Raw genomic sequence first — 57,671 nt, forward strand, 5'->3', positions numbered from 1 at the left:
GGTAACATTGTTCGTTTATCGTCTTTAAAAACGGGAGATATTCCAATTGTTAGTGGTGGCAAAGAGGTTTCGGGATATACCGATAAATCCAATTTTGATGGTGAAACAATTGCGGTTGCTGCTTCAGGTTCAGCAGGTTATGTTTCTTGATGAAATGAACCAATATTTGTATCGGATGCTTTCACTCTTAAAAACAAAAATAATGATGCTTTGAATTTGAAGTATTTATTTTATTGATTAAAGTCAAAACAAGACATTATTTATTCGTTTAAGAAGGGTGTTGGTACACCACACGTCTATATAAGTGATGTTTCCAAAATGGTAATAACACTGCCGCACATTGACAAACAAAACGAAATTGTTCGTTGATTGGACAACTTCTACACAATATGCAAAGATCTTAATATTGGACTTCCTGCTGAACTTGAAGCTCGCAATAAACAGTATGAATTATACAGAGATAAATTGTTTGAATACATCGAAACAGGCAATATCAATGTAGATAACTTGAGAGAGAGAGAGAGAGAGAGAGGATCTAATTAGATTCATAGAGAACTTTGTTAGCTCAATATCATTTTCAAATGCTAAAAAAATATATTTACTCAAAGATGTTTCAATCATCAAAAAAGGGAAACAAATAAATAAAGTACTTTTAAGTCCAATTAGAACTGATACATACTGTTATCCTGTGATGAATGGTGGTAAAAACCCATCCGGATATTGACATAATTTTAATGCTGAAAACGTTATTTCTATATGTGAAGGTGGCAATGTTGGTTATTCAAGGATGATGAATGAAAAGTATTGGTCTGGCGGCCATAATTACGCAATATCAGTAGAAAATACTCAAAATTGAGTAAACATTGAATATTTATATTTTTATTTGAAGCAAAATGAAACAAAACTAAAACAACTTGCAAATGGTGCGGGGATAGAAAACTTAAATTTTAGTGATTTGCAAGATTTTGTAGTTCACTTGCCAAACAAAAACATTCAAGATGAAATTGCTTCAAAACTAATAAGATTCGAAAATCTTACTAATGGGATAACTGAAGGAATTCCACTACTAATTGAAAAAGTTGAACAACAATATGAATACTATCGAGATTTATTATTTAAAAAAATTGAGTAAAAAAACAAAAACTAGAAGGTTAATATGAATAATTCGCAACATATTTTCGAGACGAACAAAAATACTATTGTTGGTGAATATGAGCCAACAATAAATAACAAAAATAAATCTTTTTCAGAAGAATCTGCTTTAGAAAATTACTTGATTGAAATGCTTGAAAACCAAGGTTATGAATATGCTAGCGAAATTAAAAATGAAGAACAATTGCTAGCTAACCTAAGAAATAAGATTGAAAAATTGAACAATACAAAATTTTCAGATCAAGAATGAAACATCCTAAAAAGAGATTATTTGTGTAAACCAAACGAAAGCATTGAAGATAAAACACAAAGAATTCAAAATGATTACTTGTATACTCTCAAAAGAGACAATGATGAGTCTGAAAACATAAAAATCATCAATAAAAAAGACATTCACTCGAACTCACTACAAGTAATCAATCAATTTAGAGCGGATTCTAAAATTCCGGGAAGAAAAAATCGTTATGATGTTACTATTTTAGTCAATGGTTTACCTTTAGTTCACATTGAACTAAAAAAATCTGGTGTTAATATTGAAAATGCTTTCAATCAAATTGAACGCTACCAGGCTGAGTCTTTTGATAAAAGCGAAGGATTGTTCAATTATGTGCAAATATTCATAATTTCTAATGGAACTTTAACCAAATATTACTCAAATACTACTCGAAAATACGCTATTGATCAGCGTAAAGAAACAGCTAAAAAAGAAACTCGAAGCTCAAATAGCTTCAAATTTACAAATTACTGAGCCAATGTCAAAAACAAATTACTAGAAGGTATTGAAGATTTCACCAAAACCTTTTTAAGAAAGTCTGTTTTGCTAGAAGTTTTAACAAAATATTGCGTCTATACTGAAGATAACAAATTATTAGTGATGCGCCCATACCAAATAGCTGCGGCTGAAGGAATTATCAACAAATTAAGACTAGTAGTTAATTATCCAGATAAATTTAAAGGAAACAAAAAGGGCGGTTATATTTGACACACAACCGGTTCTGGTAAAACATTGACATCATTCAAAACTGCTCAGCTAGCAACACAAATTAGTGAACTTAAAAAGATTATTTTTGTTGTTGATAGAAAAGACCTTGATTATCAAACAATAAATGAATTTAATAAATTCCAGAAAGGCTCTGTAGCAAGTACAAGAAGCACCAATATTTTGGCTGGTAAAATCACCAGCACCAAAGAAACTGATAGAGTAATTGTTACAACTATTCAAAAACTTTCTCGTTTTGTCAACAAAAATCACTCTAATTTAAGTATTTTTAATGAAAATGTTGTTTTCATCTTCGACGAGTGTCATCGTTCGCAATTTGGTAAGATGCATGCCCAAATTAAGAAGAAATTTAAAAATGCTATCATGTTTGGTTTTACTGGAACACCAATTTTGGATGAAAATTCAGCATCTGCTTCAAATAATTTAACGACTGAAGCACTTTTTGGTGAAAAGATACATTCATACACAATTATTGACGCAATCAGAGATGAAAATGTTTTGAAATTCAATGTTGAATATGCCAAAATTGAGCACAATTTACCCTTAAGTATCAGTGAAGAAGACATTTATATGCAATCTGGTTATATTTCAGCAGTTGTTAGTCATATATTAGATAATTTTGATAAAAAAACACTGCAAAATGAAAGTTATAATGCAGCAAAACTAACAAATATTAAACAATTGACAACAAGAAATGATGGTGCTAAACAAATGAGTGTTTCGGTACAACAAAATGGATTTAACTCAATTTTTGCTGTTTCAAGTATTGCACAACTAAAACTTTATTATGACGAATTAATTAAACAAATTGAAAAAAGACAAAGCAACATCAAAATTGCTGCTATCTACAGTAAAAGTGCTACCGATTCAGAAGAATATGAAGATATTGACGGAAATGACTTTGAAGCAGTTAATTCGCTTTCGGATTCTGATAAGAAATTCTTAACCAAAATTATCAACAATTACAATAATCATTTTGGTACAAATTACAGTATTGACGATGAAGGTTTTGCAAGTTACTACAAAGACATTTCATTAAGAACTAAAAACAAAGAAATTGACATTTTGCTAGTTGTTAATATGTTTTTAACTGGTTTTGATGCACCAACATTGAATACATTGTGAGTCGATAAGAATTTAAAACACCACAGCCTATTGCAAGCATTTAGTCGAACAAACAGAATTTATAACAATGTAAAAGATTCAGGTAATATTGTTTGTTATCGTGACCTAAAACAACAAGTTGATGAATCAATTAGACTGTTTAGTGATGAAGATACAGCATCAACTATTGTGTTGATGCGTACTTTCGAAGAATACAACAACGGTTATTACAATGATAAAGGCGAATATCAACCAGGTTTTAGTGAAATTCAAAATAACTTAAAGCAAAAATTTAATCCCAATGATCCATATGTTTTTGATAAGTTATTATCCTTTGAACCATTTAGAAATGATTTTTTACGCCAATATAACTCTTTTATCAAATTGAAAAATATAATTCAGAGATTTGATGAATTTAATGAAGAAAAACATGCCATTGTAACAAGTGACGAAAACCTTAAATACAAATCTTGATATTTAGAATTGCATGATCGTGCCAAAAATACTAGCAAAGATCATACACCAATTGAAATTCCGGAAGATATTGTTTGAAATATTGAAATCATTCGTCAAGATCAAATCACTGTGCTTTATGTTCTTAACTTAATTAACAAGTACAAACAAGCAAATAATTATATTTCATCAGAATATAGAGAAAAAATTATGAATGCGGTTAATTCTGCAATAGACACAAGACGTTTAGCTGATATTTTTGAAAAATTCATTGATATTTGTATTTCTAAAGAAGCCGACGAAGACGATATTGTTTCGCAATTCAAGAATTTTGCTATTTCTAACTATGAGCAAGAAAAAAATAATTTGATAACTAATAAAAAATTAAAACAAGATAAGATCGATGAAAAAATGGTCGATTTTTTCAAAGAAGCTAAAGTTAATTTGGAAGGTTCTTTAAATGATTTAACTGCTCAAAGAATTTCATCACGTGGTGATTCGAAAGCAAAGAGACAACAATGATTTGAAGAAATCCGTGAAGGAATTAATTATTTATTCAATAAATATTTTGTAATCAAAGATGACATCGTTGTTGAATATGAAAAGAGTCTTTCAAATTAAAGCAAAAGAATACTACCTAATTAAAAGGGCAGGAATTTAATTCTTGTCCTTTTATTTTCGATTATTAAATACGAAATTAGACCTGAGACAACTTAAAGGTTTTTTATTTCATAAAAAAAGCGGAATGGTTATAATTTTTCATATGATTAATATAGTTTTATACCAACCTGAAATTAGTCCTAATACTGCTAATATCATTCGAACTTGTTTTAGTGCTGGTGCTAAATTGCACATTATTAAGCCAATTGCTTTCGACTTACACCCACATTGAATGAAAAGAGCGGCTGCAGGAAGATTTTTAAGTGATATCGAGCACGAAATTCACAACTCATACCAAGATTTTTTAGCCAAATATGGCTCAAAAAATGTTTACTATGTAACTCGTTATGGATACACTACATATGCTGACATAGATTTTAAAACTGAATTTAAACAAAACGATGAAGTGTGAATTATGTTTGGTACTGAATCTACCGGGATACCAAAGAAAATTTTGCAAACTAATTTAGATAATTGCTTGCGTATTCCAATGACACCAGAAAGTCGTTCGATAAATTTAGCAAATAGTGTAATTGTTGTTTTATATGAGGTTTTAAGACAATTAGATTTTATGAACTTATCAAAATACGAAGTGCAAAAAGGAAAAGATTTTATCAAGGAGTAAAATGCCAAAACTTACTGTCGACCAAATTGTGAAAATGAAATTTAGTCCGGCAATTAACGGTTACAATGCTGATGAAGTTGATGAATTCATTGATCTTTTGATTGAAGATATTGTTGAATACATTGATGAAATTGAAAAATTGAAGGCAAGGTTAAAAAATGATTAATTGATTTCCAGGACACATGAAAAAGGCATTCGACCAAATCAAACAAAAAGAAAAGTTGTTTGATGTTTTTATTATTGTTTTGGATGCCCGTTGTCCAATTGGTTCTTACAATGCCGAATTTGATAAAATCTCACCACACAAAAAGCGGATTTTTGCTTTTACCAAAATTGATCTTGTAGATAAAAATCGTTTTAATCAAGTTGTTAAATCATTTAACAATCCCAACGATGAAATAGTTTTTTTAAATTTAAAAGACAATAATAAGTCTTACAATGCACTAACAAAAGTAATTAAAAAAATTTATACTCAAAAACAACAAAATACTAAAAAAGGTTTTAAAGTTCCACCATTAAAAATTGGAGTATTAGGAGTTCCAAATAGTGGCAAAAGTACACTAATCAATATTTTAGCTAAATCTAAAGTAGCTAAAGTTGGTAATGAAGCAGGAATAACGCGGTCAGAGCAGTGAGTAAATTGTAATAACGAATTCATTGTTTTAGATACTCCTGGTTTGCTGTGACCTAAATTTGATGATCAAATGCAAGCTGTCAAATTAGCTGTCATCGGTTCAATAAAAAAAGAAGCATTAGACTTAAAAGATTTTTGTTATGAAGCATACAGGTTAGTTTCACAATATAAACCTCAAGCCTTAGAAGCTTTAGATTTAGAAGCATCGCAAGAAGATGAAATAATTTATAACAACATTATTCAACTTGCTAGACAGAAAAACTTTTTAGATAAAAACAAACAAGTTTTATTTACTGAAACTTATAATTTCTTAATTAATTATTTTAGAAATCTAAAAAACATTATTTACGACTAGGAGAAAGTATGGATTTTCGTGATTTTGTTGAATTTAAAGATAACAATAGACTACCAATACACACAAAAGTTATCGATTCTGACTTGAGAATTGTTTTTTTAGGTGATTCAATTTCAGCTGGTTTTAACTCAAAATTTGGTTTTCAGTCTTGTGGTTATTTCGACAAAGAACAAAGAAAAGTTATAGGTTTAAGTTATCCTGCCTATTTAGTGCGGATGATAGAAGAAATTAGACCTAACTTTTTAAGTTCTTATGATAATTTTGGTTTCAGTGCTATAACAGCGGCTCAATATAGTGAGCTGTTAGATTTTAAACGCGAAGTTTCAGCTTCACTGCAAAATGAAATGGATTTTATTCGTTCAATTAATGATAATGATCAAAACCCTTTTCAACATGAATTAAGCCCTTACTTTAAAAACTTTAATTTCGGTAATGGTGATTTTGACATAATTAAGGCAAAAATTCAAAATGCTAATGTTGTTGTTGTAACCTTAGGAGCAAACGATTTTTTAGCTAAAATTCCTTGAAATTTATTACGTAATTTTTATGCTGTTAAAAATCTTTCACGTCGCGCCTTTGCTTTTTCGCAAGTTGTAGAACATTTACATATAACAAGTGAAAAAATTGTTAGTGATTTAGAGCAAGTAATTACTAAAATTAGAGCTTTAAATAGCGAAACAAACATAGTTTTAGTTGGTTATCCTTTACCTTTAATTCACTTTAAAAATGCTTTAGATGATACATTTTCAACCACTGATATTAGTTCTGAAAAAATGAGTGATATTATGTTGGGATATTTAAATGCCGCAATCAAAGAAGCTGCCAATAGAACTAACAATATGTATGTCGACAGTTTTGATCGCGATTTTTGAATCACTAACAAAAATTTCTTATATGAAAACATTTTAGACATTCATCCAACTGAAAAAGGGTACAAACATATGGCACAAAGTATTCTTTTAAAACTTGGATTAGATGACAATTATGTTTCAAAAGTCTATGGGGATGATTCTGATAATATTTTGAATTTTTTACCAAAATTTAATATCTACAAAAAGGATTTCAATAGTTATCGCAAAATTTTCAACCTTAAAGCCAATAGTTTAGGTTTAATATTGGCAGTTTTAGGTATGAATCGTGGAGATAAATTATTTTTAGACGATTACTATGAACAAGAAATCAAAAACTTAATGTTACCCAACTATCGCATTTCTGAAGCAACTAGAGCATTAGAAAAACATTTGCAAATGGGATTCGGAAGTACATTAACAAGATATATCGAGAAAAAGTTTGCTTCCGCACCACAAGAATATAAAACTAAACAAAATCTTTTAAATTTCTTAGAAGGTAAGAAATGAAGTCAGGAAATTTTTCTTACCTTACTTGAAAACAACCATGTTGATAATTTTATTTACACAGTTCAAACAAATTTAACAAAGAAAAATCAAATTGCTTGAACTGATATTATTGAGTCAAAAAATAATGTTATTAAAAGACAAAATTTAGTTTACCCAGTTGCTCAAAATTTACTAAAAGCAAAATTTATTAATGATTCAAAAGAAGAGTTATGAAATATTGTTTATGATTTTATGACTGAAATTTTGACTACTCCGCTTCTGGAAACACTCATCAATCATAAATTGGATGAAAGATATAGTTATAGTCGCGATTATTTGGCGCAACTAGAAAGCTTTAAAGAATTTATTGATTTCTTATTCAATAACTTTATGTTAAATATCAAAAAATACTCAGAATTAAGATCTTTTGACGAGTTATGATACGTCTGATTAAAACAAAACCACTACAAAATCATTTTCTATTTTGACAAGATTCTAAAAGAAATCAGTTCAAAAGAAAACTTTGCCAAATCAATTCAGTTCATTAAATTAAATTTATTTTCAATTTACAAAATTAATTTTGAACTAAGCGAAAAAGAAAACGCAAAAATTGAAAGAGCAATTTCAAACTTGCTATATTTTGTTTCTGACAACAAGCCGAAACTGAATAAATTGTTAACAATGTTGTTGCAAGAAGCACAAACAATTTCAATTTATGATTATTTATTCAGTGCCGAAAAACAAAAACGTCGCAAGATGATTAAACGTAAATTCTTTGCCAAAGCTTATTTATATTCAAGAATTTTTGGAAAAATCTTTTATTCATCAAGTTCTATCCACTTAATCTTAACCAAAGCTAAAAAAGCACATAGTCAAGAAACTAAGAAAGGAAAATAATGCGTGTATATTCAAAAACAATGAATGTTTATAATGTCATTGAACTAAAAAACGGTTTAGGTTCACCACACTCACCACATATTGGTTGAGAAGAAGTAAAAGGTGCAAAATCTTATGCTATTAGTTTAATTGATCATGAAGCTAACGGGGTTGTAGGAATGTCATTTATTCACTGAATAGCATTCAATATTCACAATGACCATATATGTCGTAATTCAAGTATTTCGAAAGCAAATGAAATAGTGCAATTTGAAAATTCACTATCAAAAAATGTTAATGAAATTTTGTTACCGAGTCAATATTTAGATGATAATGCTTCACGTTATTACGGGCCTTGTCCTCCTGACCAAGATCATACTTATGAAGTGCGTGTTTATGCTTTAGATTTTGAAGATGTAAGCAAATTTGTTGATACATCAAAACCATTATTTTGAAATGATATGGAAGAAATAATTGCAAACCACGTTATTGATGAAGGGGTACTAACTTTTGCTTCGCAACAAGCATTAACTGATTCAGAAGGTAACTTATATGCCGATGAAAGTCAAACTCATGGAATGTTTTATGTCTTAAATGAAAACAAAGAAGTCGACGGCCTAAAAGTTACTATTCCTGCTTTGGAGCAAGATGATAAAAACATTCTTCACTTGCCCAAAAAATATTATTTTGATATCGACAGTGTGTCAAAACCAGACTTGAAGGTTTCAACTCCCTTAATAAAAATTAAAAACATTAAAAATGTTAAAGAATATGCAATTTTTATTTTCAATTCTTCGACAGCACAACAATGAGGATTAGTAAGTTGTGAGTTTGCATGTTTAGGTATCAAACCACAAAGTGGAGATTGAACAATTATTAAAGAAAACGACTTTACTAAAGATGAAGAACGGAGCGCTCGTCACTACATTAATAATTCATTTAGTCAGCAGTCGATTATGCCAGAAGAAATTAAAAAGTATTTCGTTAATCGTCAAAATAAGTGAAATGTTTTTAAAAACAAAAAGTCAAAAACAAAAAACAAGTTCCATTGAATGGTAGTTTACGCTTTAGATCAGAACATAACTGAGCGCCAAAAAGCTAACAACGTAGCGGATGCCTATCGGCTAATTAAAAATAAAGTAATAGCCGAAAAAATCATTAAATTCAAACTCAAATAAAAATTATGGTGGGTTAAAAACCTACCTTTTTATTAAAAACACTAAAAAAAACTGATTATTTTGCATCTTTTTCGTATTTTTTAAGATTCTTAATTTCATGCCAAAGAAAATTTAAAAAATAATTTGAAAACAAAAAATAAAAATATGTCTATAATTATTTGCGAAAGGAAAAGTAAAATGACTACATTTAACTCATTACGCAAGTGTACATTTTATATGACATACATGTTTATTAACACATGTATTATTTTCTTTTCAAATTTTGATTTTATTATTAAGTGAATTATTATTAATAACCAAAAACTAAATTTGAAAGCAATCTAGCTTTTTGCCAAAACTTTAATTCGACAAAAGGCTAAGAAGTCCGTTTTTTTCACATAAATAAAGTCAAAATTAATTGTTATTCTTGTGGTTTATCCCAAAATTGAAACTATTTTTAATAATTTTAATTCTAAAAGCTAGCAATTAACTTTGTCGGTTAAGTGCTAGCTTTTATTTTTTAAAAGCAGCAAGAAATAACAAAATTATCTAAAAACAATTAAGGAGAAAAAAATGAAAAAACTTAAGTGACGTAAATCGCTTCTTCTCTCATCATTGACAGTTTTAGGATTAGGTGCCAGTGCTGTGCCATTTATCGCTGCTTCATGTGATGATACAAATAGTGGTGGTGGTACTGGTGGTGGTAAAACCGAAGGTGGAAGCCAAGATGGAAGTCAAAATTCACAAAACAGTGTTGAACCAAATATCGATGTAAATGATTCTTTATATAAATCTTATTCACCAGATTTACAAAGTTATTACAATGCTAAGATTTCAAAATCAAAAAGTGATGCTCTAAAATACTGACAAGGTAAACAAACAGTTGCAAGTCTTAAAAAATGATCAACAAGTTATAACACTGATGCTCCAAACCGTGCCTTCATATATGAAGGTTCAAGAGGATATGGTTCATTAGGAAATGCTGCAAGTCTTTCAGAAACATCAACATTATTGGTTCGTATGCAAGGTTTAAATCAAGCAACGTATGAAACAAAATTAGTGATTGATGATGGTAAACCAACTACTCAAATTTTGATTACTCGTCCTTCATACTGAAGATATACACTTGATGGTGCAAAGGCCATTTTAGTTACTAAAAACGATGGTTCAGTAGTTGTTTTCGACAATGATGAAGTAGATTCAATTGATAAACAAAAACCAGTAATGTTAGCAGATGGTATTCATTTTAGATACATGGATAACCAAGCAACTTCAAGTAATGATCGTTCAATTAACTCACAACACTTCAAAGATGTCTTAAAAGACGCAAAAAGTATGCAATTCGTTGTTCGTGAATATGCTTGAGTAGATGGTGATGGTAAAGATTCAGGAACTAAAACAAAAGCCGAAGACTACTATGTAAGTTTTGTTCGTACTGTTGCTAATTCAAAAGGGTTCAGACTAGAAAATGGTGGAACTGAAAGTTTAGACAAAATCATCAATGAAATCTCAACAAGAATGGGTTCTCCAGACATTTATGGTGAAAAATCAAAATATCCAAATGCTTACATCTACCAAGCCTTCGGAATCGACTTATCAGCACTATTGGATAAATCAAAAGCTATAACCAAAACACAAACATCTGAAGCTCAGTACAATAATTTAGATGCTTATACTTTTAGTCTTGTTGATGGAGCAACAGAGCCTAATTTCTATGGTTTATTTGAACAAGTTGCTAAATCATTTGAATGATCAGCGGCACCTAGTGACTGAATTAAACAAAATACCAATAATATTGATGCAAGTTCTCCATATTGAGGAAATCTTGAGAGTGATGAAAAAACTCAATTAGAAAGTGCACTAAAAGATTCTCAATACAATAGTCTTGCAAAAGAAGCAGGAATTTACTGATATGGAATTACTCCAAAAGCTACTTTATACTCAGGACGTTACTTACCAACAAAAACAATTAACTCAACTGAACTAAGAAAAAACCATTCATACTGAAATCAAAATTGAGTAAATTCAGGATTAACAATTGATACAATCGTTGAAAATTACAACTTAAGTCAAAACCCTGAAGCATTCAAAGTCCAACAATACAACCAATACAAAGAAGGAAGTACATCAGCAATTTCTTATTCTTCTTTAACATCGGCACAACAAAGTGAATTTACTAAAGACATTTGAGGTTACAGATATAACCAATCAAGAAACTTAAAAACATGAGTAGCTCGTGATCTTCTTTCTGCATTCCCAACTAATCTATCTTCTTTAGTAAAAGATTTAAAATCAGACAAAAAATACACTGATCAAGTGCCAGGATGACAAGCTAAATACCCTTACAATGATGCATATGCAAAATTAATGTACGGTGCTTCATTAGAAGATATTGCTAATGGAAATGTAAAAGATGTAACATCATTTATCGCTGGAAGTGGTTTAGAATTCAGAACATTAACTAATGCTGCTTTAAACTGAAGAAAAATAGCATTTACTGTAAGCCCAAATGCTCGTGAATGATTAGTTCGTTTTGCGCAAGATACACCTTTTGGTGGAACAAACCAAGCTGAATGAGCTGCTAAAGATGAAGTCACTCCACGTGATAAATATAATGAAATTAACGCATTGTATGCAGTTGATAAAGACGGAAACAAATTAGGTTTAAATGACAACAATTCTTCAATCACTCCAAAAGACAATGAAAATGCAATTCTAAAAGTTTCAGATGACTTAGATCAATACAAATCAGCTGCTTATGACAAAGTAAAAGTGGCAGTAAAAGCATTGTTGGACAAATTCTATGCAGAAAATAATCTATCAAATGATGTAAAAGTAAGTTGAGAATTAATTTATCCATATTCAAATATTTCGGCTAACGACACTAAATTGTACGAAAATGTGCAAAAAACTTTGAACTCACTAGATTCTCGTTTAGATGTTAAATTCAATGCTACAATCGGAAACTGAACTGAAGTGCAATATCCAAAACTTGTAGCAGCAGGCCTTGACATTGTAGGATGAGGATACGACTACCAAACAATAGGTTCAGGATTTGACGCTTACTCATGAATGGGTTCATTGTTACCAACACTATATGAAATTGCAACTAAACCTGAATTACAAGCTAGCTTGCAAAAAGCATTCCCTCACTTAGTTGAACTATCAAAAGAATTGAAAAAATTCTATGATGACAATAAATCTAAATTCAGCAATCTTTTAGATGCAGATAAATGATGAAACACTGCGCTAAAAGAAGGAAGAGATTATTACTCAAAATTCGGTGACAATATTTGAACTTTCTCATACCAATTCTGACAAAATATTAACAGTACAAGTACAAATGAAAAATTACTAGCACTTGCAAATGAAGTGTCAGTATTCACTGGACCTTCACTTGATGGAAATATGGTAACAGCACGTTCAGCCTTTATTCCATACTTAGCATCAATTCAATATGACATTCCAAGAGTTGGGACAGACTACGTATACATTGCAGATTACAAACTAAATAAATAGAAAATGACTCGTTATATTTTAGAAAGAATAGGTTTTGCACTCTTAACCTTATTTCTAATTTCTTTAGTTTCGTATGTTTTAATGGCAGCTTTTTCACAAGAAAACCCATTTTTAACTTACGCTCAATCCAAAAACATTAGTCCAGTAGCTGACTATGTTAAAGCACAAGAAATTAAATATGGTTGAAACTTACCTATTATTGTTCGATTTTTCAAATATTTAGGGGGGATTTTTAAAGGTGATTGAGGTGCAATTTATAACCCTGATATAGCAACCAAGTTAGGAATGGAAAATAGTACAATTCCAAAACTATTCTTTGTTCCTTTAGTTTACTCGATCCGTATTTCATTACCAGCCTTTTTCATTAGTGCAATTATCGGAATAGGGTTAGGAACTTTATCAGGATACAAAAGAGGTACACTAACCGACAGTATCATCAATACTTTTGTACTTATCTTTATTGCATTGCCTTCATTCATCATCGCCCCACTAGCAATCAATTTAGCCGTTAAATTAGGTTTACCTTCACGGGTATTCTTAGAAAAGGACGGCTTTTCTCAGTCTAGACAGATTTTGTCATATTTAACCCCAATCATCATTGTTATTCTAGGTTCACTAGCAACTTATACTTCATATACTCGAAATCAAATTATTACTGTTTTAACTTCAAACCATGTTTTAATCGCTAAAACTAAAGGTTTGAGTAATTGACAAATTTTCTGAAAACACGTTTTAAGAAATATTTCCATTCCGTTGTTTTCAATCATTTTTCCATCATATATTGGTTTATTAACTGGTTCGATTGTTATTGAAACGTACTGAAGCGTGCCAGGAACATCACAAGTTATTATTAACTCATTCCCTAAAGGTGAAATCAATATTGTGATGTTTAACATTGTATTCTTTACATTCTTATCAGTCTTTACTGAAATTATTGTTGATGTCAGTTATGTAGTTCTAGATCCAAGAATTAAATACGCATCAGCTTCAAAATACAACTATTTAGGTTACCTAAAATCTTGAAATGAAAGAAGAAGAATCTTCAAATCAATGCAATTAGAAATTAGCGAAGGAGGACAAAGTGAAAGCAGCAGAGTTTAATAAAAAATACAAACTGAGTAATGAATTAAACGAAAAAATTCATTTTGTTGACCCTAATAAACGTAAAATCATTTCAAATATTGCTGGTAAGCCCAAAAAAATCGTTATTGAAATCTTCAAACGTTTCTTCAAGAACCCTTATGTAGCGTTTTCATTCTTTATTTTTGTTGCTTTATTGTTGTGTGCTTTTATCATTCCAGCAACATCGCAATATCAAGCAAATAAACCAGTCACCGGTGATAACTTAGAATTTATTAAATTTTTACCACCTAACAACAGTCCGATAACAACTCGTAATGTTACTTTAACTCCAGGTTCAGGAGCAGAAGCAGTCAGTGATCAAGTTTTTGCTACTTACTTAAGAATTAAAGACTTAGTAAGCAAGGATGACACTCCAGAATATGTAAAAGATTATTTCCAAATCTTGTTAAATTCTTCATCATTTTCACAAATTGGAGAATCAGTTCAAGTTTCCTTTACTTACAATAGCTATCAAATGTATCAATCTTATGTTGTTTACGCAAAATTATTTGCTTATTTAAGTGAAAATAACAGCAATTTCCCAGCTCAAGATGTTTTCACCTCTTGAATAAACTCAGCACCAAAAGTTAATTCGATTTTAGGAACTGATGTTTACGGAAGAGATGTTTGAACAGCTTCTTGATATGCAACTGCTGAATCAATCAAAATTGCTATTTTAACTGCTATCGTGCAAACCATTATTGGAGTATCAATTGGAGCTTATTTAGGTTTCAAAGCAGGAACAAGAATTGATACCATAACAATGCGGGTAATTGAAATTATTCTTTCACCACCTTCATTAATTTGAATGCTACTATTCGTATCAATTTTAGGAGTTAACAACTGAGCTTTAATCTTGTCACTAATCATTACCGGTTGAGCATGACCAGTTTCTTCAACAAGAATGTTTATTATTACTGTTAAAGATGAAGAATACATTACAGCTGCAAAAAGTATTGGTGCTTCGACCACAAGACAAGTATTCATTCATGCACTACCAGCAATCTTAGGAAAAATTGCTAACTCATTTGTTAAAAGAATTCCGTCAATCATCTTGTCTCTTGCTTCACTTGCCTTCTTAGGTTTCTACAAAGACAACAACAATGTTAACTTAGGACAATTATTAATTGATGCAACACCACAAATTTCAAATAACTTCTGAATCTTATTATTGCCTTCATTAATCCTTCTAACTCTATCACTTTCATTGCATTTCATTGCTATCGGAGTACACGATTCACTCGATCCGCGTATAATTAGTGCGAATAAAAAATAGAGGTTTTTATGTCAAAAAGTAAAAAAGTCGTTTTAGACGTTGAAAATTTATCAGTCAGTTTTCGCACTGGTAAGAAAAAAATCTTAAACATCATTCGCGGTGTTGATTTAAAAATTTATGAAGGACAAATTGTTGGATTAGTTGGTGAATCAGGTTCAGGAAAAAGTGTTACATCCAAAAGTTTAATTAATGTTAATGGTAAAACTATTTTTAAAGCTGACAAGGCAATGGTTGAAGATGTTGATTTATTGAGTCTAAAAAAAGATAAAAGTTGGCAAAAAGTGCGTGGTTCAAAAATTGGTTATATACCTCAAGACCCACTTACTTCGTTAAATCCAACTCGTAAAATCGGGAAACAATTACTTGATGCCTTAAATCACAATAGTGAGTGAAAAAAGGCTTCTTATGCTGCCAAAAAAGATTATTTAATTGCCTTGTTGAAAAAATTTGGTCTAAGAAATGCAGAAGAAATTTTCTACATGTATCCACACACATTAAGTGGAGGGATGAAACAAAGAATTGTTATCACAATGGTGGTTGCTTTAAAACCAAAAATTATTATTGCTGATGAGCCAACAACCGCTCTAGATCCTACTGTTCAGGCTTCAGTATTGGCATTATTTAATGACATTAATCGTGAGTTTGGAATATCAATTATTTTAATTAGTCACAACATTTCAGTAGTTGCTAAATTCTGTGATTACATTTACGTAATGTATGCTGGAAGAGTAGTTGAACGAGGAACTAAAAAAGAAATTTTCACTGACCCACGTCACCCATATACTTGAGCATTAATTAGCGCAGTACCAGAAAATAAAGAACAACGTCTTTACTCAATTAAAGGTACTCCACCTGATATGGCTAATTTATCGTTAGGTGATCCATTTGCACCACGTAATGACTATGCTTTAGAGATTGATTTTATTAAAGAACCACCTTTAATCGAAGTCAGTCCTACTCACTCAGCTGCGACTTGATTATTGCACCCAGATGCACCAAAAGTTGAGCTTAATCCTGATTTAGTAAAACGTTTAGAATCATTTAGAAAGGTTTTTGAAGATGAACAAAGATAAGCAAAAAGTTGTTTTAGAAATAGACAATCTAAAGAAATATTTTATTCATGGTTCAAACGTTAACAAAGCAGTAGATTCAGTATCTTTCAATGTCCATGAGTCAGAAATTGTTGGTTTAATCGGAGAGTCTGGTTCAGGTAAAACAACTGTTGGACGTTCATTAATGCGTCTGTATGATGATTACAACGGGTTCGTTCGTTTAGATGGAAGAATAGTTAGTGGTCGCAAAATTAGCCGTGATACTGAAAAGTTTCTACGTCGTAATGTACAAATGATTTTCCAGGATCCACATGCTTCTCTAAATGGACAAAAAAACATTTTCTCAACACTAAAAGAACCACTTGTAGTAAATGGGATTATGCGTGAGAAAATGAAAGATCTATTCAGTGACTGAAGACACGTTAAGAAAAATTTCCGTTACACTTTTAAATCATTAGCACAAGAATATGAAATCATTAATTTAAGTTCATTCAATAATATTGCTAAAGATTTTGTTGTTGAGTGAGAAAATAAATTCAATAATTTAACTTTTGACAGCCAACTTTCAAATGAAGATAATTTCAATCAATACTTTGCATTTTTAGAAGAAAAGCAAAGCATGGAGACTGAAGTTATCAACACCATGTACTCAAATACAAACAAATTGATTGACTTTTATTACCAGAAACAAAAAGACTACCGTGAAGACAATATCGACTTAGATGAAATTGAATTACGTAATGCTTTAAAAAATTACAACAATGCTAAACTAGGTCTTCGTTACACAAACGAACAAGTTAAACTTTACCATGAGTATAAAAATATTAGATCTCAGTATAAAGCACTCAAAAAAGAACACAGTGAGTTTTTAAAAGTTTCTAAAAATGCTTTTACAAATTATATTTATGAGTTCAAAAATGAAAAAAACATGCTAAAGAACTCACGTTTGCTTTCGACAAATTTAGATTTTTATATCTATAACCTAAAAAGAGAATTAATTAATTCAAAAGCAAATGAATTTCTAAAAGAAGTGTATCCTGAACTGAAATATTTAGAGTTTGAACAAATCAAAGCTTTAATTAAACACTTGCGTGAATACATGGTTGGTTTTTATAGAATCAAACTGAATGTTGAATACTCAAAACAAGCAAAACAATTGTTACAAGAAACTATTGATTCTGAGTTTAATTTCAATATCGATGAGTATTTAAAACAGTCAAAAACCAATAAAGCTAACTTTGATAAAAGATTTAAAGACATCGAAAGCCAAATTGCTTTCTACATTGAAAATTTGGCACCTAAAACTGTTGATAAAGCACAAGCTAAACAAGATTTAAATAAAGCAAAACAAAGACTTTCACTGGCTGAAGATAGCTATCAAAAACGTTATATTCAACATGTTAGTGAAAGAAAAGAATTAATTGCAGCAACTGAGGCCAAAATTGTTGAAATTAATGAAACTTACTATGCTTTAAGAAAACAAATTAAAGAATTAGTTAAAAGATTTAAATCAGTGCACAAAAATTTCATTCAATATCTAAAAAATCAAGAAGTTGCTAGCGAAAAAGTAGCTAAAAAACAACAAAAATATGAAATTATTTCTTTCAATACAGTTGTTAACGCTAAATTAGAAACTCAAAAATCATTTGCTATTGAGTATCGCTACTTGGTTAAAGATATTCACAACATTGACTTACTACTAGGAATAAACCATAATTTAGTAGACATCATTTTCAAAGACAAATATCCAAAATTGCGTTTTATCTATTCAAATTACATTTTTGCTCCTTTTGCTTGAATTAGATTAAAGAATCTTTTCTATAAAACAATAATTTACAAAGCTTTAGAAGATGTTGGTTTATTAAAACAATTTGCATATCGTTATCCACATGAATTTAGTGGTGGGCAAAGACAAAGAATCGTTATTGCGCGGGCATTGATTACTCAACCAAAAGTAATTATTGCTGATGAACCAATTGCTTCACTTGATATTTCAATTCAGGTTCAAGTTGTTAACTTGTTAAAAGATTTATGTAAAGAAAAAAACATTGGACTAATATTTATCGCTCACGACTTGTCAATGATTGAATACATTGCTGATAAAGTGCAAATTATGCACCTTGGGAAAATTGTTGAATCAGGTGACACTGAACAAATTTATGCTCACCCAGTTCACCCTTACACAATCAATTTATTCAAAGCGATTCCAAAAATTTCCAATGCAAATGAAAAATTTGAAAATGTAAGTTTCGAACTAAATTACTTAGAACAACAAAAATTCCCTAACGTTCCGAAAACTTGACAAATTGGTCAAAATCACTTCGTTTACGGAACTAATCAACAAGTTCATGAGTGAACTAAAGAAATTAGTGATGTTAAAACTTTAAAACTAAATAGTGATGATGATAGTTATTTTGAAGAATTAATTTTAAGCAACGAAGAAAAGAACAATGACAAATAAAGAAAGATTAACTTTTAAGCAACGATTTTCAAGTTATGTAAAAAGAGGTTTCAACACTGGAACAATCATCTTTTTAGTTGTCAATATAATAGTTTTTTTGACTTTCTTTTTAATATTATTTTTTCGTTACCGTGCTCAGGCTGAACAAAACAAAATCGCTTTAACAACACTAAAGATTTGTGATGCATTAACGGTAGCTAATATTATGGTTTTTTCATTAAATATTCTTGCCTTGATTGTTAGAAGAGGATTTGGAAGAGGAATTATTCGTTTTTTCCGACAAACCTTTAATGGTATGAAATATTACAAAGACGATGATACATTTCGCAAATCACAACAAAGAAAACATAATAATAGCTTTAATGATGATTATTATGATGCCTTACGAAATCAGAAAAACCAGCAACCAAAAGAAATTAGTTCTAAAGATCCCATTAGTTGAAAAAGTTCATCTTTTATATTCATATTTCTTATCTTGTTAACTATTATTTTACAAATCATTTTAATACCTTTTATGGTTAGATAATTTTGTTCCTGACTAGGGTCGAATAATCAGACTCTAGTCAGTTTTTTTATCTTCGAAAGGTGTTAAGTAAAATTGCTTGACACCTTAACAAAATATGCTATAATTTGTTTTATTAAAAACACATCACATTATTATGAAAGGAAAACGCTATGGTTAAATTAAGACTAAAACGTAATGGAAAAAAATTCCAAGCTATTTATAAAATTGTTGCTGCCGATGCTCGTTCACCACGTGATGGACGTTTCATCGAAGAAGTAGGTTTTTACAACCCTCACTCAAAAGAAGTAGTATTAAACAAAGAATCTCTAACTAAATGATTAAACCAAGGTGCTCAACCAACTGACACTGTTAGAAAACTTCTAAAACACGACAATTTCTACGCTGAATACACAAAAAACCGTAAATAATCAGTATGAAAATTAATATTTTGACTTTGTTTCCGAAATTTTTCGAAAATTTCGTTCAAGAATCAATTATTGCAAGAGCAATCAAATTAGGTCACTTGGAAATCAATATTATTGACTGAAGACAATTTTCAAAAGATAAACACCAAAAAGTAGACGATGAAGTTTATGGCGGTGGCCAAGGGATGTTGTTGCAAGTGGAACCATTAGATTTAGCGTTGCAAACAGTTGGTGGTAAAAAGATTCTTCTTTCACCACAAGGAAAAGTTTTCAATCAACAAAAAGCTCGTGAATTTGCTAAAGAAAATGAAATAACACTAATTGCCGGACATTATGAAGGTTTTGATGAAAGAATTCTAAATTTTGTCGACGAAGAATTAAGTATTGGTGATTATGTATTAACTGGTGGCGAAATTCCGGCTATGATTGTGGCGGATGCTATTGCTAGACTTGCACCGGGAGTTATTAGAAAATCATCACATTTAGAAGAAAGTTTCGAAGGTGATGGCTTGCTAGATTATCCACAATACACAAGACCAAGAGTTTACAAAGGTTTTGAAGTACCAGAAGTACTGTTAAGTGGTGACCATAAAAAAATTGAAGCTTGAAGACAAAAAGCAAAATATGAAAAAACATTAAAAAATCGTCCAGATATAATTGAAAGGTTAAAAAATGAGTAGAGCAAAATTATTAGAAATTGTTGAACAAAAACAATTAAGAAGCGACTTACCAGAAATTAGAGAAGGATACAATGTTCGTGTTCACGTTCGTATTAAAGAGGGAGACAAAGAAAGAATTCAAGCTTTTGAAGGTCTAGTTATTGCTTTAAGCGGAACAGGAACAGCTAAAACATTTACAGTTCGTAAAAACTCATACGGAATTGGTGTTGAACGTGTATTCAACTACAACTCACCTCTAATTAGCCACGTTGAAGTGCTACGTAAAAACAAAGTTAGAAGAGCAAAACTATACTACATGAGAGAACTTAAAGGTAAAGCAGCAAGACTTAAAGAACTTAAAAACACAAAATAATCGTGAGTGTTTTTGATTGCAAATCAAGCAAAGCCACTGTGCTTTGCTTTTTTATTTAGAGGGCAAATAAAAAGTCGCAAGCGCGACTAAATTTACAAAAAGACACAAAAACAACCAAAGAAGACTGCTAAATTATCTTTTCTTGTGAAATTAATCCATTTTTTGATAGGTAGTCATTTCTTTTTGATATGAATTTCTTAAGCTCATTATTAAGTTTGCTATGTTCTATTTGCTTGTAAGGTTCTAAGTATGTTGCTATACGTTCATTTTTAGCTATAGTGTCATCCAGTATTACTTGATTTCCATTTTCAGCATCGAATGTAAATTTATATCCGTCAAACATTTTATGAACAGTAGCATCTAGATTAAGAAAGTTATATTTGTTAGATATATCAGATAAAATGTTATTAATTTCTTTTTCTAACTTACTCTTTTTTCAGCTAGTGTTTTGATGTGCGTATTCAATAGCATCTCTTTTGATTCAACTAACATTATAGATGTGTGCTTTTTCAATAGCTTCTACAGCAAAATTTTCAAATACAAGTCACTCTGATGTTTTGTCTCTATATTGTGCTCTTTGTTTTTTTGCTTCATCTTTAATGTATTGAATGAATCAATAGTACTTTTCACTCTTTTTTAAAGTCTTTTCACGTAACATTTTAATTTCTATGTCTTTTTGGTTTTTTAGTGATTTATCATACTTATTCAATAGTTTTATCAAGTTGTACAAAAATTCACAATCGGATTTAATGTATTCTAAAAAATCATTGAAAGATTCAACATTATTTTTTCTAGTATTAATTGTTAAAAATTCATTTAAATTTTGGTACTTAAAGTCATCGGTATCCAGAAAAACTGAGTCAAAAGCTAATGCTGGATTGATTATTGTGAAGTTATCTTTTTTACTTGGGAGACTTACAATTTCAGAAGAAGATGGATTTGTAACAGAACCCCCAGGATTATTTCCTTTAAACAGGTAAATTAGACCCTTCAAAGTGCAACCATCTTCAAAATAATTGTTGTTAACATAGTATTCAAGCGATTTTAACTGCTTGTCATCAAGAGTCTTGATGAGCTTAGCTTTTCTGTCGGGTCTTTCTTGAATTTTGAAACCAAGTCTTTCTTCTAATAGTTGTTTTCTGTGTCTGAAATTCTTAGGATTAGTTTTGAAGTGAGAAGGAGTTGTATACAAGTCAATTTGAGCTTCTAGAAAGTTAGCATATCATGTCTTGATATAAAGAAACTTAGTGTCAAAAACAATATATAAATCGAACAGGACTTTTTCGCCTCTACTTCTTTTATTAATGTATGACTTAGAACACAAAGGGATTTTAAAGATTCTAGTGTTTTTGTCTATTTTAAACATTTTAGTATTTGGCTAAAAAGTTGTTCTAAAACTTCAACACAAATTGAATTTCCACATGTGTAAATCATTTTTGTTTCAGAAACTAAATCACTGCTTTTTACTATTTGTCAGTCACGCTTTTCGAATCCCATATACTCGTAAGCTTCCTGAGAGTTAATTACCTTAAGAATTTTAGATCTTTCAAAATAGAATTTTAATCTGGCATTAGCACCAGAAGCAGTCAATGTAGGTCCTTTATTAATTGGCTTATAAACGTATGATTCTGAGTTAAATTCAGTGTAATTTAGTAGTCTTGCCTTAGTTATATTGTTGGCTGTTGTTACAAAATCAGTCATTTCATATTTTTGTGCTAAATTAAGGCGTTTATCATTGCTCTTGACTGCGCGAATGATATCTTTTAAACTTTTACCATTTTCAACTTTTTGAGGAAATTCAAATTCTTCTGATAATTTATCTTTCAGGATTGAAATAGCAAAAACTCTTTCACGATTTTGAGCACTACCCATATCAGCGGCATTAATTACTTTTCAATAACTTTTATAACCTAATTTCTTGAGTGTGTTCAGTCAATCTTCAAATTGGTGAATAAATTTTTGTGAAGCTAGCGCTTTAACATTTTCAAGTACTAACACTTTTGGTAAACGATCCTTATTTTGTTTTAAAATTCGTTCGACCTGGTATAACAGACCACTACGAGTTTCCTTAGTTAAACCTCGTTGTTTACCTTGCTGGCTCAAGTCCTGACAAGGAAATGAATAAGTGAAAATGTCAATTCCTTCCGGTAAGGTTTGAAATTTCGAAATATCAGTGTTACTACTTGCTCGTTTGTCTTTTTTGAAAACATATTTTTGATGAAAGTAATCATTGTTAACATACGAATATAAGTAAGGAAAAATTGATGCCAACTTTTGTTCATTCATTTTCATAAAATAATTATTACCAACTGGCTTTTTGCTATCGGCACTAAAAGTATATTGTGCTAAAAGATTAGCCATTTGTTCGTGGCTATATTTTGTTTCTTTTTTTAGTTTTCCATAATGAATTAGTTGATATGAAATAATAGCATCAATGTATCAATCGATTGTTCCTAAATTGATTACTCTATATTTAGATTGCCTTTCAGAGAGAGAGAGAGAGACGCTCAAGCGCTCTATATTGGCTTCCTATTCCAGCGAAAGCCTCAAATAGTGTAATTTCCTTTTTCATGTCTAAAGTATTATAACGAAACGATATACAAAAACAACGATACCCGGCGTTCGAAATTGACAACTAATTATCATTTTTAACATCATAAGTAAAACAACACAAAAAATGTTTTTGACTTTATAATTTTAGTAATTCTAAGGAGGTATGTATGAATGAAAAAAATGAACTAATTATGACAATTGATAACTCATACATAAATAATGAAAAAGACGGTTTTATTTTAATTGTTGAAAATAACAAATTAATTGCTTATCGTCAAAAAATTCCTTTTAAATTCCGTTTAGTTTTAAATGATATTGATGAAGTGGTTCAATCAGTTTTTGTAACTAATAAATACTTAGTTAGCGTCGAGATGAATAACGTTAAAACTATTGGTACAAGAGCTTTTTATCAATGTATTAATTTACAAGAAGTTAAAATGAAAAATTTACAAGAAATTGGTGTTGCTGTCTTTGAAGGTTGTGTCAGTTTGAAAGATGTTGAGATGCCAAGTATTAAGAAAATTCATGCTTCAGGGCTTTCTTACACTACACTTGAAAAACTTGATGCCCCTGCTCTTGAATACATTGATTTTTATGCCCTTGCATATTGTTACAAATTACAAGAAATCAATGCTCCTAACTTAAAACACATCGCTCCATATTCTTTATTTGAAACAAAAACATTATCAACCATTAATCTTGAAAATGTTGATTTTGTAGGTGAATATGCTTTCGAAAACTCAAGCCTAGCACAAGCTAAATTTCCTAACATCAGTTATGTTGCTAAAAATGCTTTTACTGGTGCAAAATTCTTTAATGACAACAAATTAGACACTAAAAGCTTATTAATTTACGACAACATTTTAGTTGAATCAAAACAAGAAGTAAGTGAGTTAATCTTAGGTTCTAACATTCGTCTTATTGCACAAAAAGCCTTTTATTTCGACAATAAAATAAATAAAATTAGTGCTGAAAATGTACTTTTTGTAAACGATTTAGCCTTTGCAAATTCTTCAATTTCAAAAATCAAAATGCCAAAAGCAAAGTGACAAAAATCCAGTCTTTTTGAAGCAAGAAAATTGAATTTTTTAACTCGTTTAAAATTCAAATTTAAAGACGCAAAAGTGTTTGAAAAACCAGAAAATTAAACCAAAAAAAGACTGAATTTTTTCAGTCAAAAAAACCGGTCAAAAAACTCAAAAAAACAGTATTTTTCCGCATTACGAGCAATATTGCTCGCATTTTTTTTTTTTTTTTTGCAAAGCCGACAAATTTATTTAAATTTGTAGTAAGATTTTTAGAAATCTTGTTTTTACAAAACAACAAATTAAGGAAGTGATTTTTTATGGAACAAAGAACAAGCCAGGAAGTTGCTAAAAGCAACTCAGAAAGCAAAAATAAAGAAAAAAAGCCAATGACTAAGGGGTAAAAAATTTGACTAGCGATAGCAATCATTTTGACTTTGCTTCTGCTTTTGATTTTGTGTGTTGAAATCGCTTATCTAGCAGACTTTATTCGTTTCAATAACACTGATGCAAATGGTTTGCTTTTAACTAAAGCACAAAGAGTAAATGGAATTTTTGGATTTTTTAAAAATAACTAATCATCAAAACTAAGGAGAACAAGTATGAAAAACAAATTATTAAATTCAATGATAGCCTTGGGTACTGGAACTGCAGCTGCTGTTGGTCTTACTACTGCACTTCTTTTGGTAAAACAAAGTTCTGTTGAAGAAGTTAATTATGCAAAGAATAACAACATTTACCAAGCAATGGAAGATGAAATTAAGAAAACTCAAGTCGAGTTGGCTGAAAACAAAAATCTAAGTGGCGACAACAAACAAAAAATTAGTGACTTAGTACAAAGAGCATCAGAATTTGTAAAACAGAAAGATTCTGATGTTGCACAAATGTATCGTCTTAAAAATGAATTAGCCCAGTCGGTAAAAAAAGCAAAATTTGAATCTGTTGTTGCTAATAAAGAAGCTACAAAAGAACAAATTCAAGCATCATTAGACGAATTAGCATCACTAGTTAAAGATAATGAATTAAAGGCAAAAGTTACATCACTTTATGACAATGTAAAAAATAGTGACGCTAATGATTTTGATTTTGACAATTTCTATGCCAATTATGATGCATTGCTACAAAAAAGTAATGAATTTTCAGATCAATTAGAACAACAATTTTATGAACTAATTGAAAAAGATATTTACAACGATAATTTCTTCAAAAACTCAACTGACAAAAATAATGTTTTCCAAGCTCTAGACACAATTAAAAATGAAATGGCTAACCCAAATACTAGCCGTGACTTTGCACAAACTTTAAACAACATTTTCAACCAAGTTCTAAGAAATGCAGCAAGCAGTACTCAGGATGCTTTAAACACTTTATCAAAAGAAAACATTGATTCAATCAATACTAAATTTGATGCATTAGTTAAAGAAATTCAAAGTGCACAATTAGACGAAGCAACAAAAGACTCGTACATAAACAAGCTTCAAGCTTCAAGCAAGCAATATTTGATTCATATGCCAAAATTCCTGCTAACAACTTAACAGTTAAAGAAGATATTAATGACTTTATTGACACAAGTTTTTCAAAAATTAGTGCTAATTTCTTGTCACAAAATGATTTAAAACAAGCTATTCAAACTCTACAACAATATTTTGCTAACAACGCTCAAAACTATGGAATCTTAACAAATTGAGTAAATGACAACATTGTCAATGTAGACATACAAAATCCAAGTGTGCAACTTTATAACCAATTGCAAGACAAAAAAGTTTTATTCAACCTTGCTTGACGTTACACACAAAAACTTCACGAAGTCTTAGAAAACGCTAAAGATACTAATTTAATCACTTTAGAAGATTTTGAAAAACTAGCAAATGACCAATTACTAAAAACCAATGTTGATAATATTGGTGATTTTATTACTAGCCTTTCAAATGTGTACAATAATTTAATCAGCACTGTTGCTTATAATCAACAACTAGTAAATGAAATCAAAAAATTACAAGATCAAGTAAAAACATCAATCAAAAACGAAGAATTCACTGGCTTAAATGTTGAAGATAAGCAAAAACTTACTTCATTAGATAATTCAATTACAAACCACTTGTCTGTTCCACGAACTATTGAAGCGAATACCAAATTTTTAGCAAGTGCAATTGAATCATTGCGCACTATTAACAAAGATGAAATCAAAAACTTGGTGCTAAATTTAAAAGCTATTCAAAACGATATTCCTGACGTTTCAATAAAACAAAATGTTCAGACTTTTGTTAATAAATGAGAGTTAAATGATGTTTATTTAGTTACAAGTCTTTACGATGGTGCTACTCGTCAAGGAATGCAAAATGATATTAATTGAGCGCAAGAAACTTTATTAAACCAAGAAGCTGCTATTAGTAGTGCGAAAGTGCAAAAACAAGTTGAGGATGCCAAAAAGACAGTTAATGATAAATTTGGTGACAATTCAAATGGTGGAAAAGAAAAATTACTTAACTTATTAGATGCTTTAAAAGCGAAAGCAGATTTAATTTCAAAAAATAATGATTTAACTTTAGAACAAAAAGAAGAACAGCTAAAAGCTATTGAAAAACAAATAGAATCAGTAACTACCAATCTTGATAAATACAAAACACTTGATGATTTGTTAAAACAAGCAAATGATTTAGTTGACAAATACAATCAAAATCCCGATCCTAAATTTAGTCAGGATATTAAAAATATCAAACAAATCATCAAACAAGCTGACGAATCATTCAGTAATCCACAAAACACTGATAAAACCATAGATTCAATTCAAAAAGCATTAGATGATGCAATCAAAAACACTGAAACAAAACAAAACCAAACCAAAGCAAATGAAATTTTTGATTCTAATTTAAAAGCAATTGTTGATGCTTTTAAAAATGCGCATGAAATTTCACAAACTCACGCAGTCGAACAATCATTTTTAAATAAACTTGACAAACTATTTCAAGATTATTCAAATGCTGAAAACGAAGAACAAAGAAACAATGTAAAAGCACAAATCGAAAAATTAAGTCAAAATGCTCCAAGTGGTGCAAGTTTAGAAATTTCACTAGCAAAATTACAACAAAGTTACGAACAAGCATCAATCAAGAAAGTTGACTTAGATAACACTGATAGCCATAAAGATTTTGATCAAGCATACCAAAAAGCAAAAGCACTTTTAGATCAGTACAACAAACCAGAAGCTTTTAATCAAAAAGAGGTTAGTGAACAAAAACAATACCAAGAAGTACAACAACAACTTGATGAAAGCAATAATGAACTTAACAAACAATTATCACTAGCGCTTCTTGATAAAAGCGGAAGAGATCTAAGTGATGCACTATATGAAGAAGATGAGCAAAATTCTCAGGAATCACCTTATAAAGAAGTAAATGAAGTAATTAAATCACTTTTAAATGAAAAAGAAAATTTACTTTCTTCTGCTGATCCTAATTTGGAAAAATTACAACAATTAACAGATAAAATCAAAAAAGTTCTGCCACTTGTACAAAAATTGTCTAATGCTTTAAATTCATTAGATGATATCAACAAGGATGAAAATCCATATGCTTGACAACATCTAAAAGACGCAATTTTAGACTCTTTACCAAACGATAAAGATGATGATGACCAAATAAAACAAAAAATTGATAATCTAAACAATGCGCTTTCAAAAAATAAAGATTATATTGAAACAGAAAAGGCTATCAATAAAGCTAAAAATGTATACACAGATAAAGAAAAGAACTCACCAAATTTTGCTACTAAAGCTTCAGAATTAGAACAAAAGATAAATGATCTAGAAACTAAGGTTTTAAACAAAGATGCTTCAATTTTGGATCTAAAGAAAGCAAAATTGGATGCCGAAACATTGTATGACGAAGCAACAAAAGATAAAAATGATTTCTACAACAAACTAGAAGAAGTAAATTCTGAAATTTCTAAAAAAATCAATTACTTATTAAAAGATTCTTCACTACGTGGAATCCAAGTTCCAACTCTTGAGTCTGTTATCAATCAATACAATGCCGATAAAAACTCTCCCGAAGCTAACAGTGAAAATCTAAAAGCATATTTACAAAAAATGGATGACGCTTACCAAAAAGATATATTTAATGCTAAAAAAGACGAGACATTAAATAATATAAATTCTTATAAGGGAACATCCATACACTAATAATCCACTTGCTTCCGAAGTTGCTCAAAAGCTAGAAGAATATGTACAAAATATTGTCAACAAAGCTAATGCTTTAAGCAGTTCGGATAAAGAAGAACTAAGCAAGTTAAAAGATAAATTAGATGCAATAAACTCTTTAGTGAAATCACAAAAAGAGGCTTTTGATCGTATTCAAAATCTTAAAAATCAAAATAATGATACTAATAACCAAAAAGCTGTTGATCTTGAAGATAAAATTAAACAATCACTACCATCTACAGCTACAGATGAAAGTTCGCAAGAAATATTAAATAAAAAGCAAGATCTTGATAATGCGGTAATTCAAACCAAAACATCACCAGAAAACAAAGAAGATATAACAAACAAAGTAACAGATGCTAAAAATGATTTTGACCAAGGTTCATTTGAAAATTTAGATCCTGGTTTCAAACAAAAAATGGACGACCTTTTCAATGGGTTGCAAACTGATGCAAATAATATTACAAATAATGAACAAGCTACTGAAGTTAACACTAAGTTAAATGATTTAATTGATTCAATTGATAATAGCAAGCAAATTGCTAAATTAGTTAAAGATACAAACGATTTTTATCAACAAAAAATGTCTGAAGTCGAAGATGAGGATCACGAAAAAACTCAATTGATCGAAAAAGCATTAACCGAACTAAATAAAGCAAATGAGCAGTTAAAAGACTTATATGGTTCGAAAGATTTAAATGACAAAGATGTTTATGATTCAAAAGAAAAAATTGAAAATTTAAAATTACTAGTTGATTTAACAACAAGATTGCGCGAACTTTACCTTCTTTCTTTACAAAAAATTAATAGTATTAAATATCCAGAGGGAACTGGTAATTTTGGCTCAGCAAACGGTGAGCAAGAGGCTTTTGAAGATTATGTTAATAGATAGTATTCAGGAGCAACAAGTGAAGTATTGAGTCGCGAAAACATAATTGGTTACATTGAAAAATTCAACGACATAATTAATTTATTAAACAAACAGGAAGAATTGATTACTAAGCAGCAAGAAGTAGCAGCATCAAGACTATACAGAACCGTAAAAGATGTAGTAGATGCCAAAAACATGGCTGATGCAATTTTAAGAAGTGTTCCAGTTGATGCTGTCTGAAAAAAACCTGCTATAGGCGATGTTGTTAAACCTGTTAATTACATTTTGAGTCTTCAAAAAGTTTTAGAAAACGATTTTACAAAACTTTTGAATATTGCAACTTTAAGACAGGACATTGCTGATGACATTATTAACAGAAACCAAACTAACTTATTCGATTTAATTGAAGAACGTTATGACGAAATTTATTGAGTTGACCTAAATGAAACCGCTTCAAAACAATACATTAAGGCTTACTATGAAAACCTTTTAACTGAATTATCAAATGCTAATTTAGATTCGCTAACTAAAGCTCCTAGTGATTCAAGTTTTAATAATTTAAACAATAAACTTGAAGAGATTAGAGCAAATGCTTTTGATAAATATGCTAATCTCTACTTCTATGAAGCAATTATGACTAATGTGAAAGCTGTAAAAGAACAAAATGATTACTTAAAAAGTCTTTATCCTGATGCTTTCACTGACTCAGAAGTTATTAAACAATACACTGAAAAACTATTTGGCTCAGCCCAAGATGTAAATCCTCCTGTTGTAGGTTTAGTAAATAAAATTACTGACAATTTATTAAATGATGACATTTCTAAAGATACACTGATTGAGTGAAGTAAAGAAATGTTAACAATCTCAGCTGCTTACATACCGGCTCTATATTATTCAAAAAACTATTATTTCACTGCATGACCACAAATCAAGTTATCAGACGAACAAAAAGCACCATTAAATGAAATAGTTGATCTAGCGTTACAAAAACTTAAATCACGACTAATTGTCAACGATCAAAATTATGATATTGTCATTCCTAGAAGACAACTAGAGTTAAAATATCTTCAATTTGTTCCTAATACTTACAAAATTGAAGTTCCAACAAATGGATCATGATCAGAATTGTATGTAAATAAAGATGCTGCTAATGCTCATACATTCAATCAAGCATTCTGAGACACATACAAATTGCAAGCCAACATCCAAATTGCTCAATCTTGATATGCACTAAAAGATACTTATGCTCAAGATGACACAATGAAAGCTGTTTTTGAAGAATTGAATCAAGCTATTCAAAGAGCAATTCAACACACAACTGAAACACTAGAACAAATCAAGCAATCAGATCCAAGCATTACTACTGACGATCAAGCGATTGTCGAAATGAGTAAAAGAAAAAATGCCTCATTCAAAGAACTAAGAAATATGCAAACAGGATTGTTGCACAAACTAAAACAAACCAAACTGAACCAAGCTAAAACCTTAGCAAACAACTTTGTAAAATTGAGCGTTTTAATGCTTCAAAATAATATTAGACCAACACTAGAATACTCAAGCGATCCAGATTTTACATACTTGTCTTCAGTTAAGGGTATCAATGATAAGGATACGTTCAATGAAATTTCTGAAAAATACAACTCATTACAACAAAAATACCAACAAAATGTCTTGAAATTGTATCAAGGTCTAAAAGCTAGAATTTATTGAGAACATAAATGATTAAAAGACTTTGCTGATTTAATAAATAGCGTCGAGGGAACATCAAAACCACAAGATTGAGAAGAATTAACTAAAGCACAATTGCTAAAAATTATGCAAGCAAGTGAAGATGATTTAAACTCACTAAACACATTCTTAAGTGAGTTCAATTTTGACCTAACACAAGAATTAAGTGATGAAACCGTTAAACCAGGAAGCGACCTTTACGAAAATGTGTTCACTACTGCAGTTGATTCATACATGGTACAAATCAAATCACTTGATACACAATTACAAACACTGAATACTAAATTCATTAGTCCATTAAATAAATTAGCAAGAGAATATAGTGATTTCAAAAGTGATTTTGCTGCTAAACAAAATAATGATGCGTATGCAAATTACTTTACAACTATCTTAAGAAGCATTAATAAATATAGTGATATTGAATCAAGTCTAAATAGTTTTAAAAACGAAGGTCTAGATGCAGCCACAATAAGCGTTGTTGAAACACTTAGCTCGCTTGTTTCATCTCTAGCTAATAACGATTATACAGATACTTCAGTACAAGCTCAGTATCCACAAACTGGCGACCAAGTTCAAAAAATGAACAACGTAAAAGAAAAACTACAAACACTAATTGGTCAAATTTATAAAAATCAAAAACAATTCAACAACCTAGTTTATGGTGCAAATGACAACGCTAATTCACTTGTAAAAATTTACAAAGACTACACTGAAACTTATTCTAATTTTGGTTTGCTATTTTCACAAGTTGTTAATAATATTAGCCCTTACAACATATACGAAAATAGCAACAATATTTCTAGTCGAAATCCAGATTTCAGTAATTTCATTAAAAATTCATATAAAGAAAAAGATGCAGTTGAAAAGTTAAAAACTGATATTTTAGCCAACTGACAAAAAGACGTTACTCCTTTCGACATGGTATTGAAAAACATTGAGAGTTCATACGATTCAATTAAGCAATTAAGAGATTGAATTGGTTACAAGGATAATCTAAATGAAATTTTTAGCTATTTAGATGTCGTTCCGGACTGACAAAAACCAAATGAAGCAAATTACAACGATATCGTTGTAAAAGAAGGAATTTGTGCTGAAGATATCGTTGAGAAATGAAATCAAGTAAATACTTCAAATGTTGAAGATCCTAATGAACCTAACCCAGAATATGACTATGCTTCTATTAAGGATAAAACTGAATTTTTAGACTTGTTCAATAAGTTCAATATTCTAAAGTCTAGTGAAAATCAGAAATTTAACCTAAATAATGTTGATGTTCAATTCTATAAAGCTAAAACTGATTCTCAATACATTAAAATATTCAACCAAACCGATGGTTTAACTAAGAAAATTAAATTTAATTTAAGGTTCATTTACAAAAAACCTGAAGGTAGTTCATCTTATCCAGGCGTAGATTACATTGCAAAATACTATGACGGTGTAACCATTTCAGTAAATACTTTGGACGAAGTTTTTATAACACAACAAAGCTTAGGTTCTACAACAAAAGAAAAAAGCAAAATTTTCGACTGAAATAAAGCAGGTTGAAATGCACAAAATGTTATAAATAATTATGTTGGCGCATTTGCTAAATATTCACTCTTAGACATGGCAAAGCGTAATATAGACATATTTTCTTCAGAAGTAAAAAATTATGGAAATATAAACAATCCTGAATCAAGTACAAATAGCAGAGAAGATGCACAAAACGACAATTTAAAAGTAAAATTGAAGTTAAAAGACGATTTTCTTTTAACACTACGAAAAAGTAAGGCTGAACCACTATCCGATGGCGACTCATACAAACCATCTGTGTCTAGTGATGGAAATCAATATATTTATTGAACTGTTAAAGATATAAATATTAAAAAATATTCAGAATATGTTGATTATATGATTAAACTTCGTATAGCCTTTCCTATGGTAAAGGTCAAAAATTATGAAGAAGGCGAATTTAAAGATAGAGCAGTTTTAATTCTTGATTTAGATTTAGGAAATAGACTTTATAAAAATAGTGACGAGGGAGAAACTAATCTTCTTACTGGATATATAAATGACAGCAATAATTATGTAAAAAAACCTAATACTTCTGCTAATTGAATGTTCAAAACTTATAACTTTGGAACTCTAGATGATGAAGCAACAGAAAAAACAGTACATCTAAATGATGGGACAACACAAACTTATAAAACCCAAATCAAAGCAGACAAATTAACTGAGTATTTAAATATGGCAAAGGCCGAAGATTTGTTGAATGATCTCGATGCTTTTAACACCAAACTTTTACTTAAAGATTCAATTGTGAACAATGATGAGACTTACATAGAAAGATTTGGTGATTTTACTGCAAAGAGCTTTTATTCTTTGTGACACCCTTCACATGACAATCCAGATTTTGAGGGAGTGGTTCAAGATATTGCATTTACTCCAAAGGGTGAAACCATATATAAAACTTCTTCTTATAAGACAAACATTGACAAACTAGAAATCAAATTGAAATTACACTAATTTAAGAAAGGTAAAACATGACAAAATCAAGCAAAATATTATTATCACTAAGTGGACTTCTAGGTATAGCGGTTTCATCTTCAACAATTGCACTAGCTTTACAAAAGCAAGATTTTGACAAAAATAAAAATGACTTTTATAAAACTTTTGACCAGTCAAAAGATCAATTTCAAACATACAAAGATGTATGAAATTTCAGTCCAGAAGTAAAAGAAGAGTTAAATCAAAAACTTACTAGTGCTCAAAATTATTGAAATGATGATAATAAAAATTTCAAAGAAAAAGTTACTGCCATCAATGATTTTCAAAATTCATTCTTTTCTAGTGTAATCGATGATTTACAACAAAATACTAATAGCAATCTAACTCAAGATCAGACTGTTGAACTACAAAGTTTTCTATATACTCAAAGAAACAGAATACAGGAACAAAGTATTTATTCATATTATTTTGCCAACAATCCGCAATTCTCAACTGATATCGATAATTTTGTCTCAAACTGAAACTCGCTTTCGGTACAACAAAGACAAGAAAAATTAGCGGCTTTTAAAGATTTATTCACTACTTCAGTAGAAAAGCAAGAAAAATTACTAAATGATGTACTTGAATCTAATGAGAGTGACTATTTAGCATCACTAAAAAGTGATATCAACTCTTTACCAAGTCAAGCGCTTAAAAACCAAGCCAATTCTTTAATAGATAATATTGAAGCCAAGTTGGTACAAAAATCATTTAGCTACAATGAAATCAATATTTTAAAAAATGATGCTAAAGAAATTGTTAATGTTTACAAGAAAGATAAACAATCTATTGACCAATTAGTTTATGAAATTAATGGTTATTTAGATCAATTAAATTCTTATTTGAAAAATAACGATGCAAATAAGGAAATTGCTTCACAATTGCAGCATTTAATTTCTTCATTTAATGTTCGATTAAATTCATCTACCTCAAAAGATGATTTTGAGCAATTGAAAATTGACTTACAAAACACTGTTTCAAAAGTTTTTGACAATACTAAAAACATTGAAGAAATTAAATATAACTGAACCTCATTTCTTGAGATCCAGAAAAAACAAATTAAGCATTTAACTAAACAAGTAGAACAAATGCAAAATTCGAGTGCTTATGAAGACTTCGTTGCAAGTACCGAATATGATAAAGTTATCGAAGAGAAAGCTAAATATAGTGCTCAGCTTTCACAATTAAACTTATTAGATAAGAAAATTTCAACTATTCTTAAAAATTTAGATGAAAGTCAAAAACAAAACCTAATCAGTTTAGATAAAAATCATGAGTACAAAAATGCTTTAAATAATTTGATTAATAGCAATCTAACAACTGAAAGTTTAGACAAACAAATTAATGAAATTGCTAACAATGTTTTAGCCGATGTTAGTGCACAAGTTTATGCAAAGGAAACTAAAAATGACATCGAACAACTACTAAACGCCTTGAATGCTTATGCTGATCTAGGTTTAGCAAAAGAAAATAAACAACTTTTCAGCGCTCAATTGCAAGAAATGTATCTACAATTAGATTCAATCCTCAATAGCGATAAACTAAAACCTACTGATGCTAAAAAATTAAGTACTGCCCTAGAAGAAAAATGTCGTCAAGCATTGCTAGGAATGTTAAAGACTTTGGACGATACACTAGCCAAATTTTTAGCTTCAGTTTACAATGATGCAAACTCAGCTGACATTGTGAAAAGAATTCAAGATTTCATTGATCAAGAGTACTCACAACAAAACATTACTTCTGACACAACAAATAGCTCACAAGCATACAAAAACGCAATCATTCGTCGTTTAAAAGAATTAGCACGTTTACCTTTAATTAAAAAAGCCAGTCAAATTAAACAATATCTATCTAATACTACAGATAATGCTTACATTACTTATAATCGTAAAAATGATTTAATTTGAAAAAGCTCACAAGACATCCAAGAGCAATTACAACTTCTAAATGATTATCAATCTCAATTAGATAGTTTAACTAATGATGCCTGAAATGGTGAACCAACTGAAACAACAGCTAAAAATTTGGATGCTTTAAATGAAAAAATAGCTTCATATGCAAAAAATATTGATGCTCTAAATAATTTAGATGCAATCAATGAAAAAATCAATGACTACATTCAAGAAATTTTCAAAGATACAATTGGAAACGAAAAACTTGAAAAACAAATTATTGCTATTAGAAGTCTTCAAAATAGTTCACATAATTTATTTAAAGATGACAATGTTGATTCTTCAGCAATCAAAGATGTAAGCGACAAATTAAGTCAAGCCTTCAATCAATTACAAAGTACAAAAATCGATTCTAACTTATCTTCAAAAGCTGAAGATGCTAAAAAAGAATTAGACAACCTTTATCAAGATGAAGAAGATAAAAAGTTGACAAGTTATCAAAAATTAAGTCAAAAATTAAATGATTTAAGCAGCAAAATTCAAAATCAATCACTTTCACAAGATGATGTTGATGCAATTAATAAAAACATTGATAATTTATAGCAAGCCTTACCTTTGATTCGTAATTTAGAAAAAGGGACTCAATCATTAAATGATGCTGAAAATGAAGTATCTAACGATTCAGATGCCGGACAATATGTAAATAAAGCAAAAGAAGAAAATGATAAACTAAAACAAAAAATCAATGACTTAATTAATAACGTCAATACCGACGAAAACATCAATCTTGAAAATCTTCAAAACTTGCTAGACTCACTAAAAGAACGTCTACAGGACACAAAAAACAGTCTTTTAAAAGATAAAATTGCCAAAGTTAATGCTCAAATCAAAGACACAAAACCTTCAGACTATGTTGCGGGTGTTGCAATTAAGTATAAAAATGAAAAATCAAAAATCACTGATGGCTGATTTGAAAGTTTAATGAATAGCAATTCAGATGAAAAATTAAAAGATGCACTGCAAAAATTTGAAGCAATAAAATCTCTAAATGATTCACTAGTTGAAGCACAAAACTGAATTTTGCAACATAATAAAGAAACAAAATATCAAGAAATTATTGACAAATTAAGTGAACAAGTAGCAGATAATATGTTTGCTTATGATGATACTGTCGAAAATTCACAAAATAAAAAAGCAGAAATTGATAAAAAATTAGCAGAAGCAAAAGCTAAAGTTGAATTACTATCTTCAATCGATGATTTGAAGGCTATTTTAGGCAACCAAAATGACCAACAAAAAGCAATTTATCATGATTTGTCAAACGAAATCAAACAATTAGAAGCAGAATATAGTTCATACTTGGAATCTAATAATTTAACTAGTGAACAACTAGCCAACAAAAAAGCTGAATTAGATGCAAAAATTACTGAACTAAAAGCTAAAAAAGAAGCAATTGATACACAGTTGCAAAATCTAATCAATGATATTGACGCAAACGTTGTTAATAAGACAGATAAAGCAATTGAAGCATTGAAACAAGTAAGCGGTAATGAAAATGATTCATTCCCATTGTATGAAACAACTAAAGCTGATTATGAACAACAAAAAACTGATCCACAGATTACTTTAGATTCGCTAAATAGTTTTAAAGATAAAATGCAAAAGGCGTTTGCTAAAGATAAGCTAAACAACAAATTAAATAAATTAGCTAAGTTAACAAATCTAGATGAGTTCGACACAACTAATGTCGAAAATCCAGCTTTAGATGCAATTAACAGTGTCAAAAAAGGCATTCAATCATTTGCTGAAGACTTAAAAAATAGACTAAGCCAAGACGATTTAAATCAAGAAGATTTTGATAAAATTAATGGCCAAATTGATAAGTATTTAGATTTAATTAATACTCAGAAAAAAGTCGCAAAACAACTAAAAGACTGATTAGCTACTGAAGATAGTCAACAAAAACAAAATCTTCAAAATGCAATTCAAACATTATCAAAAGCATTGCAAAATTCACAACCAAGCATTGAAAAAGACTATGATGATACAGAAGCAAAAAATTCACAACTGCAACAAGTTTATGATTCGCTAAAAGATCAACAAAGTAACAAAGATGAAAACAAAGATGCAATAGATAATCAAGAAAATGGTTTAAGACAAGTACTTCAAAATACTTTAGCTGAAAACGCAAGCGATGTTGATAGTGAAGCACAAACTAAAATTAACCAACAATTAGATGAGTTAGTTAACAAAAACAATGGTGCAACATCTGATGAAGAAATTCAAAAAATTAAAGATTTTATCAATGACTTAAAAGCAAATAAAGATAACGTAGTTAAACTTGCTAAAGAAGTAAAAAATGCCCAAGACGCACTGAATGCAACAACTGATACTGACAATTCACACATTAATCGTCTAAAAGATAAAGTTAAAGATTTAATTAAGAAAGCTCAAGAAAATTATGTGCCACAGAATTTGGACACAACTACTCTATCAAAACTAAAAGATGAGCTTACTAAAGCAGTAAAAGAATTGAAAGATTCGACTGAACTTCAAGACTTAATTAAACAAGCAAAACTTATCCTAAATGGTGATAAAACTCAAGAAGGTATTGAATTCTATACATATAAAGGTCTAGAAGACAAATATCAAAAAGCAAGAATCAATCAATTTTTGGATAACATTCAAGCAGATTCATTAAACGAAGACGGAAGCCAAAACTCAGCCATTTTACCTCAACTAAAAGCAAGAGTTAGCGCAACAATAACCTTGCTAAACACATTAAAAGCCATATCACAACAAATTAATCAATGAAAAGGTGAACAAACTGATAAAAATGAAGTTTACAACATCGATATTGAAGCATTAATCGATACATTGTGAACTAACAGTCCACAACCAGAACAAAGATATCAAGACGACCAAGATAATGCTAAAATTTCGGCTAAAAACATAGCAGCATCTCAAAAAGAAAATGAAATCAAACAACTTCACGATCACAGGCTTGCAAATTACAATTTAGCCAAAGAAATTTTAGAAAAAGCTGAGTCAAATGACTTAGCAAATTCACTTCCTGAATTCAGTCAAACGATTGCCAAACGTGTGAAAACATTGATGGCACTGAATGTATCTTCAACAGATGATAGTGTATTATTCAGTCAAAGTAATTCTGAAGCTATTAATCAACAACTACAAGTAATTAAAGATTCTTTCGACACCTTAAAACAACTAGCAACAGTAATTAAATCAATTGAAAATGATGGTTCATCAACTAAATATGCATTTAATAATGACAATGAAAACATCAAACCATTCTATGATGAATTTACAAACTTAATTGCTAGTGCTAAAAATCTATACAACACTAATGATGTAGCAAAAGCACAAGAGTATACTAAAAAATTGGCTTGATACCAAAAAGTTGCTAACTCATTTTTACCAAGTTATGTAAAAAGTATCAAAAAGGTTAATGGTAATGAACAATTATCAGATAAAAACTTGAACACAAAATTAGTGGAAAAATTAACATCGCAATGACTAGAAGCTAAAAATATTTCTCTCGATGCTAGTGAAGAAGATTTTGAACATGCACAAAGTGATTACGAAGCAAAAAATAATGCTGTAGTTGATTTAAAAAATGCCTTATTTGAATTAGATGAGGCTTTAATTGATGCGCAAAATTTCCTTGATTTTGAACCAACAAGACAAAATCAAGAATACATTCGTAGCAAGCAAACAAAACAAAGCATTGAAGCACTAAAACAAACAGTTGCGCAAGCCAGTGCAACTTTCCACAGTAGTGATTTATCGCTAGAAGCAGTAAAACAGGCTAAAAGTGATGTTTTAGATAAAAGCAATGAAGTAGCAATTAATATTTCGCATGATGCTGACAAATTAAAAGAAACTTGTCAAGCTCTTTACGACTATGTAAAAGCTAAAAATAATGATTCAACAACATGAAATGTAACCATTCCTGACGGATTTACATATGAAGTTTTAGATAGACTTAATAAAGCTAAATCAACAAATATCCATGACCATTCTTTCATAACTACTGAAATTCTTGACTATGGAATTAGAAAATTAACTGAATTCATGAATGATGTTTTCAATTACGAACAAAGCAGAATGTTTGAAAAAATTAAACTTCTTCAAGCATACAAAGATGCGTTCAGTAGTTCGAAAACAAGAGACTATGAAGGTGTGCAAGATGCATACGATGAAATAGTAAGCACACTCACTGATTTACAAAACATCAGCGATGCAAGTTTATTCAATGTATTTGGGTATGCTTCAGTTGATGCAACAAAATCTTTTGAAAGTGATTTTGTCGATACTGTGGAACAAAAAATTAGTGCAGTTCAATCTAAAATTAATGCCTTAGTGTCTAAAGCAAAAGAATTTTTCAGTATGTTATTTGATAATACTGCGGATAGCCCTCTTGAACAAGGCTTATTCTTTAGATTTGAAACTACTTTCTTAGGTGAGTATGCTTCTTATGAAATGCTTTATGCAATTGAACCTTACAAGATGATTAATATTGAAAATCCAAATTTAGACGTTTACAAATTTTTAGGCTTCAATGAATCACGAAGAATTTGAGTTGAAAAAATTCATCCTGCAATGCAAGAATATGCAAATTTGCTAAAGCAAGATAAACTTCTAAGTGGTTATGCAAGTGCCACAACCCTAGCAAAACTTATGCTAAACACAAATTCAACATTGAATGATTTTTATGATTTTTGAGAAACTCTGTTAAAAGAATATAGTGCGAAATATGAAGAAATTAGAAATTATTCTTTACTAAAAGAAGCAATGGCTGATATTTACGCAACAAAAGACATTAATAGTAATGACGCTAACATAGAAAGTATCAAATCTTCCATTAATAGCATATATAGCAATTATTTGGACTTAATACATGTAACAAGAACATGACGTGATTTGGTAAATCTCTTCTGAGTAAGTTCTAAAATTCCTGGAACTAATGAATTCTATAACTCAAAACAATTGTGATTTATAACTGACATTTCAAAATTAGCGCAGCTATCTACAATGATGAGAACAGTTAATGAGCAAGATCCAAGCGATGGACGACTTAATAGTTACTTTGCTTCATTAATGTCAAAATTAATGAAATACGACTACACCTATGGTCGAAGATATTTAGCCATAAGTGCTTCAAATACTGCTACAAGAGAACAATTCTATCAAGCACTGATGAAATATTCAAAACCAGGTGATACAGAAATTGACATCACCGAAAATGATGAAATCCTTTCACTATTTAATTTATTTGCATTTACTAAAAAAGACAAGTCAAGTGATCCATCTGATTTTAATTTAAAAAATGTAAGAGTTAAAATTGTAAAACAAGATGATGGTTCTTGATACAAAATACCTAACGCATCAAATTCTCGAAATATATCATTTAGACTTAAATATGAATATACCCCAAGCTACTTACCGGACTATATGAAAGTAGATCCAGTGTTAAGTATAAGAACGTGAAATTGATATGATCAAAGATCGATGGAATCATTGATAAAAAACGACAGCACAAGATTTTGAACTTCCGAAGAGGCTTCTGAGTTTCCAGCACAAAACAAATTTGGTGATGCTTCTGTCAGCTTCGTGGCTGCAGGTGGTTATGCTGGTACTGATGAAGACAAGCCTTTTACTGAAAGCAATAATAAATTTGGTTATGATTCAAAAACACCTTTCTTTGATGTGGCAACTTCAAGTTGAGACAAAAACTTAACCAAAGATCAATATGAGCAAAAGATTTCTGAAGACATTGCATGAGCAATTAAAAATTCAACTAACAGCCAGGCACTAACAAAAGTTTTCGTTGATAAAGAAAATAATGCTATTTGACAAGACGCGTCTTATGACAATAATCAAAGTAAGTTTGACATCAAGTTCACAAATCCTAGATTTATTAATTATCAAAATAATGGGCACAGTGCTACATATCTAGATTTAGAGCATCAATTCCAAATTATGCAAATGAATATCAATAAAAGAGAATTAACTGTAATTCAAGCGATTCCAGGAGAGTTTATATCGGCTCCTTATAGAAATACAGAAGCTGACTCAGAATTCAATGATCTAGTTGGACTAGGCAAAGCATTCGTTCCTAGTGATGAAACTAGCGCTTACTCATACGTTAAGGAATATAATTCACCAACGGTTACAGTTTATTACTACAAATTCAATTTTGAATACAATGAAGAAGATAAAAAAATCTACATTTGAAATAGTTGAATGGAAAATCAAACATTCTATAAGAATTTTACAGTATGATCGACAGGCAAATTTTACGCACCAATGTTTACTGAGCATAAAGTTACTTACCCAGGACAAACTAGTGAAAAAACCATACACACAATATCACCAGTCAATGCAGCAATTCTTTTCTCTAGAGGTGATGTTATGCAACAAATGGGATTAGGAACATCAAAATCTTGAAACTATGATGATGCTAAAAAAGATACATATATCGACATAAGGGAAAATGCAGATCATGTTTTAACAACACAAGATGCTGCTGGAAAATATAATTCATTCAAAGTTTTCAAAAACGATATGAGTGGAAAATTAGTGTGATCAGATCCTGACAATCCTAAAAACACACACGTTACTGACGATCCTACTAAAAAATCAATTTTATATAATGCTGGATTAATTAAATTCAAAACCCAAATTCAATAATACTTCAACGTGACACTCCAAAATTACTTGGAGTGTTTTTTATTTTTAAAATTGGTTTCATTTTTTACTTTAATAAGTGAAAGGAGGAAAATGCAGAGTGCTGCAAATATTTACAAAAACACAAGAACAAATCCCAAAGATCGCAAAAAAATATTTGCATTTATCGCCTTAGGCTTAATGGCATGTGCAAGTGTAACAACATTTACAATTAGTGCTATTACACAAGTACAAAAAAAGTCAACGTTGCGCAAAAGCAATGAAAAAATAACGGATTTAAGAACTGAATTAAATGACTTAAATAAGCTTTTAATTGAAAAACAAAATCATAACAATGCACTTTTAGAACAAATAGAATCATTCAAGCAAAATGCTTCTTCTGACGAAAATCAAAAAATTGCTCTTAGTGAAAAATTACAATCTTTGACACAATTAGTAAAGAAATTAGAATTAGAAAATTTACAAATAAACAAAACGTTGCTTGAATCGAACAGCAAAATTTCAACACAAAATTCATCGCTAGAAGATTTAAAAACACAAAAGCAAAACTTATTAGTTGCTTTGTCAAAAAGCAAAAGTGAAGTTCAAAAATATCAACAAGAAATAGAAAACGTTAAAAATGACTTAACTAAATCTGCAACAGAAGCTAAATTAATGTCCGATAAACAGATAAGTCAATTAGTAAATCAATTGGAACAATACAAAAAAGATTATGTTCTACTTACTGAAAAATACAATCAAAATCTTGCTGAGTACAATGCTAAGCTTATAACTAATAAACAAGTTTCAGATGAAGAAATACTTAGATTACAAAATGTTTTAAATGGTTTGAATGCTAAATATGCGGCTGAAAAAAATGAATTACAAGCAAGAAACAATACCTTAAATGAACAACGTGATAGAGAAAGACAAATCTATGAGTCGCGTATTGATGTTATTACAAACGAAAATGAACGCAATAAAAAGAACATTTCATCACTGAACAAACAAGTGGAATCTTTAAATAATGAAAAAAGCATTTTGACCGAAAAAATAGCTTCAGCTATTGAAGACAAAAAACAAACTGAAGATAAGTATAAAAGTATGTTAGGAGCTTTGAATACGAAAATAGACGAATTAAACAACGCTAATTTTGGTTTAAACAATAATTTGATAGCTTTACAAAAAGAAAATGAAGAAGCAATTAAGAAGATAAATGAGTTGCATGAATCAGAAACAACGAAGCTCAATATTTTAATTACTCAACTTAAAGCAGACAATTCAAAATACACAGAAAACGCAAAAGCATATGTTTTAGTAATTAAGGCAATAATTGAGAAAATGCTAATAAATGTTGAAACCACGTTCGCATCTGCTAAAGAAATTTTCAAAGGCTCAAGTTTTGAAAAACTTAAAGACTTTTATGGTAATACTGAAACATTTATAGCATTTTTAAAAACATTCAAAAGTGACGTGCAAGCCATGATAAATGAAAATAAATTCATTCAAAAGGAAAAAATGATAACGAAATCCGAGACTATGATGTTGAATTTTGAGTCATGATTAAAATCTTACAATCTTTTGAATTGAAACGTTGTTGATGTTTATTTTAAACATCGTCAGACTATCTTGGAATTAAGAGACGAAGCAGCAAAACTTAATCAAAAAATCGGATTTCTTCAACAAACTATAACTAATAACCAAAACTTGCTTACTACATCACAAGGTAACTTAAACAAAATAAGCCGGGACTTATCTGTTGCAAGATCTGAAATTATTGGCTTAAAACAAGATGTAAAATCTAAAGAACGTACAATAAGTCAAAATGAATTAATAATCCGAAATTTAAAAGACGACATAAGTAAGTTAAGAGTTGAAAATGGTGATTTAGTAAAATACAAAAAACAACTTTCAGAAATGACTGCTAAATTTAACAAATCAAATGATGACTTAAAACTCGCTTTAAGTGAAATAGAAAACAAGAAAGCACTTATAGAGACACAAAATCAAAAAATTCAACTTTTAACCAACAAAGAAACAGAATTAACAAAACAAGTTCAATCATTAATTAAGGAAAAAGAACAACTTGCCACAAGTATTGCTGAATTAAAAACTAAAATTCAGTCAGTAGAAAGTTTATTGCTTCGTGCCCAAAGCAAGTGAGCTAAGGCAATAATAGATGCTAAATTTCAAACATGAAAATTATATTTAAACGATATCAATAGATATATTGGCTTCCACAACAATTTAAGTTCTAACTCATTTAGTGGAATTAATGCTAGAGCATACGAAATATACACATTGAATCAATTTGACGGCAATGAAAGTATTTTCATAAAATTGGATGGCGATTTTAGTGATGCATTGAGAAAATATTACAACACTTCTTACTATGAAGTAAACGCTATGGATGACAAAATAAAAACACTAGCACAAAATATTAAAGCAAATAAATCAAGTTTATCAAAAGGATATGGCATTACCACTGCTAATCAATTAATCGATGGCATTAATAGACATATTTCAAATGATTTTTCATTTTTAAGTAGTCTTAGACTAAGTACAATGCAAAATCCACCAAAAGTTAGAGGAAGACCAAAAGGACCATACCATTAATGAATAATTTCAAAGAAATAAGTGACACAAATGCAGCAAAAATTCAAGTTGGAAGCTTGATAACAGTTCTTACTACACTGATACCGCTTGGAATAAACTTAATATCTTCACTGATTGGTATAGGTAAAATGGCAACATCACAAAGCGGAGAAATTAAAACAAAAGATGTAACATATAAGTGAACTAACGAAGCTGCCAAGGAAAATTATGTATTTCCAGTCCATTACAACATCTAATTTTGCAAATTACCAAGTTAGCAAAGAAGTTAGTGACGCTATTGATTATGCTAAAAAGAAAAATAATCATTTTTTTAGCTCAAAACAAAACTTGATAGCATCTTTAAAATATCTTTCACACTTATTACCTTACGATTTAATTAATATTTGACTGCTTGAAAAATATCAAAGCAAAGGTTTAGTTCATGATGATTTTGAAGGTTGAAAAAAACGTGGCTACTATGTTAAAAAAGGACAAAAAGCTTCCTACATAGTAATGCTTAAGAATGTTTCATTTTTGATTGATAAAGAAAATAATGATGTAAGTTTAGTTGAATTTAAAAGGGCTAATTCAGATCAGATCAAGAAGTATCAAAATGGCGAACTATTTCTGTTAAAAAAGAAAATGTATACGCTTGTACCTGTTTTTGATGAAAATCAATTAAACAAACCTTTTGAAAATAAAACTAAAAACGTCAATTTTGATACTTTCAAAAAGATTATTATCCAAATTGCTAAAGAGCTAAATTGCTACGCGGAATTCGATTTTAGTGACAATCAAAAATTTAAACAGCAATTTTACAATGTGTTAAAGCTTCTATTTGATCTAAACAATTCTAATAAATCGATTGCCAGTTACAATTTAAACTTAGAAATGATAGCTTACTTGTTGTTAGAACATTTTAATTTAAATGATGTTAACGATTGATCATATGACTTTGAATTTTTGCAGTGATATGATAAGAATTTAGATGAAACAGAAAAAGAAAAATTAATTATAACAGTACATAACATAGCTTTATTTTTTGCACAGAAAATTAAAAAAACCCTAGCCTAACATCTGGCTGGGGTTTGTGTTTAATTAATATGTTCCGCAATATTCTAAATTAACATTAATAGGTTTAACATTGATTAAGCTGAATGTTTTTTGTTCAACAAAAAAGATTAGATTCTTAGTTTCGAAAACAAAATCAGCATTTTTCTTTACTTTGTATTTAATTTTGTAAGAAACATTATTTTTGTTGTTATCAATACTAATTTGAAAATCATCTAGAATGTTAATATTTGCACGTTTTTGCTCACAAATGGCTTTTTTTAGTACATCGATGTGAACTGAATAAGTTACATTCATGCCTGAATTAACATTAATTCATTCTTTCATTTTATTTGTTTGCTCTTCCAACATATTTACCTGATTCAGTTGATACTAAAATTGTTTCTCCTTCTTTAATGAACATTGGAGTTTCAACTTCGAAGTTAGTTTCAACAATAACTTTCTTTTGTGGGTTATTTGCTGTGTTTCCTTTAACAGCTTCAGGTGCTGAGATAACTTGCAATTCAACGTTAGCTGGCAATTCAATGTCTAAGACTTCTGTTTCATATTTACGTACTAAAACTTTTAGTGAAGGTTTCAAGAAATTCATTTCTCACTCAACTTTAGCAACTGGAATTTCAATTTGCTCGAAAGTTTCTTGATCCATCAAAATAATGTTTTCTCCATCGCTGTATAGATAGTCCATTGAAGATTTTTCAATTCTAGCAGGCTTAACTTTATCTCCACCGGTGAATGATTTGATTGTAGTTGAACCGCTACGTAGATTTTTAACTTTTGCTTTAACTGTTGCTTGTCCACGCCCTTGTTTTGAGTGTTGTGATTCTAAAACAACATAAATATCACCATCTAATTCAAATGTGATTCCTGGTTTAAATTCATTAACATTTAACATATTGTCTCCTTATGATTATTTTAATTGTTGATGTTGTGCACTAGTGTGTGCTGATTGGTTTTGATTTTGGTGCTTTTTAGAGTCTAAAACTCAAAAAACAATGTTTGAAATAACAACGTATAATGATGTGAAAATTGCTCCACACACTAAGCTTAAGTCTGCTCAGTTGAATACTCCGTGACTAGCTCAAGGAACGATAAAGATATCTCTTACTCCATCGTAGTTAATTCTGTCAGCCATATTTCCTACTGCACCAGCACTAATACTTGCTAGTCCAATAATAATCGCTAAATTTCTTTTGTTTGTTATTGATACCGTAATACCATAACTTAATAAAACTATTACGATACTCAAAAAATGTAAAAATCCATATGAAAGTGAAGAACCAAAGAAGGTTGTTCCAGGATTAAGAACATGTCTTAGGCCTCATAATCTTCCATAGTCAACTGCCAAGGTGGCATCGTTTTTATTATAGATTGAATATTTAGTTGCTAAGTCAATAACCAGCATTAATCCAAAAACAGCAAAAAAGATAGTTGTGTTTACAAGAAATGTGTAAAAAGTGATTTTTTTGTAGTGAGCAGCAATATCATGAGCTGCCTTTTTTAGTCATTTTTTAGCATTATTAAGCATTGATGACCTCCTCACATCTTGAACATAAATCATCTTTGATTTCACTAGATTCAAAATGGTTTCAACATCTCTGACACTTGATACTATCTTTTAATGGTTGTACTTTTGTTTCGTTAGCAAAATCTACTTTAGCTACCATCAATAGAGAAACTAAATCTAAAGACTTGATAAATTCACTGTCAGTTTTAATTGTTACGTAAGCTTCATTCACTCTCTTGAATTCTTGGTTTTTAATAGCATTTTCAATTAGTCTGTAAACTTCATCCTTTAGTTCAAAGAATTCTTTTCATTGATTTTCGATTGTAAAATCAAGTGATTTAGCTTTGAAAAAGTCAAGCAAGTGAACTGAAGATTTTTTATTTTGGTGTTTGAAATATTTATAAATTTCTTCGGTTGTAGTTGGCAATATTGGCGCCAAGGCAGTAATTAATGTTTCAATGATTTTGTAGAAGTTGTATTGAATTTGTAAACGATTTGCATTATTTTTAGCATCTGCATATAAACTATCTTTCGAAATTGAAATATAGTAAGAACTTAGATCAATAACGAAATTGTTGATATCCTTGATTACGTTAATGAAGCGATAATTTTCGTAATTTTCAACAATTTTAGCCTCAAGGTTTTTTCTTCTTTCATCGATTAAAACATGGATTGATTCAAGTTTAGTTTCGTGGAACTCATAATCACTAATTGCTCCCAACATAAACTTAAATGTATTTCTTAATTTACGGTAAATTTCAACATTTTGGTCAAGAATTTTGTCATTAATTGAAATATCAGAAGTGTATTCACTATTTGCAACTCAAAGTCTTAAAATGTCTGCTCCGTATTTTGAAACGATGTCCAAAGGTTTGATGATATTTCCCTTTGATTTTGACATTTTCTCACCCTTACCATCTAGTAAGAAACCATGTGATACTAATTGTTTATAAGGTGCTGTATCTCTTCAAGCAATTGAGTTGATTAGACTAGAGTTAAATCATCCACGATATTGGTCGCTACCTTCAAGATATAAATCAAAAGGTGCCTTAATCCCTTCTACATCCAGACCAATTGAAGTTGAACCTGAGTCAAATCAAACGTCCATAATGTCATTTTCTTTGGTGTAGCCTAAATTACGGAATTTTTCTGGTAATAATTCATCCGCACTTAGTTCATATCAAATATCTGTTCCATGTTTTTCAACCAACGCAATAATGTGATCCATAATTTCATCGTTGAATACTGGTTCTTTATTTTTGTCATAGAAAACAGTAATTGGGACTCCTCAAGATCTTTGTCTTGAAATAGTTCAACTTTCTCTTGCTTCTAGCATTAGTGACAATCTTTTTTTGCTTCAATCATTGAAAGTTTGGACATTTTGAATAGCATCCATTATTTCTTTTTTGATTGGTTTTAAAGATACGAATCATTGTGGTGTTGCACGGTACATTATTGGCAAGTGTGTTCTTCAATCGTGTGGGTATGAGTGTTTAATTTTCTTGAACGCAAGTAGTAAACCTTTTTCTGTTAGAAGTGCTCCCACTTTTGGATTAGCATCATCATAGAATAAGTTAGCAAATTGACCTGCTTTATTATTTAACGAACCATCGTCTTCAACATGCATAATCATTGCTAAATTGTTCTTTTTCCCAATTAAAAAGTCATCTTCACCAAAAAGTGGAGCCATATGCACTAAACCTGTCCCACCGTCCAATGTTACGTGGTGACCTTCAACAATTGGACAAACTAAGTCATTCACTGGCGAAAGGTACTTAGCATCTAAAAGTTTTTGTCCTTTAAATGTGTCTAAAACTTGATAATTTTCTCACTTAAAAATTTCGACTAAAGACTCAAGCAACTCTTTTGCAACAATGTAATTTTGATTATTAGCACTAACCTTAACATAATCGAATTCTTTACTTACTGCTACCCCACTATTGGCAATTAGAGTTCAAGGAGTAGTTGTTCAAATTACAACGTTATCGTCTTTGGCTAAGACTTCATTTCCTTCAACAATTTTGAAAGCAACATACATTGATGGAGAGATATGGTCAGCATATTCAACTTCTGCTTCAGCTAAAGCACTTTGACTCGAAGGCGATCAGTAAACTGGCTTTAAATCTTTGTAAATTAATCCGCGATTAATCATTTTTTGTAATAAACGCAATTGATCCGCTTCCATTTTTTTATCTAAGGTTTTATAAATGGTTTCAAAATCTGTAAGCAGTGATAATTGTTTGAATTCTTCTTTTTGTAATTCAATTTGGCTTAGTGCATATTCGGCACAAGCTTTTCTTAGTTCTACAACACTGAAATCATTTTTATTTTTCTTAGCTTCAGAAAGCATTTTGTGTTCAATTGGTAAACCGTGAGTATCTCAACCAGCAACAAAAGGAGAATAAAATCCGGCCATATTTTTTTGACGAACAATGATGTCTTTAAGCACTTTATTCATTGCGTGTCCGGTGTGAATGTGGCCATTTGCATAAGGTGGTCCATCATGTAACACGAAACTTGGCAAGCTCTTATTTTTAGCTAAAATTTGACGATACAACTTATCTTGTTCTCATTGTAAACGGTAACTTTTTTCTTTGTTAGCCAAGTCTGCTTTCATTGGGAAATCAGTCTCAGGCATTAACAACGTATCTTTGTAATCTTTCATATTGCTCCTCGTTTTAAAATCAATCATTTTTTACAATTTGACGTATTATGTAATATTTTACCAAAATATTAAAGAAAAACCGACAAGCAGTCGGTTCACTCTTAGCTCTTCACTTCTGAAAATCAGTCAATGATATTGATAATGTCTTCCAATTTTGCAATTACAGTAACTAAATCTCCTTCTTCGATGACGAAGTCCCCTTCAGGTAAAAAGCTTGAAAGTCCACGTTTTATTAACACAATTGATGCATTTTTGCTACGAACATCTAGTTCACGAATGGTTTTTTTAGCTAGTTTTGGGTTCTTAATGTAGGCTGAACCAAACACAAAGCCATCCCCAGCGTCTTCTAAGTCTTGCGAGTATGAAATTAGCGATTGGTTGGCAACAATTAAAGCAGTTTTAATTCCTGCTTCTTCTTCAGGACTAATAATGACATTTACTCCGATTTGCTTTAATACCCGTGAGTGACGTACTGAATTTGCTCTGGCAATGATGTTTTTAATTCCAATTTCTTGTAACGCTGCCACAATTTCAATGTTATCTCCAGTTGCAACAACAACGGTTTCAATGTCGTTAATTGCCATTGCCATTAGCGCTTTAGGATCGGCCGCATCTGCCACAAAAACTTTATTTACTTCATCCCGGAAAGGAATTAAATTCTTTTCACTTTCGTCAATTAAGGTTAGGTGTAATTTATTATCATAAGTTTTAATTAAATTTTGGACAACACTTTGTCCATAACGACCCATTCCGATGATGCAAATTTCAACAATTTTTGACTTATTTTTTTTCATTTTTACCTCTGTTTTTTGCAAAATATTGCAATTTTTACGTTAACTATTATAAATATTTTAATTTGTGTTAAGCAATTTAGCACAATTTTAGTTTCTTAAAAGTCCAAAAACAGATTTTTTAAAGCCTTTAATCCTTATTTTTGGTATACTTACTTAAAATTTTTTTGTTCCTAATTGGCAAAAAACACAAATCCTCTTTCAAATTATTTATTAATAAATAATTGATGCTTATCAATCCTGATAATTTGTTAAAAAATACGTTTCGAAGCTAAAAATTAGCCTTTTTTTGCCTTTTTTTGCCTTGAAAAGACCTAAAAAATATTTTTTTATTTACTATGTAAATAAACTAAAAGACTAAGTTTCGGATATTTGTAGTAAAATTTTCAATATGAAAAAAATAGCCAGCAAAGGTAAAGTAGTCAAAAAGATATTTAATTTCTTTAACTACTTTAAGCGAATGGGAAGTATCAAACATATTTTTCTCATTTACCTATTAATAACCTTTATTATCAGTTTTCTCTTGTATTCGAAAATTACTTGAAATCTTGATAGTAACGGACAACCTATGGGAAAAAAAGATTTTTCTTATAGTGATGCTTTATTTTTAGCCGCTAGTGCATTTAGCGATACCGGGCTAAGTTCTGTTAATATTAGTGAACATTTCAATGCCCTAGGTCAAGCGATAATTGCAATTGGCATATTAATTGGAGGTTTTGGTTTTTTTACCTTGAAGCTTTATTTCTTCAACTTGGTAATAAGACACTTTGGATGAAAAAGTACTAACCATGATGTCTCTCTAACTCAATTTGAAAGAGGAACGGCCGTCATTGGTGATACAAAAAGACTAGTTAAAGTTAGTGTGACCACCTTATTTATCACAATTATCATTAGTTCGATTGTTTTATTTTTATATTTTTACTTTTCAAATGATGGTTTTTATGATGATAAAGCTTGAGTACAAGACTGAAAAGCACATCATAAATTTGATCGAGTAAGTAGTTTTGATCCGATAGTAAGTGGTAAGTTCGACCCTAAGGGTAATATCGAAATGTCGCTACGGTATGCTGTTTTTCACTCAATCAGTGCAGTTAATAATGCTGGATTAGACATTTTAGGTGGTAAATCTTTACAAGTTTATTACACAGGATACGGAATTCAAATCATTTTACTAATTTTATTCATTATTGGGGGAGTTGGTTTTCCTACTATTTATGACATCTATCTTAAATTAGAATCACTAGCCACCAAAAAGCGTTACCGTATCACTTTATTTACAAAACTGAATATCACAACATGATTAATCATTTCAGTAGTTGCTATTGCCTTGACTTTTGCTTTAGAAACAACGGCATCCAGTCGCATGGCATTCTGAAAACAAGAACAATATGGTTCAACAGCTAACAAAAGCCTAGCTATTTTCTTCAATACAATGGCAACTCGGAGCGCTGGATTTTCAACTATTGATTTTTATGTTTTGACCCAACCAACCTTAGTTTTACACGGAATTTTAATGTTTATTGGGTTTGCTCCTTCATCAACAGCCGGAGGGGTAAGTAATATCACTATTGCAATACTATTTTTGAGTATTTTTAGTGTTATTCGGGGAAGAAAAAATATTGTTACTTTCCGACGTCAGATCGGAAAAGAAACCCTTATCAAAGCAATTAATGTTTTTGTAATCGGGTTAGTTTTAGTATTTATTGGTATGTTAGTAGTCACAACTTCAGCAAACGGACTAACAAATGAATCATGAAAAGATTATGACGGTTCACAAAAGAAATTTAATTTCGTTTTAGTATTTTTTGAAACTTTATCAGCTTTCGGTAGCTCCGGAATATCAACTGGACTATCAGCCAACCTTAATATTTATTCAAAAATAACACTGATTCTATTGATGTTTATTGGACGGATTGGAATTAGTTCAACAATTCTAATATGAGGAAGACAAAAACACTATAGTTCAAGAATTCAATACATTTATGAGGATATTTCAATTGGATAACTTGGAATAGGAGATTAGTATGCAAAAGAAAAGAAAAATTGCTGTTGCTGCTTCATTAGGGCTTTTAGCACTATTAGGAGCAACAATTCCTACATCGATTTTATTGACAAAGAAAAACTCAAAAGAAGAACCTAAACCACCAGTAGTGGAAAATAGTTATGCTATTAGTGGAAATATCAAATACGCTGCTTTAGGAGACTCTATTGCAGCTGGTTTTAATGTTAAACTAGGATTTGATCAAGGTGGATATTACGATAGTGAAAACAACGAAGTACAAGGAATGTCTTATTCTTCTTTTATTGCCAATGCAATTCGTGAAACCAATCCTAATCGCCTTGAAAGCTTTTATAATTTCGGTTTGTCAGGAACAACAATCACGGATTGACTATATCTTTTAGACCCACAATCTGCAAGCGAAAATGAAAAGCAAAAAGCTACTTCGAACTTGAAATTTGACTTAAATATTGATAGTGACAGCAATAATCCAATCACTATCCAAGGACAAAAAAGATTGCAATATTTATTCAATAATTTTGAACAAGCTAACAATGAGTTTGGTATTTTACAGCAACAAATTAAGAATGCTAATTTGATGACTATTTCACTTGGGGCAAATGATTTCATTAACCAAGTTGACTTATTCAGTATTCTTTCAACGTTAAGTTTTGATGAAACAAATAATTCTGAATTAATCAAAAAATATTATGATGATTTTATTTCACAAGCTCAACAAGCAAGCCAAAACATCATTGAAAATTACACAAAATTAATTACCAAATTTAAAGCAATCAATCCGGATTTAAGAATTAATTTAATTTCTTATCCAATGCCTTTTTTAAGACTTTCACCACTTATTGATAAAAAATTCAGTCTTTTAACTACTGATTTGACTGAAAAAGCATTAGATATCTTAAATGGTGCAATTAAACAAACAGCAGCTAATACTAATGTTCAATACATCAATACTTTTGACAAAATTTACTGACTAAAAAACGCTAACTTGTTATCAAGTAATATTTTTGACATTCACCCAGATATTGCTGGATACAAAAAAATGGCACAAGATATCTTCTTGAAAATGTCACTAACTCAAGATGAAGAAAACGGTCAAATAGTAGCTGATAAAAATTATCTAGATAGTGATGCAAACAGTTTTAAACAAAGTCTAAAATTTGCCAAAAGCAATATAGAACTAAAAAGAATTGTGTTGAAATTGAGTGCTTCAGGAGTGCAAAACACCGATTCTATCGATGTTAGATACGACTTTGAACAAACTGTTTATAACAAAGCAATTTACAATTTCTTATTAAAAAATCCAGTTGTTGATTATGGAAAATTAATTAAATTCTGAACTAGCGATTCGGCCTTATTATTTGAAAAAGAAAATTTTGAATCTTTACTAAAACGAATGTTTAAAAATATTGGTGTTGACTATGATCAAATGCCAAATATTAAAGCATTTTTTGCTAAGTTGATTGCCGACAACAAGCAATCTTCATTTATGCCAAAATTAATTGATGCATTTGTTGAATCAAAATATATCGATAAGCTTTTTGCTAATTTACAAGCTGATTTAGACAAATTAATCAGTGAAAAACAAATTGAAAACATTTCAGTTAATGAAATTCAAAACGTTTTTGAAAAAAACATTTTCAATTTGCCACTAATTTTTGCAACCTTAAAATCGATTTACAAGTCTGATGTAGTTAAAAATGAGGAAGATAAAAATTACTTCAAATCATTACAAAATGCAATCGTTAAAGATTTATTAACAAGCAAAATTGTCTTAGAACTAATCGATAAAGATCACAAAGATGTTGTTAATGCAATTTTAAATGATGAAAAAATCAATAATTCTATTTCTTCTGCGGCTTCAGCAGTTTTAGATGATTTTATTGATAATTATGATTTTTATTTTGCTTCTTCATACTCAATGACCGACTTATTAAGCAAAGTTTACGAGCACCACGGCGCAGAGATTCGTAAAGTTATTGCTACACTTATCGACTTTTTAGCTAACAATAGTTCATTTGAAAAGTATGTTTCAAACGTTGTAATTAATCAATTAGAAAATACTTTTGCAACAAAATATAGTGATGAACAAAAGGCCAATATTGCCCACTTTGCAGTTCAAAGTTTAAAAGTTATTCCAAGCAAACCATATTTAGATGGAATGCTAGATTTAATCATTTCTAACTTTATAAAAAGCATTGAAAACAACAACTTTAACTTCAAAAACTTTATGCTTCAAAGCATTTATGGTGCAATTTTAAAACCATATAAAGGTAATGAAAATGCTGAAGTTATTTTAGATTTTATTAACCAAATAGGTAATGATGAAAAATATGCAGCAGGTCTAAAAGATATTCTTGAATCATTCGTTAACAGTAACTTGATTACTGATATTTCATTCACTGACTTAGGACAAAGTCAAATTAGTGTCGAAGAAATCAAAAAATTAGCAGTAATCTTGATTAATAATGAACAGCTAGTAACTAATGAAAATCTAAAACAAATCCTAAAAGATATTTTCAAATTATTAGTTGAATCAAACGTTTTAAGATCTGACTTAATTCCACAATTTTTAAGTGCCTATGCACAAGGGAATTTAGTTAATAAAGTTTATGCCTTCTTAGATAAAAACAACCTAGTTAACGGACTTAATTTACGTTATCTAAATCAAGGTGGACTAAGAGAAGCAATAAATGAATGAGTTTCAGCGTTATTAAACGATATTTTTAGCAGTTCTAAATTTAGTGATGCATTAGTAGAAATTTTCAATAATTTTATTGATAATGTCGCTAAATTCAAAGGTGCTACATTTGAAGAAATTCTGGCTAACTTAGTAAAAAATATCGATTTATTGAAACCAGAAAAAGTACTTTCAGCTCTAGCAGAAGTAATTAACCAGGACTCACAATCAAAACAAAAAGGTTTAGATCTTTTCTATAACGCTTTAGAAGTTTATTTTGACATTGAATTATCAGGACAACAAAAAACCTTGTTGCAACAAAATATTGCAGCTGTTCTTCAAAATTTACCAAATACTGTTTTATTTAAAGAATTAATTCAAAAAGTAACACAAACTGAAATTCAAAACAAAACTCCAGCTGACTTTTTTGAAGAACTCGCTAAAAACATTAATAGTATTTTCAAAGTTAATACAATCGAACTAATTAACAAGTTTTTTGGTGTAATTTTTGCAAAAGATAATAACAACAACGATTTTGTTAATGTTAAATTAGACAAATGACTATTAGCATTGCAACCAATCGTGCAAAGCCCTAAATTCTACAATGTTGTATTCGATAATTTAAAACTTAAAGACAAATTAATTAGTTTGATCAAAAATATCGATCTAAGTTCATTACAACTAGAAGATAGTTTAAGACAACAATTGCAAAACATCATGAACCGTTTAGGTTATGTAGTCGAAGAAAAATTTGACACATTAGTCAAAGAAGCACTTGAACAAATTTTTGCTTCTTTATTCAATGAAGAATCAATCAAAAGAGCACAAGCTAGTCCACACAATTGATACAAAGACTATGCAACAGTCAAAATCACTGAAGCAATTGATAAACTATTAAACAATGTTTTAAGTACTTTACTAAATGATTCTGAAAATACTCAAAGCATTGCTTCATCAGTAGCTGATTTCATTGTAAATTACTTAAAACAACACATTCAAGCTACACAAAGTGATTTTGACACTATCAAAAAACTACTTGAAAAAGTTTTTGCTGAACTTACTCAAAAAGATTTCGTTCGTTCAACAGCTAAAAGTATTTTTGACAAATTATTGAACTCAATTAATCTAAGTGATGATTTAGTTGTTTCACTTCAAAATACAAATTTAAGTAATTTATTGAATGTAAAAAGTGTAATTAACACTATTTTGATTGATAACATTGATAAATTGCTTGATCTTCTAACTGATAAAGAAATTAACACCATTGTTCGTGTATTAGACAATAACTTCGATACTGTGGCCAAACTTTTAGTGCCGAAAGAAAACAAGAATTCTGAAACTAATGCTGAAGTTAATAGTGGAATCACAGATAATGTTGAAGTTAACATTCAAATCAATGGCGAAACAATATTTAAAGTAATTAAAGCATTTAACAAAAAATTAACTGCTTCGCAATATAGTCAAGACACTAGAAATCACTTGGATAGTTTAGTTGATAAACTTTCAAATAATGACTCAATTAAAGACTTTTTTGTTCAAAAAATCGCTTCTCTACTAACTATTGACGAACAAAAAAGTCAGGAAATTTGAAACTTACTAGCACAAGATAGTCAAACTAAGACTATTCTAAAGGATGCTTTAAGTCAAACTTTAACTGCTAACAATTCAGAAGTCAACAAAGCTAACAACTTTGCTAATTTAATTACTATCTTTGTTAACAAGAGCAGAGAAGAACTTTCATCATACATCGATTCACTAGTTCAAAAAATTAACAATGTTTCAGTAATTAGAGATTTTGTTATTGACAAAATCACTGATTTGATGAAAAAAGAGTTAAAAATCGACTCATTAAACAAAGAAGTAACTACCGATATCAAAGAAATTCTTTCGCAAGTTATTTCTAAGGCTAATACATTAGATGTTTACCAAAGTTTAAAAAATCAAGTACTTGATAATTTCAATAAACTAGATCAAAAAGATATTAATGATTTAAATTCAATTACCTGAGCTAATTTATTCGAAGGCTTAACAGTTGAAACATTATTAAATAAACACGACATTAACTTGCTAGTTAATGCTCTTTTCACTAACGAAAATGTAGCTCGTTTAACTAGAATTTG

The 57,671-nt window shown here is 29.9% G+C and carries 37 protein-coding genes (2 of these 37 cut by a window edge); 30 read left to right on the plus strand and 7 right to left on the minus strand.

Annotated elements, in window-relative coordinates; all coding sequences use genetic code 4:
- The 17 genes from ACWXVV_RS01870 to rplS all read left to right on the plus strand — a co-directional run.
- On the plus strand, positions 1-543 hold the end of the coding sequence (locus ACWXVV_RS01870) for a restriction endonuclease subunit S (protein WP_456012464.1). The gene continues 612 nt to the left of window position 1, outside the view; only the last 543 of its 1,155 coding nucleotides appear in the window; its start codon lies off the left edge, out of view; it ends in the stop codon at positions 541-543.
- A 148-nt stretch (positions 544-691) separates the two neighbouring features.
- Positions 692-1,132: a restriction endonuclease subunit S gene (locus tag ACWXVV_RS01875; RefSeq protein WP_456012465.1), complete on the plus strand. Its 441-nt coding sequence runs from the start codon at positions 692-694 to the stop codon at positions 1,130-1,132.
- 24 nt (positions 1,133-1,156) lie between these two features.
- Entirely contained in the window at positions 1,157-4,330 is a 3,174-nt protein-coding gene (locus tag ACWXVV_RS01880; protein ID WP_455984720.1) for a type I restriction endonuclease subunit R, read from the plus strand.
- 142 nt (positions 4,331-4,472) lie between these two features.
- Positions 4,473-4,994 (plus strand): TrmH family RNA methyltransferase, encoded by a 522-nt coding sequence (locus ACWXVV_RS01885; protein WP_438341248.1) that lies wholly within the window; start codon positions 4,473-4,475, stop codon positions 4,992-4,994.
- A 1-nt stretch (position 4,995) separates the two neighbouring features.
- On the plus strand, positions 4,996-5,160 hold the full coding sequence (locus ACWXVV_RS01890) for a DivIVA domain-containing protein (RefSeq protein WP_438341247.1): 165 nt from the start codon (positions 4,996-4,998) through the stop codon (positions 5,158-5,160).
- Positions 5,153-5,983, plus strand: coding sequence for a ribosome biogenesis GTPase YlqF (ylqF, locus tag ACWXVV_RS01895; protein WP_455984719.1), 831 nt, complete (start codon positions 5,153-5,155; stop codon positions 5,981-5,983). The genes ACWXVV_RS01890 and ylqF overlap by 8 nt, the downstream gene beginning before the upstream one ends.
- 8 nt (positions 5,984-5,991) lie before the next feature.
- Positions 5,992-8,217, plus strand: a complete 2,226-nt coding sequence (locus ACWXVV_RS01900; protein WP_455984718.1) for an SGNH/GDSL hydrolase family protein — start codon at positions 5,992-5,994, stop codon at positions 8,215-8,217.
- Entirely contained in the window at positions 8,217-9,374 is a 1,158-nt protein-coding gene (locus ACWXVV_RS01905) for a YbhB/YbcL family Raf kinase inhibitor-like protein (RefSeq protein WP_455984717.1), read from the plus strand. Before ACWXVV_RS01900 ends, ACWXVV_RS01905 begins: the two co-directional genes overlap by 1 nt.
- Positions 9,375-9,926: 552 nt before the next feature.
- On the plus strand, positions 9,927-12,872 hold the full coding sequence (locus tag ACWXVV_RS01910) for an OppA family ABC transporter substrate-binding lipoprotein (RefSeq protein WP_455984716.1): 2,946 nt from the start codon (positions 9,927-9,929) through the stop codon (positions 12,870-12,872).
- Between the two features lie 3 nt (positions 12,873-12,875).
- Positions 12,876-13,973 (plus strand): ABC transporter permease subunit, encoded by a 1,098-nt coding sequence (locus ACWXVV_RS01915; protein ID WP_438341795.1) that lies wholly within the window; start codon positions 12,876-12,878, stop codon positions 13,971-13,973.
- Positions 13,954-15,270 (plus strand): ABC transporter permease subunit, encoded by a 1,317-nt coding sequence (locus ACWXVV_RS01920; RefSeq protein WP_438341794.1) that lies wholly within the window; start codon positions 13,954-13,956, stop codon positions 15,268-15,270. Before ACWXVV_RS01915 ends, ACWXVV_RS01920 begins: the two co-directional genes overlap by 20 nt.
- 8 nt (positions 15,271-15,278) lie before the next feature.
- A complete protein-coding gene (locus ACWXVV_RS01925) occupies positions 15,279-16,343 on the plus strand; it encodes an ABC transporter ATP-binding protein (RefSeq protein WP_455984715.1) in 1,065 nt (354 codons plus the stop codon).
- Positions 16,330-18,783 carry an ATP-binding cassette domain-containing protein gene (locus tag ACWXVV_RS01930; protein WP_455984714.1) on the plus strand — a complete coding sequence of 818 codons (2,454 nt, stop codon included), beginning with the start codon at positions 16,330-16,332 and terminating at the stop codon, positions 18,781-18,783. Before ACWXVV_RS01925 ends, ACWXVV_RS01930 begins: the two co-directional genes overlap by 14 nt.
- A complete protein-coding gene (locus ACWXVV_RS01935; RefSeq protein WP_438341791.1) occupies positions 18,773-19,309 on the plus strand; it encodes a hypothetical protein in 537 nt (178 codons plus the stop codon). Before ACWXVV_RS01930 ends, ACWXVV_RS01935 begins: the two co-directional genes overlap by 11 nt.
- 149 nt (positions 19,310-19,458) lie before the next feature.
- Positions 19,459-19,716, plus strand: coding sequence for a 30S ribosomal protein S16 (gene rpsP, locus ACWXVV_RS01940; protein WP_438341790.1), 258 nt, complete (start codon positions 19,459-19,461; stop codon positions 19,714-19,716).
- Positions 19,717-19,721: 5 nt separating this feature from the next.
- Positions 19,722-20,393 (plus strand): tRNA (guanosine(37)-N1)-methyltransferase TrmD, encoded by a 672-nt coding sequence (gene trmD / locus ACWXVV_RS01945; protein ID WP_438341789.1) that lies wholly within the window; start codon positions 19,722-19,724, stop codon positions 20,391-20,393.
- A complete protein-coding gene (rplS, locus tag ACWXVV_RS01950) occupies positions 20,386-20,745 on the plus strand; it encodes a 50S ribosomal protein L19 (protein WP_455967863.1) in 360 nt (119 codons plus the stop codon). Before trmD ends, rplS begins: the two co-directional genes overlap by 8 nt.
- Before the next feature lie 127 nt (positions 20,746-20,872).
- On the opposite strand, the gene ACWXVV_RS01955 is transcribed toward rplS, so the two are convergent.
- Positions 20,873-22,111, minus strand: coding sequence for an MAG4270 family putative restriction endonuclease (locus ACWXVV_RS01955; protein ID WP_455984712.1), 1,239 nt, complete (start codon positions 22,109-22,111; stop codon positions 20,873-20,875).
- A complete protein-coding gene (dcm_N, locus tag ACWXVV_RS01960) occupies positions 22,099-23,256 on the minus strand; it encodes a DNA (cytosine-5-)-methyltransferase N-terminal subunit (protein WP_456012466.1) in 1,158 nt (385 codons plus the stop codon). The genes ACWXVV_RS01955 and dcm_N overlap by 13 nt, the downstream gene beginning before the upstream one ends.
- A gap of 209 nt (positions 23,257-23,465) precedes the next feature.
- Here dcm_N and ACWXVV_RS01965 point away from each other — a divergent pair, with 209 nt between their 5' ends.
- The 11 genes from ACWXVV_RS01965 to ACWXVV_RS02015 all read left to right on the plus strand — a co-directional run bounded on the left by ACWXVV_RS01965 (position 23,466) and on the right by ACWXVV_RS02015 (position 45,897).
- On the plus strand, positions 23,466-24,446 hold the full coding sequence (locus ACWXVV_RS01965; RefSeq protein WP_455984710.1) for a leucine-rich repeat protein: 981 nt from the start codon (positions 23,466-23,468) through the stop codon (positions 24,444-24,446).
- A gap of 308 nt (positions 24,447-24,754) precedes the next feature.
- On the plus strand, positions 24,755-24,901 hold the full coding sequence (locus ACWXVV_RS01970; protein WP_456012467.1) for a hypothetical protein: 147 nt from the start codon (positions 24,755-24,757) through the stop codon (positions 24,899-24,901).
- A gap of 24 nt (positions 24,902-24,925) precedes the next feature.
- On the plus strand, positions 24,926-25,858 hold the full coding sequence (locus tag ACWXVV_RS01975; protein WP_455984709.1) for a hypothetical protein: 933 nt from the start codon (positions 24,926-24,928) through the stop codon (positions 25,856-25,858).
- A gap of 62 nt (positions 25,859-25,920) precedes the next feature.
- Positions 25,921-28,503 (plus strand): hypothetical protein, encoded by a 2,583-nt coding sequence (locus ACWXVV_RS01980; protein WP_455984708.1) that lies wholly within the window; start codon positions 25,921-25,923, stop codon positions 28,501-28,503.
- 139 nt (positions 28,504-28,642) lie between these two features.
- Positions 28,643-29,413: a hypothetical protein gene (locus tag ACWXVV_RS01985; protein ID WP_455984707.1), complete on the plus strand. Its 771-nt coding sequence runs from the start codon at positions 28,643-28,645 to the stop codon at positions 29,411-29,413.
- Between the two features lie 24 nt (positions 29,414-29,437).
- Positions 29,438-33,625, plus strand: coding sequence for a hypothetical protein (locus ACWXVV_RS01990; RefSeq protein ID WP_456012468.1), 4,188 nt, complete (start codon positions 29,438-29,440; stop codon positions 33,623-33,625).
- Between the two features lie 17 nt (positions 33,626-33,642).
- Positions 33,643-36,141, plus strand: coding sequence for a hypothetical protein (locus tag ACWXVV_RS01995; protein ID WP_455984705.1), 2,499 nt, complete (start codon positions 33,643-33,645; stop codon positions 36,139-36,141).
- A 12-nt stretch (positions 36,142-36,153) separates the two neighbouring features.
- Positions 36,154-42,252, plus strand: coding sequence for a hypothetical protein (locus tag ACWXVV_RS02000; protein ID WP_455984704.1), 6,099 nt, complete (start codon positions 36,154-36,156; stop codon positions 42,250-42,252).
- 90 nt (positions 42,253-42,342) lie between these two features.
- Complete coding sequence (locus ACWXVV_RS02005) at positions 42,343-44,844, plus strand: hypothetical protein (protein ID WP_455967873.1); 2,502 nt, start codon at positions 42,343-42,345, stop codon at positions 44,842-44,844.
- Entirely contained in the window at positions 44,844-45,080 is a 237-nt protein-coding gene (locus ACWXVV_RS02010; RefSeq protein ID WP_438341772.1) for a hypothetical protein, read from the plus strand. The genes ACWXVV_RS02005 and ACWXVV_RS02010 overlap by 1 nt, the downstream gene beginning before the upstream one ends.
- Positions 45,052-45,897: a hypothetical protein gene (locus tag ACWXVV_RS02015; protein WP_455984703.1), complete on the plus strand. Its 846-nt coding sequence runs from the start codon at positions 45,052-45,054 to the stop codon at positions 45,895-45,897. The genes ACWXVV_RS02010 and ACWXVV_RS02015 overlap by 29 nt, the downstream gene beginning before the upstream one ends.
- A 24-nt stretch (positions 45,898-45,921) precedes the next feature.
- On the opposite strand, the gene ACWXVV_RS02020 is transcribed toward ACWXVV_RS02015, so the two are convergent.
- The 5 genes from ACWXVV_RS02020 to ACWXVV_RS02040 all read right to left on the minus strand — a co-directional run bounded on the left by ACWXVV_RS02020 (position 45,922) and on the right by ACWXVV_RS02040 (position 50,857).
- Positions 45,922-46,221: an MMB_0454 family protein gene (locus ACWXVV_RS02020; RefSeq protein ID WP_455984702.1), complete on the minus strand. Its 300-nt coding sequence runs from the start codon at positions 46,219-46,221 to the stop codon at positions 45,922-45,924.
- 1 nt (position 46,222) lies between these two features.
- A complete protein-coding gene (gene efp, locus ACWXVV_RS02025; protein ID WP_438341769.1) occupies positions 46,223-46,786 on the minus strand; it encodes an elongation factor P in 564 nt (187 codons plus the stop codon).
- A gap of 15 nt (positions 46,787-46,801) precedes the next feature.
- Entirely contained in the window at positions 46,802-47,419 is a 618-nt protein-coding gene (locus tag ACWXVV_RS02030; protein ID WP_438341768.1) for a signal peptidase II, read from the minus strand.
- Entirely contained in the window at positions 47,412-50,063 is a 2,652-nt protein-coding gene (gene ileS, locus ACWXVV_RS02035) for an isoleucine--tRNA ligase (RefSeq protein WP_438341767.1), read from the minus strand. The genes ACWXVV_RS02030 and ileS overlap by 8 nt, the downstream gene beginning before the upstream one ends.
- A gap of 101 nt (positions 50,064-50,164) precedes the next feature.
- On the minus strand, positions 50,165-50,857 hold the full coding sequence (locus ACWXVV_RS02040; protein ID WP_438341766.1) for an NAD-binding protein: 693 nt from the start codon (positions 50,855-50,857) through the stop codon (positions 50,165-50,167).
- 565 nt (positions 50,858-51,422) lie between these two features.
- Here ACWXVV_RS02040 and ACWXVV_RS02045 point away from each other — a divergent pair.
- Complete coding sequence (locus ACWXVV_RS02045) at positions 51,423-52,859, plus strand: potassium transporter TrkG (RefSeq protein ID WP_455984700.1); 1,437 nt, start codon at positions 51,423-51,425, stop codon at positions 52,857-52,859.
- Between the two features lie 19 nt (positions 52,860-52,878).
- On the plus strand, positions 52,879-57,671 hold the start of the coding sequence (locus ACWXVV_RS02050; RefSeq protein ID WP_456012469.1) for a GDSL-type esterase/lipase family protein. The gene runs 9,574 nt beyond the window's last position; the window shows 4,793 of its 14,367 coding nt (coding positions 1-4,793); its start codon is at positions 52,879-52,881; the stop codon falls past the right edge of the window.

This window comes from Mycoplasma sp. 3392, assembly GCF_053851755.1.